The sequence below is a fragment of the Agrococcus beijingensis genome, assembly GCF_030758955.1.
GTDB lineage: Bacteria > Actinomycetota > Actinomycetes > Actinomycetales > Microbacteriaceae > Agrococcus > Agrococcus beijingensis.
Window position 1 is genome coordinate 2,584,366 of record NZ_CP132360.1, and the last position, 56,184, is coordinate 2,640,549.

Here is a 56,184-nt window from a genome sequence, read left to right on the forward strand (position 1 = left end):
CGACCGCCGGCAACGCGCAGGCGCTGCTCGAGGCCGCGCCGGAGGGCGCCCTCCGCTTCGCCGTCTCGGCCGACGACGTGGAGCGCTCGAAGCCCGACCGCGAGCCCTACGCGCTCGCGATACGACGTCTCGGTGCCGACGCATCCGCCTGCATCGCCTTCGAGGATTCGCGCAGCGGCGCGCAGTCGGTCGTCGCCGCGGGTGCCCGGCTCTGGTTCCTGACGACGCAGCTGCCGTCGTCGCCGGTGCCCGCCGAGCGCACGATCGGCACGCTCGCCGACATCGACCACGACGAGCTGCTCTCGCTGCTCGCGTGACCTGCGGTGCCGCGCGCATAGACTCAGCGCGTGGCTGCGAGTGATCGAATCGTCTGGATCGACTGCGAGATGACGGGACTCGACCCCGCGGTCGACGAGCTCGTCGAGGTGGCGGTCGTCGTCACCGACTTCGAGCTCGAGGTGCTCGACCCCGGTCTGCAGGTGGTGATCAAGCCCTCCGATGCGGCGCTCGAGCAGATGAACGACTTCGTGCGGCAGATGCACGCGACGAGCGGGCTCGACCTCGAGCTGCCCCACGGCAAGAGCCTCGCCGAGGCCGAGCTCGAGGTGCTCGCCTATGTGCAGCGCTTCGTGCCGCTGGAGCGCTCCGCGCCGCTCGGCGGCAACACGATCGGCACCGACCGCATGTTCCTGCAGCGCTACATGCCCACGCTCGACGGCTTCCTGCACTACCGCTCGATCGACGTGTCGAGCATCAAGGAGCTCTCGCGCCGCTGGTTCCCGCGCGTCTACTTCCAGTCGCCCGAGAAGGCCGGGGGGCACCGGGCGCTCGCCGACATCCTCGAGTCGATCCGCGAGCTGCGCTACTACCGCCGTGCGGCGTTCACGGACGCGCCCGGTCGCCCGACCGACGAGCTGCAGTCGATCGCGGCGGACGTGGTCGACGGCTTCCGGGATCATCTGCCCGCCTGACACGCGGAAGAGCGCCCGATGCGGCATTGCGTCGCGAGATGTCGTATGCTGTCCTGGTTGCGCTTCGCGCACATGGTGGGTATAGCTCAGCTGGTAGAGCGCCGCCTTGTGGTGGCGGATGTCGCGGGTTCAAGTCCCGTTACTCACCCACAGACGGGTCAGGTGTGAACTTTCGACCAAGGGACCACCCTTGGAGGAAGTTCGCACCTGGCCCTATTTCTTTGCCTCGGCGGCCCACCAGGGAAAAGCATGGCGAGGGCCACACTTGCTCGGCGTGCTTACCGAGGCACGGAGACGCCCGCCGGAATCTCTAAGCGAGCGAGAGGAAGAGCTTCTCCAGCTCGTCGATGCGCTCGCCGTCGCCCGGCTCCTCGGCTAGGCACTCCTTCAGGGCACCGGCGACCACCAGGAAGCCAGCCCGGTCGACGGCCTTCGACACTGCGGAGAGCTGCTGCACGACGTCGCGGCAGTGGGCCTCGTCCTCGACCGCAGCGATGACGGCTGCCAGCTGGCCGTGCGCGCGCCGCAGCCGATTCACGATCTTGCGCTTCGCCTCCGGGTCGTGCGCCGCGACGATGTCTGGGCTGATGCTCATCGGATTCCTCCTGGGTTGACATCCACCATACTCCCCAGGGTATAGTTTGGATACCCCCCGGGGTATTCAACCTTCATCGACACCGCCAGGAGGGCGAGATGTGCAGAGCCGCGAAGTGCAACATCTGCGGGAAGACGACCTGGGCTGGCTGCGGCCAGCACGTGAACGACGTGCGCCGCACGGTCCCGGCATCCGACTGGTGCCCCGGCCGGCACACGCAGCGCGACATCGATGAGGCGAAGGCCTCGCGACCCGGCTTCCTCGCGCGCCTGTTCGGCCGCTGATCCACTGACGAGAGGACATCACCATGTGCGCACGCATCACCTGCGACCGCTGCGGCAAGCCGAGCTGGGCTGGATGCGGCCAGCACGTCGAGGAGGCCCTCGGGGGCGTCCCGGCGGCCGACCGCTGCCACTGCTGACGACTACAACGACGACGACGACGAACAAGGAGAGCATCATGCTGCTGGAGCGCATCTACGACGAGGACCTCGCACAGGCGAGTTACGTCATCGGTTGCCAGGCGACCGGCGAGGCGATCGTGATCGACCCCCGCCGCGACGTCGACGAGTACATGCGACTGGCCGACAAGCACGGCCTGCGCATCGCGCACGTCACCGAGACCCATATCCACGCCGACTACCTCTCAGGCACCCGCGAGTTCGCGGCGCGCACCGGTGCCCGCATGCACGTCTCCGACGAGGGCGGACCCGACTGGACCTACGGCACCGGCTTCGACGACGCCGACCGGATGCACGACGGCGACGAGATCGTCGTCGGCAACGTGACGCTGCGAGCGGTGCACACCCCCGGCCACACGCCCGAACACCTGTCGTTCCTCGTGACCGACGGCGCGCAGGCCCAGGAGCCGGGCTTCATGCTCACCGGCGACTTCGTGTTCGTCGGCGACGTCGGCCGACCGGACCTGCTCGACGAGGCGGCCGGCGGCGTCGACACCCGCTTCGAGGGCGCTCACCAACTCTTCGCGAGCCTGCGCGACCGCTTCCTGACACTGCCCGACTACGTCCAGGTGCTGCCAGCGCACGGTGCCGGCAGCGCGTGCGGCAAGTCGCTCGGCGCGATCGCGGCGACGACCGTCGGCTACGAGCGCGCCTTCTCGTGGTGGGCTCCCTACCTCGCCGCCGACGACGAGCAAGGCTTCGTCGACGAGCTACTCTCCGGCCAGCCCGACGCCCACGCGTACTTCGCCCGAATGAAGTCCCAGAACCGCACCGGCCCCGCGGTGCTCCACCCCCGCGCACCGCTCCCCGAGCGGTCCACTGCGGAGGTGCAGCACCTCCTGGAGCGCGACCTCGCGATCCTGGTGGACACTCGGGACCGCCGGCAGGTGCACGACGGCACCGTGGTCGGTTCCCTCAACATCCCGGGCGCAGCGAAGGCCGCGACCTACGGGGCGTGGGTCTACGATCCGGAGGCGGAGCACCGGCCGCTCGTTCTCCTCGCGGACGACCGCGAGGAGGCGGAGCGGATGCGCGACCACCTCGTGCGGGTCGGCATCGACGCCGTCGACGGTTTCATCCGCTCCCTCGACGGGCTCGAGCTGGTGCAGCCCCGACTGCTGCAGCCGGAGGAGCTCGACGGCCTCGCCGACGTGAACCTGGTCGACGTGCGCGGCAGCTCCGAGCACGCCGACGGGCACATCCCCGGCTCCGCGCACCTCAGCGGCGGCCGCGCGCTGTGGCACCTCGACGAGTTGCCCGCGGACGGCACCGTCGTGACGTACTGCCAGAGCGGCGTGCGCAACAGCGTCGTCGCCAGCGCACTGCGCCGGGCCGGCGTCGACGTCGTCGAGCTCGACGGCTCCTACCTCGGGTGGCTCCAGACAACCGGGCGCGAGCCGGCGACCAGCTGACCGCCGAGGATCGAGGCGCCCGATGACGCCGACCGCCACCATCGCCGTTCTTGCGCTCGCCCTGCTGGTCGGCATCAGCCTCGGCCTGCTGGGCGGCGGCGGCTCGATCCTCGCCGTGCCCATCCTGACCGCCGTCGGCGGCGTGGAGCCGCGAGCCGCCATCGCGTCGTCACTGCTCATCGTCGGCACGACGAGCGCCCTCGGACTGCTGCAGCACGCTCGCGCGGGCCGCGTGCGCTGGCGTGTCGGGGTAGTCTTCGGAGCGGCCGGTGTCGTCGGCGCGCTCGTCGGCGGGCTGCTCGGCCGCACGCTGCCCCCAGGCGTGCTCATGGTGCTGCTCGCCGGCACGATGATCGCCGCCGCGGTGGCGATGCTTCGCCGGCGCCCGCGTCACGACCGGGCGGAGCCCGCTCGGCCGCGCATCGCCCTCGTCCTCGTGCTCGGAACGGTTGTCGGCTCACTCGCCGGGCTGGTCGGCGCGGGGGGCGGCTTCCTCATCGTCCCCGCGCTGATCCTGCTCGCCGGCCTGCCCGCGTCGGCCGCGATCGGCACATCCTTGCTCGTCATCGCGATGCAATCGCTCGCCGGGCTCGCGGCCCAACCAGCACTCCCCGACATCCCCTGGGCGCTGGTGCTGCCGTTCACCGCAATCGCCGTGGCGGGCTCCTTCCTCGGCTCGGCGCTCACCGGCCGCATCCCCGAACGGGCACTGCGCACCGGATTCGCGGTGCTCGTGCTCAGCGTGGCCGTCGCGCTGCTCGTGCAGCAGCTCGCGCTCCACCTCCCGCTCACCTGAACGACACCGCTCACCGGAGAACACCATGACCAGAACCCAGCTCGCCGGCCTCGCCGGCCTCGCGCTCGCCGCCGTCACGACAGGCTGCGCATCGACGCCCCCTGGCAGCGTCGCAGCTCCAGCGGACGCCGTCGTCATCGACGTGCGCACCGCGCCCGAGTTGGCATCCGGTCACCTCGACGGCGCGGTCCTCCTCGACGTGTCGAACGGCGACCTCGCCGCGGCACTGCCCTCGCTCGACCCTGATGCGCCCTACTTCGTCCACTGCAGGTCCGGCAGCCGGTCAGCACAGGCGGTCGCGCTCATGCGCGAGGCCGGCTTCGCGGACGTCACCGACCTCGGCGCGCTCAAGAGCGCGTCAGCGGCGACCGGCCTCGCAATCGGGCGCTGACGCCGGCCCATCCGACCATCACCGATCCAGGGAGCAACCCCGAACATGACCACGCGTGACATCACCATCGAAACGATCGACTCGACCATCGCCGGCGACGGCATGGTGCTCCTCGACTTCTGGGCGGCATGGTGCGGCCCCTGCCGCAGCTTCGCGCCCGTCTTCGACCGAGCTGCCGCGTCGAACACCGACATCGTGTTCGGTAAGGTCGACACCGAGGACCAGCAGCAGCTGGCCGCGGCGTTCCGCATCACGTCCATCCCGACGCTCATGGCCTTCCGCGACGGGATCCTCGTCTTCTCGCAGCCCGGCGCGCTGGGCCAGGCCCAGCTCGACAGCCTCATCGCCGGCGTCCGCGCGCTCGACATGGACGACGTGCGCCGCCAGGTCGCCGAGCAGCGCGCAGCCGCCGAGGCGCCGTGACTTCCCGCCGCCGCGCCCCGGTCTGCGCTCCGGGAAGCATCGAACGCGTCGTGCAGGCCGCTGTCGGCGCGCTGACCGGCGCGTTCGCGCTCAGCAACCTGCACGACGCGCCGCTCGCCATCGCCGCCACGCTCGGCGCTGCGCTCCTCCTCACCGGCGCAGTCCGCGGCTGGTGCCCGGCATCGCTGCTCGCGCGAGTCAGTGCCACCGCCGCAGAGCACAACACGCTTGGCATCCCCGAAGCCCGCCAGCCGCTCGACCAGCGAGGCCCCCGCTAGAGCGCAGGCTTCAGCCGCCCCCTCGTGCTGCCTCGCCGATTGCTAGTCGTCGAGGACGTGTCGTGGGCCGTCGGTTCCGATGACGAGGGCTCCGGCGCAGTGCGCCGAGACGCACTCGCGCCAACGCCGCGGCGAGCTCGCGTGCAGATCGGCCCGCCAGCGCGGCCGAGCAGGATCAGTTCATCGGCCACGATCCGATGCCGTCACCGCATCCGCTCCGGCTGGCGGTGCGGATGCTGCGCGGTGTCCGCGGCGCGCCAGCGCGATCGTCCAGGCGACGTCGGCGAGGAGCAGTAGCCCGCCGGCGTCATTCCACGCGACGTCATACGGCAGCAGCTCCCCCGCCTCGGCTCGCGCGGCGCGCGGCATGCAATGGGGGACGGCATCGACATGCGCCCAGGGTTGCACGGGTACGGATCCTGGCTATCGGCGGACGCTCAGATCCCCGTGGCGCCCGAGGCTTTCTGCGCTCGTCCGGACGTCCTTAACACTCCCGGCTCCGACACCACGTCCAAGACGCTCCACCGCGAATCGGAGAGCGATGGCGCGGCATGCGCCGGTACGACGCGGTCTCTTTGAAGCGACTCGATCGCCGGTCCGGGCCGCGGCGTCCTGCCGCTCCGGTGACGGCTCCCTCCGCCGGGGAGCTCAGCGCACTTGGCTTACCGCCACGCCGCCGGGCCGCCGGCGGGACGCATGACGTCCGGCTTCTCGGTACCAGCGCGCGCAGAAGAGCGCCACGATCGCGGCCTCGATCAGCTGCCCGCGTAGTACGTGAGCTGCGCGCCGGCTGCACGTCACCGACGGCATACAGGTCGGGAGGAGTGGCGAAGAGCGTCTTGGCGAGGATGCTGTGCGACGCCATCGTGGCGAGGGGTGCGACTGCGGTGATGAGGTGAGGCGCTCGATGCGGTGTCGAGTCGAGGCCGATGGCCGCGGTCGTCAGGAGGTAGCCCGCGAGGAGCAGGTGGGCGTGGACCGCCACGTGCACCAGCGAACCGGACTGCATCCAGCCGACCAGGGGTGTCGAATAGATCTGCCACAGTCCGCCGGCATTGAGACACGCTGCGGTGACGGCTCGCGTGTCGCCTCTCGCCTGGATGGACAGACGCGGGTCGGCGGGCGCCGCCCTCGCTCATCCACTCTTGTTCTCGAATACTCCTGGGGGTATAGTTGGATGCATCAGCGGGGACCGCGGATCGTGCCGGCACAAGCCTTCGGCCGACTCCCGCCCGCCCCGAGTCGCTTGGAGCAAGCCATGAGCTACGGCATGACCACGACAGTCGCCCTCCCCTTCGACGAAGCGGTCGCCGCGATCCGCGCGGCGCTCGCCACGCAGGGATTCGGCGTGCTGACCGAGATCGACATGGCAGCGACGCTCAAGGCGAAGCTCGACGTCGACATGCCCCCGCAGGTGATCCTGGGCGCGTGCAATCCTCCCCTTGCGCTCCGCGCGCTCCAGGCGGAGGAGTCCATCGGACTGCTGCTCCCCTGCAACGTCACGGTGCGCGACGCCGGCGACGGCACGTCGGTCGTCGAGGCGCTCGACCCGAAGGTCATGGTCGGCGTCACCGGGAACGACGCGCTGCGAGCGGTCGCACACGAAGCGGCGGACCGCCTGGGCGCGGCGCTTGCCGAAGTCGGCAGCGGCAACGAGTGACGGCGCGACCCGGACTGCGCCTCAAGCACGAGAACTGGGAGGTCGAAGCATGTTGATGGGCAACTGGAGCGGCATGGGCAACTGGAGCGGCATGGGCCCGGGACTGGGGTGGGTGTTCCTGCTCTTGATGATCGCGGGCATCGCGGCGCTCGTCGTCCTGACGGTGCGGCTCGCGACCGGCGGTCTGAACCGCGGAGGCGACCGGCCAGCGGACGCGCGGGGCGGATCGGCGCGCGCCATTCTCGACGAGCGCTACGCGCGTGGCGAGATCGACCACGCTGAGTACGACGAGCGAGTCGCACGCCTGCGCGACGCTCCTTGATGGAGCCGATCACACGCCGCCAGGCTCTGGTGCTGGGCGCCTGCGGCGCCGCGGGCGTGGTAGTCGGTGGGCTCGGGCTCGGCGGCACGGGTCTGCCCTGGATCTCGCCCGACACGACGCCCTCCGGGCCGCTGGCCGAGCCGAGCTCGCTGCGAAGCCGCGGGGGCGTGCTCCGCACCGAGCTGGTCGCCGCGGAGCATGAGAACGAGATAGCCGGCCGGCGGGCGCGTGTGCTCGGCTATAACGGCAGCGTCCCGGCCTCGACGTGGCGCGTGCGACCGGGCGACCGCATCGAGGTCCGCCTCGAGAACCGCCTGCGCGAGCCGACCAATCTCCATACGCATGGGCTCCACGTCTCCCCGACTGGCAACGGAGACAATCCCCTCATCAGCCTCGCACCCGGCGAGGTGTTCGACTACCGCTTCGACATCCCGCGCGACCACCCCAGCGGCGTGTTCTGGTATCACCCCCACCACCACGGCAACGTCGCCGATCAGATCTTCGGCGGCCTCTTCGGTGCCATCGTGGTCGAGGACGACGCGCTCGCGGTCGCCCGCGAGCGGGTGCTCGTGATCTCGGACATCTCGTTCGCCGGCGGAGCCGTCGCTGCCGCTTCGGAGGCAGATCGCATGATGGGCCGGGAGGGCGACTTCCTGATGGTCAACGGCCAACTGCTGCCCGAGATCGTCGCGCGGCCGCGGGAGCGGGAGCGCTGGCGGATCGTCAATGCCTGCACGGCGCGCTACCTCCGACTCGCGCTGCCTGGCCAGCGGCTAGGGCATGTCTCCCAATAGTGCGGCCCAGGTGAGGCAGGCCGCGAATGGCTCATCGCGGCTTGACAGCAATAGGAGCATCGCGCGCTGGAGCTGAAAGCGACGACCCTTTCGGGTCGTCGCCGCGACGCCAGCGCCGAGGCCCGTCCCGGGCCTCGGTTCCACGGTGGATCTGCAAACGAGGCCCGCAGTTGCCGTGCCGCAAAGACTCGGCGAACTTTCGCGCCCCGCTGACCGGCAAGGGCATGACCGCCTCCATAGCGTCAGTACCAGCACGGCACCACCGTCTCTTCCTGCATCCGTCCGCGATCCCTGGACGGCGGGACACCGCATCCGCCGATCGCGACGACGCGACTCGCGCTGGCCCCTCCCCCCAGAACTGCAGCCCCGCTGAAACCAGGAGTCGTCTTGACCGACCTCATCGCCGCGCCCGCACCGGCCGCCGCCCCCGCTCCCGTCCCCGCTCCCACCACCGAGACCGCGGGGCACGCGATCGTGCGCGTGCTCGAGGAGCACGGCATCGACCGCGCCTTCGTCGTGCCGGGCGAGAGCTACCTCGAGGTGCTCGACGGCCTGCACGACTCGTCGATCGAGACGGTGGTCTGCCGTCACGCGGGCGGCGCCGCCTACATGGCCGAGGCCGAGGGCAAGATCGGCCCGCTGCCGGGCGTCGCGATGGTCACGCGCGGGCCGGGCGCCGCGAACGCGCTCGTCGGTGTGCACACGGCGTGGCAGGACTCGACGCCGATGGTGCTGTTCATCGGGCTCATCCCGCTGGCGCACCGGCACAAGGAGGCGTTCCAGGAGTTCGACGTCGATGGCTGGTTCGGCGCCGGGGCGAAGAGCGTGGTGATCCTCGACGTCGCCGAGCGCGCCCAGGAGGTCGTCGCCGACGCGCTGTTCCTCGCCCGCGCGGGCCGCCCGGGACCGGTGGTCATCGGCCTGCCGGAGGACGTCATCCGGGAGTCGATCGAGCGTCACCCGCAGCCGCAGCTGCCGGTCGCCGACGGCGGCATGACGGGCCACGACCTCGACGCGCTGCGGGATGCGCTCGCCGGTGCCGAGAAGCCGCTCTTCGTCACCGGCGGCAGCGACTGGGACGCCGAGGCGTCGCAGCGCCTCACCCGCTGGCTCGAGCGCCACCAGCTGCCGGCCGTCGCCGAGTGGCGCACCGAGGGCATCGTGCCCTTCGACTCGCCTTCGTACGCGGGGCCGATCGGCTACGGCCGCCCGAAGCCCACGCTCGACGTGCTCGAGGAGTGCGACCTGCTGGTGTTTGTCGGCACGCTGCCCGGCGACGTGATCACCAACGGCTTCCTGGTGCGGCAGGGCTGGGAGCGGCGCAACTTCCTCGTCTCGATCGACCCGACGCTGCGCGGCCGCTCCGGTGCCGTCAGCCATCACATCCTCGCCCGGCCGAGCGCGTTCGCGCGCGACCTCGAGCAGATCGAGCTCGCCGCCGACCCTGCGCGCGGCGAGTGGACCCGCCGGCTTCGCGAGCAGCAGACCGCGTTCAGCGCGCTCCCCGACCGCGCGCCGCGCGAGGGCCGCGCCTCGATGGCCACCGTCATGGCGCACCTCGTGCCCGAGCTCGACCGCGACGCGCTCGTCACCTTCGGCGCCGGCGAGCACACGAACTGGGCGCACCGCTACTTCCCCACCCGCGTCTACCCCTCGATGGTCAGCTGCGGCAACGGCTCGATGGGCTACTCGATCCCGTCGGCCGTCGCCGCCTCGCTGCACTTCCCCGAGCGACAGGTGGTCTCGGTGGCCGGCGACGGCGAGTTCCTCATGAACGGCCAGGAGCTCGCGACCGCGAAGCAGCTCGGCGCGACGCCGCTCGTGGTGCTGGTCGACAACCAGGAGTACGGCACGATCCGCACGCACCAGGAGCGTCGGCACCCCGACCGCATCTCGGGCACGCAGCTCGAGAATCCCGACTTCGCCATGCTCGCCCGCGCGTACGGCGGGCACGGCATCACGGTCGAGCGCGACGCCGACGTGCCCGCCGCGGTCGAGGAGGCGCTGCGCCTGTGGCGCGAGGGCGACCGGTTCGTGCTGCTGCACGTGATCACCGAGCAGCGCGCGCAGGCGTACTGAATCGATCCCCGAGCGCCACTACGATCCGAAGGAGCGGTGACCGCCGCGCCTCGATCGACCCCGAGAGTGAAGCACCGCATGTTCTCCTGGCGCCACCGCGACGCGACGCACCTCACCGCATCCGACATCGTGCTCCCCGAGGAGCGCCTCGGCTGGGGCCGCACCATCGGGCTCGGCATGCAGCACGTGGTGGCGATGTTCGGCGCCACGTTCCTGGTGCCGATCATCACCGGCTTCCCGCCGTCGACGACGCTGCTCTTCTCGGGAGTCGGCACGATCCTGTTCCTGCTGATCACGAAGAACCGGCTGCCCAGCTACCTCGGCTCGTCGTTCGCGTTCCTCGCGCCGATCGGCGCGGCGACCGAGATCGGCGGCCCCGGCTTCGCGCTCTCGGGGATCATCCTGGTCGGCCTGCTGCTGGCGATCATCGGCGTGATCGTGCACTTCTCGGGCACCCGCTGGATCGCCGCCGTCATGCCGCCCGTCGTCTCGGGCACGATCGTGGCCCTCATCGGCTTCAACCTGGCGCCGGCCGCGCGCGACAACTTCGTCGCCGACCCGCTGCTGGCGGCGATCACGCTGCTCGCGGTGATCCTGACCTCGGTGCTGTTCCGCGGCCTCGTGGGGCGGCTCGCCATCCTCGTCGGCGTCGTCGTGGGCTACGTCGTGGCTGCGCTCATGGGCAAGGTCGACTGGAGCGCTGTCGAGGCCGCACCCTGGTTCGGGCTGCCCGAATTCACCTCGCCCACCTTCGACCCGGCGCTGCTGCCGGCGATCCTCATGTTCGTGCCCGTCGTGCTGCCGCTCATCGCCGAGAACCTCGGCCACGTGAAGGGCGTCGGCCAGCTCATCAACCGCGACCTCGACCCGCTCGCGGGCCGGGCGCTCTTCGCCGACGGCATCGCGACGACGCTGTCGGGCGTCTTCGGCGGCTCGCCCACCACCACATACGGCGAGAACATCGGCGTGATGAGCGCGACCCGCGTCTTCTCGACCGCCGCCTACTGGGTGGCGGCGATCACGGCGATCCTGCTCGGCCTCTCGCCGAAGGTCGGCGCGATCATCTTCGCGACCCCCGCCGGCGTGCTGGGCGGCGTCACCACCGCGCTCTACGGCCTGATCGGCATCATCGGCGTGCGCATCTGGGTCGAGAACCACGTCGACTTCTCGAAGCCGCGCAACCAGTTCGCCGCCGGCGTCGGCCTGATCGTCGCCATCGCCGACTTCACGCTCTCGGCCGGCCAGATCTCGTTCGGCGGCATCGTGCTCGGCACCGTCGCGACGCTCGTGATCTACCACCTGATGGATGCGCTGGAGAAGCTGCGCGGGCCGGGCGCCGAGGCGCGTCCTGACCACGCTCCGCCGGCCACCACGCCCGCCGAATAGCGCGCTTGAGCTAGGAGCGGAGGCCCTTTCGGGCCTCCGCCGCGAAGCCAGCGCCGAGGCCCGTCCCGGGCCGAGGGCCGCCGGCCACCACGCCCGCCGAGTAGCGCGCTGGAGCCATGAGCGGAGGCCCGTTCGGGCTTCCGCCTGCGCCTCTCACGCCGAGAGGTGCCAGCCCGGGACGCGGGCGGCGCCGGCGACCAGCCGAGCTACCGGGCCGCGCCGGCCAGCTCGGGCTCCGGCTCGGGCGCGCTGGCCAGCAACGGCATCGACGTGGTGTCGATGAGCGGGTTGTCGTCCTGTCCCGCGACCAGCTCGACCGCCTCGGCGCGCGTCTCGACCGTCGGCACCGAGCCGATCAGCGGCGCCTTCGCGGTCTCGCGCATGAACAGCACCGCGAGACCGCCGATGATGCCGAAGAACATGATGTAGAACGCCGGCATGTAGGTGTTGCCGGTGAGGTCGATGAGCGCCTGGCTGAACAGCGGCGTGGTGCCGCCGAACAGCGAGACCGACAGGTTGTAGGCGATCGCCATCGCGCCGAAGCGCGACGCCGTCGGGAACAGGGCGGGCAGGGTCGCCGCCGAGCAGCCGATCCAGAGCGCCACGGGCACGGCCATCATCGACAGCGCGATCATCACGGCCCACAGCTCGCCCAGCTGCATGAGCGCGAACGCCGGCAGCACGAGCACCACCACCGAGGCGGCGGCCATCAGGTAGACGGGCTTGCGGCCGATGCGGTCGGAGAGCCTGCCCACGAGCGGCAGGCATGCCGACATCACGAGCAGCACCGGCACGGTCGCGATCGCGGCCCACAGGCTCGACAGGCCGACCGTCGTCTCGAGGTAGGCGGGCATGTAGCTGGTGAGCGCGTAGCCCGCGGTGTTCGTCGCGGCCACGACGGCCATCGCGATGAGGATCGTGCGCCAGTGGTGCTTGATGATGCCGAGCACGCCGTGGCGAGCCAGCGGGTCGTCCTTGTCGGCGACCGCGTCGTGCTGGTCGGCGCCCGCCGCGGCGGCCTCCTGCGAGGCCTCGAACGCGGGCGTCTCGGGGATCCGCAGGCGGAACCAGATCGCCACGGCGCCGAGCGGGATCGCGATCAGGAACGGGATGCGCCAGCCGTACGCGACCATCGCATCCGGGCCCGACACGGCCTCGACGATGCCCGTGGTGAGGGCGACGGTCGAGGCACCGGCGGCGAAGCCGACGTACGAGCCGACGTCGAGCCACGACGACCAGAAGCCGCGCGTGCGGTCGGGGCTGAACTCCGACACGTAGGTGGTGGCGCCGGCGTACTCGCCGCCGGTCGAGAAGCCCTGCACCATCTTCAGCAGGTAGAGCGGGATGATCGCCCAGGCCCCGATCTGCGCAGCCGTCGGCAGCAGGCCGATGAGCGCGGTTGCGAGCGCCATCATCGCCATCGTGAAGAACAGCACCTTCTGGCGGCCGATCCGGTCGCCCAGCGGGCCGAGCACCAGCCCGCCGAGCGGGCGCACCAGGAACGAGATCGCGAAGCCGAGCAGCACCACGAGCAGGCCGAGGCTCTCTCCATGCCCGCGGTGAAGACGGCCGTCATCGTCACGGCCAGGTAGCCGTAGATGCCGAAGTCGAACCACTCCATGAAGTTGCCGACCACGGTGCCCGTGATCGCCGTGCGCACCTTGCGCTGCTTCACCACCAGCACGTCGCTGACCTCGAGCCTGCGCATCTCGCCGGTGTCGGGGGTGACGCCGGGTGTCGAGGGGGCGGATGCGTCGGCTGCCGACGGGCGGTCGGCGGGCGTGGGCGCTGGGGGCTGCAGTTGGTGCGAAGGCATCGTGGGTTTCGTCTCTTCTCTTCTGTTTCGATTCGTGGCGCGACGAAGCGGGTCGGCGCGCGGTCGGCAACGGTACCGAAGCGCTCGCAGAGGCATTCGGAGGTTCGGTTGCTATCGCGTGCACGTGCCCGCGTGCGCACGCACGCGCACGCGCACGCGGGTGATGAGGCACGGATCGTGACGCGCGCGCCAACTGCCGGGCGAGTCCCGGGGCGCGGGACGCGCCCCGGCGTTGGGGTCGCGAGGGATGCCAGAAATGGCATCCCTCCCCAGCTCCACCGCGCATCCGCCCTGTCCGTGACCGCGTCGGCGTGCCAGGGTGGCGGCATGGGGTCGGTCGCGGAGAACATCGTCCAGACGCTCGTCAGCAACGGCGTCCGGCGCGTCTACGGGCTGCCCGGCGACTCGCTCAACGCGTTCACCGAGGCGATCCGCACCGAGGACGCCCTCGAGTGGGTGCACGTGCGCCACGAGGAGACCGCCGCCTTCGCGGCCGGGGCGGAGGCCGAGATGACCGGCGAGCTCGCGGTGTGCGCGGGCAGCTGCGGCCCTGGCAACCTGCACCTCATCAACGGGCTCTTCGACGCCAACCGCAGCAGGGTGCCGGTGCTGGCGATCGCCGCGCACATCCCGACGGTCGAGATCGGCACGAACTACTTCCAGGAGACGCACCCGCAGGAGCTCTTCCGCGAGTGCTCCGTCTACGTCGAGTACGTCGCCTCGCCCGAGCAGATGCCCAGGCTGCTCGAGATCGCGATGCGCGCCGCGCTCGAGCAGCGCGGCGTGGCGGTGCTGGTGATCCCCGGCGACGTCGCCTCCGCCCCGATCGCCGACGACCGGCGCACCGTGATCCGGCGCGCGCAGTCGGCGACGGTGCCGGTCGCCGAGCAGCTGCGCGAGGCCGCTGACGCGCTGAACGGCGCGAAGCGGGTGACGATCCTGGGCGGCGCGGGCACCGCGGGCGCGCACGCCGAGGTGCTGGCGGCGGCCGAGCGGCTGGGCGCCCCGATCGTGCACGCGATGCGCGGCAAGGAGCACCTCGAGCACGACAACCCCTACGACGTCGGCATGACGGGCCTGCTCGGCTTCGCCAGCGGCTACCGGGCGATGTTCGATGCGGATGCGGTGCTGGTGCTGGGCACCGACTTCCCGTATCCGCAGTTCTACCCGGACAACGCGACGATCGTGCAGGTCGACATCCGCGGATCGCAGCTGGGGCGCAGGCACCCCATCGATGTCGGGCTCGTCGGCGGCGTGCGCGAGACGCTGGAGGCGCTGCTGCCCCTGCTCGAGCAGAAGCGCGGCAAGCACCTGCAGGACGCCCAGAAGCACTACGCCAAGACGCGCGAGAAGCTCGATGACCTCGCGACCCCTGCCGGCAGGGGCAGGGCCGTGCACCCCCAGTACCTGGCGCGGCGCATCAGCGAGCTGGCCGCGGACGACGCCGTCTTCATCCCGGACGTCGGCTCTCCGGTGGTCTACGCATCCCGCTATCTCACGATGAACGGCAGGCGTCGCCTGCTGGGATCGTTCAGCCACGGGTCGATGGCCAACGCGGTGCCGCAGGCGATCGGCGTGCTCGGCCAGGATCGCGCGCGGCAGACGATCACGCTCTCGGGCGACGGCGGCCTGACCATGCTGTTGGGCGATCTGCTGACGCTCACGCAGAACCAGCTGCCCGCCAAGGTCGTGGTGTTCAACAACTCGTCGCTCAACTTCGTCGACCTCGAGATGAAGGCGGCCGGCCTGATGCCGTTCGCCACCGAGCTGGAGAACCCCGACTTCGCGGCCGTGGCCGAGGCGATGGGCATCAAGGGCATCCGCGTCGAGGACTCCGACGGCGTCGACGCCGCCCTCACCGAGGCGTTCGCGCACGACGGGCCGGCGTTGGTCGACGTCGTCTGCGACTCGCTGGAGCTGACGATCCCGCCGACGATCGCGTTCGAGCAGGCGAAGGGCTTCGCGCTCTACGCGATCCGCACCGTGCTGTCGGGGCGCGGCGACGAGCTGCTCGACCTGGCTCGCACCAACTGGCGCCAGCTGTTCTGACGCCGTGAACCCAGCGATGCGCGCCCTGCCCAGCCCCCGCCGCGTGCAGGGCACCTACTACGTGCTGGTGCTCGGCAACACGCTCGCGGCGTCGTTCATCTGGGGCATCAACACGCTCTTCCTGCTCGATGCGGGGCTGACGAACTTCGAGGCGTTCGCCGCCAACGCGTTCTACACGGTGGGCGTGCTCGTCTTCGAGATCCCGACGGGGGTCGTCGCCGACACGCTCGGGCGCCGCGCCTCGTACCTGCTCGGCAGCCTGACGCTCGCCGTCACCACCACCCTCTACTGGCTGATGTGGCTGTGGGAAGCGCCGTTCTGGGGCTGGGCGCTGGTGTCGGTGCTGCTCGGGCTCGGCTTCACGTTCTTCACGGGAGCCGTGGATGCGTGGCTCGTCGACGCGCTCAAGGCCAGCGGGTACACCGGCAGCCTCGAGACCGTGTTCGGCCGCTCGATGATCGTCAGCGGCGGCGCCATGCTGGTCGGCTCGGTGCTCGGCGGCGTGATCGCGCAGCTGACCGACCTGGGCGTGCCGTTCCTGATCCGGGCGGGCGTGCTGGTCGCGATGGTGGTCGTCGCGGGGCTGCTGATGCGCGACGTCGGCTTCACGCCGGATCGCTCGCAGGGCCCGATCGCCGCGACCCGCACGGTGCTGCGCTCGTCGATCACGCACGGGCTGGGCAATCCGCCGGTGCGGTGGCTGATGCTCGCGAGCCCCTTCACCGCGGGTGTCGGCTTCTACGCGTTCTACGCGCTGCAGCCCTACCTGCTCGAGCTCTGGGGCGACCCCGAGGCGTACTCGATCGCGGGGCTCGCGGCCGCGGTGCTCTCGGGCTCGGCGATGCTGGGCGGGCTGCTGGCGCCACGGGTGCGGCGGCTGTTCCGCAAGCGCACGTCGACGATCCTGCTCGCCACCGTCGCGGGCGTGGTGGTGCTGATCGGGCTGGGGCTGCAGCCCAGCTTCTGGGTGGCGATCGTGCTGGTCGCCGTCTGGGGCGTGATGTCGTCGATCGACGACCCCGTCCACCGCGCCTATCTCAACGACATGATCCCCTCGAAGCAGCGCGCGACGGTGCTGTCGTTCGACTCGCTGCTGGGATCGGGCGGCAGCGTCATCGCGCAGCCGATCCTCGGCCGCTCGGCCGACCTGGGCGGCTACGGCTTCTCGCTGCTGCTGAGCGGCGCCATCTCGGCGGCCGCGATCCCCTTCGTGCTGCTCAGCCGCGCCCAGCGCCACCCCGCCGACGCGGCATCCGCCACCGACGAGGGGCTCGCGGGCGACCCGACGACCAGCGTCTGACGGGATCTCAACGTGTCAGGTGCGCCTATGCCGCACTCCCTGCGTCATGCACGCACCTGGCACGTTGAGATCGCTGGCGGCTCGCTGTGCCACCATGCTTGCGAACCCACCGAGGCGGGAATACCTCGCGGGAACTGCCCGTTGCATCTATCGTTCAAGTTTGAAAGACTTGCCCGTGACGGAAGGACACCCCATGAGCAGCATGCAGTTCGGCATCTTCTCGGTGAGCGACATCACCCAGGACCCCACGACCGGCCGCACCCCCAGCGAGCACGAGCGCATCAAGGGCTGGGTCGCGATGGCGAAGAAGGCCGAGGAGGTCGGCCTCGACGTCTTCGCCGCCGGCGAGCACCACAATCCGCCGTTCTTCTCCTCCTCGCCCACGACCGCGCTCGGCTACATCGCCGCGCAGACCGAGCGGCTCATCCTCTCGACCGCGACGACGCTCATCACGACGAACGACCCGGTGAAGATCGCCGAGGACTTCGCGATGCTGCAGCACCTCAGCGACGGCCGCGTCGATCTGACGCTCGGCCGCGGCAACACCGGCCCCGTCTACCCGTGGTTCGGCAAGGACATCCGCGACGGCATCGAGCTCGCGATCGAGAACTACGCGCTGCTGCGCAAGCTGTGGAGCGAGCCGGTCGTCAACTGGCAGGGCAAGCACCGCACGCCGCTCACCGGCTACACCTCGACGCCCGCGCCGCTCGACGGCGTCGCGCCCTTCGTCTGGCACGGCTCGATCCGCTCGCCGCAGATCGCCGAGCAGGCCGCGTACTACGGCGACGGCTTCTTCCACAACAACATCTTCTGGAACAAGGAGCACACGGAGCGCATGGTGCAGCTCTACCGCGCGCGCTTCGCCCACTACGGCCACGGCGCCCCCGAGGAGGCGATCGTCGGCCTCGGCGGCCAGATCTTCATGAAGCCGACCGAGCGCGAGGCGAAGGAGCGCTTCCGCCCCTTCTTCGACGTGGCTCCCGTCTACGGCCACGGCCCGACGCTCGAGGAGTTCACCGAGATGACGCCGCTCACCGTCGGCACGCCCGAGCAGGTCATCGAGCGCACGCTCTCGTTCCGCGACTACGCCGGCGACTACCAGCGCCAGCTGTTCCTCGTCGACCACGCCGGACTGCCGCTCGAGGAGGTGCTCGAGCAGATCGAGATCCTCGGCACCGAGGTGGTGCCGGTGCTGCGCCGCGAGTTCGACTCGGTGCGGCAGGCCGGGGTTCCGGATGCGCCCACGCACGCCGCGCGCGTCGCCAAGGCCGTCGAGGCGGGCACGCAGCTCGGCGAGCAGGGCAACGCCTGGAAGCAGCAGGGCGCGCGCGACGACCTCGACACCGGAGCCGCGATCGCGCAGCAGGCGGGCGAGCGAGCATGACCAAGCCGCGCATCGCCGTCGTCTCGGCCGGGCTGGGCGAGCCGTCGAGCACCAGGCTGCTCGCCGATCGCCTGCGCGACGCGACGCTCCGCGCGCTCGCCGGGCACGGCCAGCACGCGGAGGCCGTCGACATCGTGCTGCGGCCGCTGGCCGGCGACATCGCCTCGCACATGCTCACGCACAACCCCTCGGAGGCGCTCGACGCGGCCATCAAGGAGGTCATCGACGCCGAGGCGATCATCGCCGTGACGCCGACCTTCAACATGTCGTACTCGGGCCTGTTCAAGTCGTTCTTCGACGTGATCGAGGAGGGGCAGCTGTCGTCGATCCCGACCGCGCTCGGCGCGACCGGCGGCTCGGCACGCCACTCGATGGTGATGGACACCGCCATGCGGCCGATGTTCACCTACCTCAAGGCGCAGGTCGTGCCCACCGCGATCTTCGCCGCCAGCGAGGACTGGGGCACCGCATCGGGGCTCGACCGCCGCATCGAGCGCGAGGGCAAGGAGCTCGCCGACCTGATGGTCGCGATGCCCCGCCGCCGCGAGGCCGACCCCTTCGACACGTCGGGCGACGCCTTCCTCTCCTTCGAGCAGATGCTGGGGCACGCGTGAGTGCCGATGACCTCGCCCCGCGCGCCTGGCGGGCGTACTTCGAGGGATCCCGGATGCTCGAGAACGAGCTCGAGCGACGCTTGAAAGCGTCGTGCGACCTCGACCTCGGCGACTTCAACGTGCTGCTGCTGCTGTCGGAGGCACCCGGCACGCGGATGCGCATGGGCGACGTCGCGCGCAAGCTCGCGTTCGCGCCCGGCCGCCTCACGTACCGCGTCAGCGCGCTCGAGGGGCAGGGCCTCGTCGTGCGGGAGCCGAGCGCGACCGACCGGCGCGGGACGGATGCGGTGCTCACCGACGCAGGCCGCACGCGGCTGCGCAAGACCCGGCCCGTGCACGCCCGCCACGTCGAGGAGCTCTTCCTGAGCGGGCTCGACGTCGAGGCGCTGGAGGTGCTCGACCGCGTGTTCGCGCCGCTGCGGTCGCGCCTGCTCGCCCGCCGCGCGGACGACGCGACCGAACCGCTGGCGTAGCCCGCCGCATCCGCCCCCCTTAGCGTCGAGACCTGTGGAGACGTCTTCGCGAGTCTCAGCAGACGCTGGGACGATGGAGCGGTGCTGGAGCAGCGGTTGCTGGAGAAGGCGATCGGGGAACCCGGTCGCCTGATCGCGGTCGAGCCCTTCGGCCACGGCAGCATCGCCCGCTTCACGATCGATGCCGGCGAGCGCGCCGGCGACTGGTTCGTCGACACCTCGCGCCAGCCCGTCGCCGAGGAGACCGGCTTCGTGATCCGCTCGCACGAGGGGACCGTCGCGCGCATCTGGCAGCACCCGCTCGATCCGCGGCTGCCGGCGCTGCGCACCGCCGTCGATCCCGAGCGGCTCGCGCGCATCGCGGGCGCGGCCGGCAGCGAGGGCGAGATCGAGGCGCGCGTGCTCGCCTACCGGCCGGGCCGCCGCGCGGTCGTGCGCCTGACGCAGCACGGCGTGCACCTGTTCGTGAAGGTCGTGCGGCCCGGCGAGGCCGAGGAGCTGGTGGCGATCCACGAGGCGTGCCGCGCGGCCGGCGTGCCCGCGCCCGAGGTGGCGCACTGGTCGCCGAGCGGCGTGGTGGTGGTGCGCGACGCGGTCGGCACGCCCGGCCCCGTCGTCGCGGCGCGGATGCCCGCCGCCGAGCTGCTCGACGCGGTCGACGCGCTGCGCGAGGCGCTGCTGGGCGTGCGCACCCGCCGCATCGCCCGCGCCTCGGTGGGCGTGCGGCTCGACTGGCACGTCGAGCGCCTCGCCGCCGGCCTGCCCGAGCGGGCCGCAGACGTGCGCGCCCTGCTGCCGGGCCTGCTCGCCAACGTGCGCAGGGTCGGGCCGCCGCAGGTGATCCACGGCGACCTGCACATCGGCCAGATCTTCTGCACCGACGGGGCCGTCTCCTCGGTCATCGACGTCGACACGACCGGGCTCGGCGATCCCAGCGACGACTGCGCGGCGTTCGTGGGCCACGCGATCGCGAGCGCGGTGCGCAACGAGGTCGCCGGGCGCAGCGCCGATGCCGCGGTGCTGCAGGGCATCGCCGGTGCCGCCGCCGAGCGCTGGCTCGTCGACGCGCACACCACGGCGCTCACGACGCTGCACCTGCTGGGCCATGCGATCCGCATCGTCGACCGCAATCCGGCCGCGGCGCACCTGCTGCTCGACCGCGCCCTCGTGACCGGAGGCATCCGCCCCGCTTCCTGACGGGGCGCCCGAGGCCGACGCTCCGCGTCAGACCAGCCGGTAGCCCATGCCGCGCACGGTCTCGATGCGGTCGGCGCCCAGCTTGTTGCGCAGGTAGCGGATGTAGACGTCGACGACGTTCGAGCCCGGATCGAAGTCGTAGCCCCACACGCGTGAGAGCAGCTGCTCGCGCGAGAGCACCTGCCCCGCGTGGCGCACGAGCTCCTCGGCCAGCGCGAACTCGCGGCCCGACAGGTCGACGCCGCGGCCGTCGACCGTCGCGCGGCGCGTGCGGATGTCGAGCGCGAGCCCCTGATGCGCCAGCTCTGCAGCCGGGGCGCCGGCGGCGGCCGAGGAGCTCATGCGCAGCCGCACGCGCGCGAGCAGCTCGTCGAAGCGGAACGGCTTCGCCATGTAGTCGTCGGCGCCGCCCTCGAGGCCGGCCACCGTATCCGCGCCGCCGGCGCGCGCCGTGAGGATGATGACCGGCATCGTCGAGCCCGAGCCGCGCAGCTGCGAGAGCACCTCGAAGCCGTCCATGCCCGGCAGGCCGATGTCGAGCACCAGCAGGTCGAACTCGTCGGTGAGCGCGAGGTCGAGCGCCTCCGGCCCGGTCGGCGCGACGCGGGTGGTGAAGCCGGCCGCGGTCAGGCCCTTCTCGACGAACGCGGCGATGCGCGCCTCGTCCTCTGCGATCAGGATCGATGCCATGGCTGCTCCTCGGGGCGGTCGGGGGCGCGGGCGCCTCGGGCGGTGCCGTCCTGGCTCGCCTCCGCAGCGACCGGACGAGCGTCGGTGCGCGGATGCGTCGCCGCACCCGGGCGGGGCGGCTCCGGCACGCTCGGGGCGGGCACCGACGCCGCGGCGGCGGCGGGCTGCGCCTGGGCCGTTCGCGGCGCGTCGCTCGCGGCGCCGGCGGCGGCGAGCGCCGTCGGCAGCACGATCGCGAACTCGGAGCCGCCGTCGGCGTCGACGACCCGCGTCGACCCGTCGTGCCCCTCGGCGATGATCTGCACGATCGCGAGGCCGAGGCCCGAGCCGTCGTCGCCCCGCCCCTCGGCGACGCCGCGCTTGAACCGCTCGAAGATGACCGCCTTCAGCTCGTCGGGCACGCCGGGGCCGCGATCGCGCACGAACAGCTCGAGCGCCTCGTCGCGCACGCGCCCGCCGATGGTGATCGGGCCCTCGGCGTGGCGCACCGCGTTGGCGACGAACTGCAGCATCGCCTGCGTGACGCGGTCGGGGTCGAGCCGCGCGCGCACCGCGACGGCCTCGACCCGGCTGTCGATGACGGCTCCGTCGATCGCCTTCGCCTTGTGGGCGATGGCGTCGAGCAGCGCCGCCACATCCGTCACGCGAAGGTCGAAGGCCCCCGGATCGCGCAGGCGCGCGGCAGCGCGCAGGTCGTCGACGAGCCTCGCCATGCGGTCGAGCTCGTCGATCGCGAGGTCGCGGGTCGCGACGACGTCGGCGGCGTCGTGCTCGTCGACCAGCTCGAGGTGGCCGCGCACGATCGTCAGCGGCGTCTTCAGCTCGTGGCCGACGTCGCGCAGCAGCTCGCGCTGGCTGGCGAGCGCGCCGCCGAGCCGGTCGAGCATGCCGTTGACGGTGATCGCGAGCTGCGAGACGTCGTCGCGGCCGGAGCCCACCGGGATGCGCTCGGCGAGGCTCGCTGCCGAGGAGCGCTCGGCGACCTCGCGGATGCGGCGGATCGGGCGCAGCAGCCGGTCGGAGACGAGCAGGCCGATGAGGAAGGCGAGCGCCGTGGCGCCGAACGCGGTGAGCGTGAAGATGCGCGCGGCGACGTCGAGCTCTGCGAGCTGGGCGCCGACGTCGTAGCCGGTGGTGAACACCGCCGGCGGCGGCAGGCTCGGGTCGCTCTCGCCGACCGTCACGGGGGCGGCGATGTAGCGGATGCTCTGGCCCTCGTGCACGTAGGTGCCGATCACGACCTCGTGGCCGGCGGTCTCCTCGACCACGCGGTCGACGAAGCCGGGCAGCTCGTCGAGCGCCACGCTGGGCGTCGCGAACGGCTCCCAGCGTGCCCGCCCGTCGAGGATGCCGAGGGTGCCGGTGTTGTCATCGGGCGCGAGCCGCTGCACGATCGCGGCGAGCGCCTGCTCGGCGGATGTCCACCGCTGCTGCCCGACCACGAAGCCGGCCGATTCGAGCGCCGCGTCGAGGTTCGACTCGATCTGCTCGATCACCCGCGTGCGCTCCCACAGGTAGGCGACGCCGCCGGCGGAGAAGACCGTCAGCAGCGACAGCAGGGTGAGGATGCCGACGATCCGCGAGCGCACGGTCCACGCGCGCAGGCGGGGGCGCTCGAGCTCGGGCATGGCCCCATTCAACCCTGCCGAGGGCGCGCGGCCGGTGAACGGATCGTGAGAGGGCTCTCACGGGCGAGCGCACGAGCCCCGCATCTGCTGAGATGGTCGCGTGCAGCACTCGGTCGACCGCCCCGCGCCCAGCAGCCCGGAGGAGCAGATGCTGCGCGATGCCCTCGGCGAAGATCTCGACGGCGAGCTGCGGGTGCTGAGCCGCGAGCCGTACGGCTCGGGGGCGCTGACGGGCTTCGAGGAGGCCGGCGAGCAGAGCCGCTACTGGTACGTCGACACCTCGGGCAAGCGCGTCGATGCCGAGACCGGCTTCGTGCTCGGCGACCCCGAGCGCCCCGAGGCCCGCATCTGGCTCCACCCCGCCGATCCGCGGCTGCCGGCGCTGGCGCCGGCCTCGTTCCCGGAGGCCGCGGCGACGCTCATGGGGCGCCTGGGCGTCTCCATCGACCGCCGCCCCGAGCTGCTCGTCTACCGACCGGGCAAGCGCGCGATGTTCCGGATGCGTGCAGGCGACCGGGAGACGTACCTCAAGATCGTGCGCCCCACCGCCTCGGCCTCCATCGTGCAGCTGCAGGAGCGCCTGCGCGAGGGCGGCGTGCCCGTGCCGCACATCACCGGGTGGTCGGAGCTCGGGATCGTGCTCACCGAGACCGCCGACGGCGTCGCGCTGCCGGCGCGGCTGGCGGAGATCGAGCCCGCGCGCCTGCTCGACTCCATCGACGCCCTGCGCACCGCCATCGCCGCCGTCGACCTCGGGCGCGAGGCGCGGGCGTCGCTGGCGACCCGCCACGACTGGTACCTCGAGCGCACGACCGTCGCGCTCGAGCGGCACGCGCAGCGGGGCGTCGACGTGGCGGCCCTGGCCGAGCCGCTCCTCGCGCTGACGGCGATGATCACGGGACCGGACGCATCCGCCCTCGTCGTCGAGCCGGAGCAGCTGCGCACCATCCACGGCGATCTGCACGTGGGGCAGCTGTTCGTCAGCCCCGACGACCCGAGCCGCGTCTCGGGGGTCATCGACATCGACACGGCGGGGTTGGGCGACCCGGTCGACGACGAGGCGGCGCTGCTCGGGCACCTGGTCGCGTCGATCGGGCTGACGACCGATGCCGCGCGGGCCGTCGGCTTCCGGCGGCTGCTGGACGCCGCGGCCGATCGCTGGTTGGCGAGCCACCGACCCGAGCGGGCGCGCGTCGTGCACCGCACCGCCGTGCACGTGCTCGCGCACGCGCTCGCCCCGATCGAGCGGGGCGACCTCGCCGCGGCCGAGACGCAGCTGCGCGTCGGGCTGGCGGTGCTCCGGCCCGACGAAGATGAGAGGGCTCTCATCTAGGGCTCCTGCGCCGCTCACCGTCGAGCACGAGACTGGAGCCATGAAGCGCAACCAATGGATCCTCGTCGGCACGGCCGGTGTGCTGAGCGTCGGCGCGCTCGGCATCGGCGCCATGAGCGTCGCGAACGCGCTCGACGTGCGCGACGTCGCCGGCGCTCCGGTCGCCGGCGTGCAGCTGCAGGGAGCGCAGGGCGCCCAGCTCGACGCCGAGCTGCTCGGCGCGAAGGCCGCGGTGGCCGACGCCATCGTCGCGCCCTCCCCCACCACCGTGGCCGCCTCCGCCTCGATGCCGCCGGCCGAGCCCGCGCAGGTGCAGCCGGCTCCGCAGCCGCTGTCCGCGCCGTCCCCCGTCGCCCCCGATCACTCCGGCGTCTCGGCGGCCTCCGTCGACACCGCACACTCGAACGACTGATCGGGCGCGGCCGACGGACCAGGCTCGACAGCGCCGGCTCCTGCACGGGAGGCCGGCGCTGTCGTATGCACGACCCGTCCGCGAGCGCCGTGGTGGACGGCCTTCGGGGTCGTGAGGTAGGCTAACGACATGCCCTCCCTCGTGCTCGCCGACTCCCTCCGCGTCGCGATGGTGCGCGTCGGCCGCCGCATGCGGCGCGAGCGCGGCGACGAGTCGCTGTCGCTGCACCACCTGTCCGCGCTCGGCGCGATCCAGATGGTCGAGGAGCCCACGCTCGCCCGCATCGCTGCCGCCGAGTGCGTGAAGCCGCCGAGCATGGTGAAGACACTGCAGCACCTCGAGTCGCTCGGCTACGTCGAGCGCCGCGACCACCCGAGCGACGGCCGCATGGTGCTCTTCTCCATCAGCGACTCGGGCGAGCAGATGCTCAGCGAGACGCGCGAGCGCCGCAACCGCGCCCTCGCCGAGCTGATCGACGCGCTCACCGCCGAGGAGCGCGACACGCTCGAGCGCGCCATCCCCATCCTCGAGAGGCTCTCCGAACGATGATGTTCCGGAGCCTGCGCCTGTTCAACTACCGCACCTGGTTCACCGGAGCCCTGATCTCCAACGTCGGTGCGTGGATGCAGTCGACGGCCCTGTCGTGGACGGTGCTGACGGTGCTCACCGCCAACGACGCCACGGCCGTGGGCCTCAACATGGCGCTGCAGTTCGGCCCGCAGCTGCTGCTCGTGCCCGTCTCCGGGCTCATCGCCGACAAGTACGACCGGCGCAAGATCCTGCTGGTGACGCAGTCGGCGATGGGCGTGCTCGCCCTCATCCTGGGCGTGGTCGTCACTGCCGGGGTGGTCGAGCTGTGGCACGTGCAGCTCTTCGCCCTCGCGTTCGGCATCGTGCAGGCCTTCGACATGCCGGCGCGCCAGGCCTTCGTCTCGGAGCTCGTCGGTCAAGACGACATCGCCAACGCGGTCGCGCTGAACTCCGCGTCGTTCCACGGCGCCCGCCTCGTCGGCCCCGCCGTCGCCGGCGTGCTGATCGCGCTCGTCGACCCGGGGCCCGTCTTCCTCATCAACGCGGTGACGTTCATCGCGATGATCGTGGCGCTGCTGCGCATCCGCGGCTCCGAGCTGCAGCCGAGCCCGCGCCGGGCGAAGGGGTTCGGCGACATCGTGCAGGGGTTCCGCTACGTGCGCAAGCGCGGCGACCTGATGATCATCTTCGTGATGGCGTTCATCCTCGGTACCTTCGGACTGAACTTCCCCATCTACATCTCCACCATGACGAGCGTCGAGTACCGCGCGCAGGCCGACACCTTCGGCATCCTCTCGAGCGCGATGGCGATCGGCTCGGTGACGGGCGCGCTGCTCGCGGCCCGCTCGACGCGGCCGCGCTTCACCTTCATCATCGGCGGCCTCGGCCTGTTCGTGCTCGGCTGCACGTTCGCGGCGGTCTCGCCGCACATCATCGTGTTCGGCGTCGCGCTGGTGGTGGCCGGCTTCACCGCGCAGCTGTTCATGACGAACGCCAACTCGATGGTGCAGCTCACCAGCGCGCCCGAGGTGCGCGGCCGCGTGATGGCGCTCTACGGCGCCGTCTTCATGGGCGGCACGCCGATCGGGGCGCCGATCGTGGGCTGGGTGGCGGATGCGTGGGGTCCCCGTGCCGCCATCATGGTCGCGGCGGGCACGTGCCTGATCGCGTTCATCGTGGGCGCCGTCTGGTGGGTGCGCGCGCGCCGCGACGACCGGATGACGCGCACCGGCACGCTGACGCTGCCGCCGCCGACCGAGTCGATCGACGTCGTCAAGTAGCCGCGTGAGTGAGCACCGCCCGGAGTTGCGGATAGCCGAAGGCCTCCGGTCGTGGAATGGAGCTGGCTCGTTGTAGTCGTCGCCGCCGCGCTACCGATCGAGCGATTGGTGTCGCGCCCACCGCGGGCTCGGCGACCGGCGACGGCAAGAGATCCATGCACGACTCCTCGCGACCCTTCGGAGCGCTCGTGCTCGCGTGCAGAAGCTGATGGCTCCCGGGGCGATCCGACCGATCGCCCCGGGAGCCAATGCCGCGCGTGTCAGAGGCCGAAGGCCCCGCCACTCACGAGGATGAAGATGCCGAGGCCGATCAGCACGATCGGGAAGAGGATGTGCTCCCACCGCTCCAGCACCTCTGCGATCGGACGTCGTGTGGCGATGAACTTCGCGGCCGCGACCAGCACTGCGACCAACGCGAGGAACACGGCACAGTATGCGACCACGGCAGCAGGACCCACGCTGAGGAAGACCGGGACGTAGACGCCGATGTTGTCGCCCCCGTTCGCGAACGTGACTCCCGCCACGGCCCAGACCCCGACCTTCTTGCCTTCGATCTTGGCCTCGTCGTCATCGTCGTCATCATCGCGGCGCCAGGCCTTCCAGGCGGCCCACAGCCCCAACGCCAGTGGGATGAGGCCGAAGTATGGGATGACCTCGGGAGGCAGGAACGCTCCGGCGCCGAGCGTGACGAGGACGGCAGCACCGAGGATGGCCGCGAACCCCAGGTACTGCCCCACCAGAATGCGAACCGTGGTGCCGCGTTGCCCGGCGCCCCGCGCGAAGAACAGCGAGAGCACGATGATGTCGTCGATGTTGGTGGCGAGGAACAAGCCGATCGCCTGAACGATGGAGAGCAGCATCACGCCATCACCCCTGCCGTGCAGCGCTCCGGGAACGCGCACTCCGAGTCGATGCATTCGGCTGCATGGTTCACTGCCAAGGTGGTGTCGAGCAGGGCGGCGAGCGCACGCGTGAGGCGCTTGTCGGCGATCTCGTACCGGGTCCGGCGCCCCTCGGGCTCGGCCACGACGATGCCGCACTCACGAAGGCAGGTCATATGGTTCGAGACGTTGGATGGGCTCAGATCCAGCTCCCGGGCGAGCGCGGCCGGGTAGATAGGTCGGTCGAGCAGGGTCAGGAGGATCCGTGAACGGGTCGGGTCCGCCATCGCGCGGCCGAGCCGGTTCATCACATCGAGGCGATCAGTTATAGTCAGCACACGATGACTATACACGCACGGATGTAGTGTCGGTGGACAAGCGCACTCGGCCACGCTCGTCGTGGCGTCAATCGCCCTTCGAGGCCTCGGCCGCTTCTTGCTGCGGCAGTTCGTCGGGTCGTTGCTCACCGCGCGACCGGGATCGCTCGGCACGGAGCATCTGGAGGATGCCCAGCCCCACGCCGATCCCGATGGCCACGTCGGCGAGGTTGCCGATGAAGAGGTCGCCGTAGGCGAGGAAGTCGGTGACGTGGCCATAGCCGAAGCCGGGCGGGGCGAAGAGACGATCGATGAGGTTGCCCGCCGCTCCGCCCCAGACGAACCCGATGGCGCTCGCCCAACCGATCGACGTCGCCCGGCGCGCGGCGAAGAACAGCGCGATCGTCGCCGCGACTCCGAGCACGGTGAACACCCACGTGCTGTCGGATCCGAGAGACATGACCGCGCCGGGGTTGAACGCGAGCTGGAGTCCCAGCAGGTCGCCGATCAACGGGATGCGCTCCTGCTCGCTCAACCCGGCGAGCGCCATGGCCTTCGTGCCCTGGTCCACGACACAGGCCGCGATGGCCACCACGCACGCGACGATGAACCCTCGACCGCACTTCATCGTGCACCTCGCGCACAGGAGCGGCGACCCAGCGCCGAGTTCTGCCGAGCGCCCTCGATCCATCCACCAGGGGATGAGCCAGCGCCGCGGGACTCGAGGACGGACGAAGGTCGGAGCATGGCTGGTAGTCCTCGATGATCGAAGCGGGGGTGCGAGCGCCCATGGACGCGGAGGGCGCAGAGCACGCCGACGCTCGCGAACCGGTGGGCGACTCGAGCCTATCGGCCGCCGGCTCCGTGCACGGGCATCCCGTGCAGGCGAGAACCGGACATCATCGAGTGCAGAGTCAGCGCATGCTGACTCTCGCGACTCGTGTCGATGTCATGAACCGTCTGGGCAGCTCGGGCTTCCGCGTGACGGCGGCGCAGGCTCGTTCCAGTCGTCACGGGGGCTCGCCGTCGACGCGTCGGTGGGCCCCGGCACCTGGGCGCACCTGCTCAGGTGATCAGCGGGCGCGGGCTCGCGGCACGCAGTGGCGCGGGCGCCCGCTCGTCGATCGCGATGGCGCCGCCACGTCAGCCCCGCCGGCTCCAGCCGGCGAGTGCGAGCGCCTCGTCGACCGCGTCGTGCACGCCGCTGCGGTCGAGGGTGCGGAACGCGCCGCTGCCGGGCGCGCCCAGGCCGTGCCGCGACGGCCCCGCCCAGGTGACGATGCCGTTGTGCAGGCGCCGCACCTCGAACGGCGACTCGATCACGTCGGCGTGCACGAGCATCCCGTCGCCGCCGTCGCGCAGCTCGCAGCGGTGCTGCCCGAGCGGTTCGCCCGCCCAGCGCACCTCGAGGCGCTCGCCCTCCTGGTGCACCGAGCACGGGCTGCCCTGCAGCCGCCGCGCGACCTCGCTCGCGACGTCGGCGAGCTCCCAGCGCGCGGAGGTCGCGGGCGCGGGCGCCGGGCGCTGCGCGGCGAGCGGCATGGCGCGCCGCCGTCCCTCGCGCAGCAGGCCCAGCACCGCGACGACGACGAGCGCCAGGCCGACCAGCGCCAGCGCCGGCGGCACCAGCACCACCCAGCCGGCCCCGCCCGCGCCCTCGCCGCCGAAGGCGCGCAGCAGGAAGACCGAGGTGACCGAGCCGGCGACGGCCAGCAGCAGCCCGATGGCCAGCAGCACGGCGCGGCGGATCACTCCTCGGCGCCCTTCTTCCGCGCCTCGAAGACCAGGCGCACGATCAGCGCCAGCAGGAAGGCGCCGAAGACGATGCTGGCGACCTGCGGGTCGAGCGCGACCGAGAGCGCGGCGCCCAGCGCGGTCGTGACGCAGGCCGACAGGCCGACGACGAGCGCCGAGGGGATGTCGACGTTCTTGCGCCGCAGGTTGCCGATCGTGCCCGAGATGGCGGTCGGGATCATCATCGCGAGCGACGTGCCCTTTGCGACCAGGTCGCTCTGCCCGAACAGCAGGATCAGCATCGGCACGATCACGATGCCGCCGCCGACACCGAGGAGGCCCGACAGCACGCCGGTGATGAAGCCGAGCACGACGAGGCCCGTGATCGTCAGCGCCGTGAGCTCGAGCGTCGCCTCGCGCGACGGGATGACGAAGAAGAGGCTGACGGCGACGGCCGTGAGGAACACGATGAAGCCCCAGCGGATCGCCTGCACGGGCAGCCGGTGCAGCAGGTGCGCGCCCACCTGGGCGCCCACGACCGAGCCGATCACCAGGATGAGCGCGACGATCCAGTCGACGTGCTGCAGCGCGGCGTAGCTCGCGACGCCGACGAGCGCCGCCGGCACGATCGCGGCCAGCGAGGTGCCCGCGGCCAGGCGCCGCTTGAAGCCGGCGGCCAGCACCAGCAGCGGCACGATCACGATGCCGCCGCCGATGCCGAACAGCCCCGACAGGAAGCCCGCGAACAGCCCGATCCCGATCAGCGCGAGCAGCGGGCGGCGGGGCGGGGTCTCGAGCGCGTCAGTCACCCGTCCATCCTGCCGTGACGCAGCGCATCCGCTCGCATGACGGGCAGCGGATGCTGCCGTGCGACGAGCGGATGCGTGCGGTCGGTCAGGCGGCGGGCGTCGCCTCGGGCTCGGCTGCCGCCTCGACGGGCTCGATCGGGCGGGGTCGCATCGCGTGCGCCATCCACCACCAGGTGAAGATGCCGATGACGATGGGGATGATGAGCGACGCGAGCGTGCCGAGCGCCACCCAGGGGCTCGCGAGCGCGAGCAGCTGGGCCGGGTCGGCGAAGCGCTCGAGCAGCTCGGGATCGATGTCGAGGCGCTCACCGGCGCTGAAGTCGGTGCCGTCCCAGCGATCGACGTCGAAGTCGGCGCCCGGCATGCCGAATAAGGGAAGGCCGCCGGCGAACGGCGTGAAGGTGAACGAGCCGACGCTGCCGAGCAGAGCGTTGGCGGCCACCGCGATGCCGAAGCCGGCCCAGGTGACGCCGACGGGGCGAGCGATGCCTTCGTGGCGCAGCATGCGGGTCGAGAGCCACAGGCCCAGCAGCCAGACGGCGATGCCGAGCGGGATGCCGACGATCAGGCCGATCGCGAGCGGCGACGCCAGCCAGTCGAGCAGCTGCGGCAGCACCGTGCCGGTGGCGCTCACCGGGCCGCCGGAGACCGCGAAGCCGAGCCCGTAGACGACCGCGGCGACGATCGCGGGCAGCGCGAGCAGGACGATCGACGCCTGCGTGATGCCGAGGCCCAGCCACGCGATGCCGCCGCCGACGGCGCCGGCGCGACGGGCGCGGCCGGCCGCCTCCTTGGTGAGCCGCGGGCGCGGCGGCTTGGGCGGCTCGGGGTCGCGCAGCGGCGGCGGCCACGCGCCGCCCTGCGGCTGCGGCATGCCCTGCTGCTGCGGCAGCGGTGGGGTGTACGAGCCGGCTGCGACCGGGGTGGATGCGGGGTTGGGAACCGTCATGCTCCGAGGCTAGGCTCGCGCTCCCCGCCGGACCACCCTGGTCGCCCGCGTTCCTCCTGGGGGATGACCCCCTGCTGCGGATGCCCGGTCAGCGCGACGAGACCGTGCCGAACCGCTGCGCGATCGGCACGAGCAGGGCGGGGCGCGCGGCGATCCAGGCGGCGGCGATCACCAGCAGCGATCCCGCGAACCAGGCGAAGCCGATCCAGTCGTCGGCGTCGCGCGCGGCGTACATGAGGTTGAGGTTGCGCAGCACGCCGGTCGTGAGCACGAGCAGCACGTGGGTGACGATGAAGACGACGAAGTAGAGCATCGTCGGGAAGTGCACCGCGCGCGCCCACTCGATCGGGAAGGCGCGGTCGAGCGCCGGCCGCTTCGGCCACCAGCGGCTCATGCGCACGCCGGTGATGATCGCCAGCGGCGCCGCGATGAAGACGGTGACGAAGTAGGCGAGCTGCTGCAGGGCGTTGTAGCCGATCCAGCCGTGCTCGGTGGGCCAGTCGAGCGAGGCGTACTGCAGGCCGGCCGAGATGGCCTGCGGGAACACCTCGAGGCTAGTGGGCACGATGCGCATCCACTGGCCGGTCGCGATCAGCAGCACGACGAAGACGATGCCGTTCAGCACCCACAGCACGTCGAGGCTGGTGTGGAACCAGACGCTCAGCGAGACCTTCGCGCCGTCCTTGCTGGTCACGTAGGCGGCGGGCTTGCGCTCACGCCGCACCTGCAGCCCCGAGCGGATGATCAGCACGATCAGCAGCGAGTTCGCGAAGTGCTGCCAGCTGAGCCACGCGGGGATGCCGACGGGCGCGCCCTCGGGCATCGGGTAGGTGCCCGAGTACTGGGTCATGAACGCGGCGACGGGCTCGAGCCCGACGAACCAGCGCGCGATGCCGACCACGATCGTGGCGGCGCCGACGATGGCGAGGGCGACGAGCGTCGACGCTGCGATCCACTGGCGGCGGGTGGTCGGGCGCAGGGTCGCGGGCGGGGCGGATGCGGTGGGCTGCGCGGCCGCGGCGGGAGTCGTCGGGCGGGTGGCCGGGGTGCGCCGCGGGGCAGCGGTCGCGGCCGGCGCGGGCGGCGGGCGGTGGCCGGAGCGCGCGAGCAGAGCGCGCGGGCGGCGCGCGCGCGGGCGGCGCGCGGCAGCAGCCCCCGCGCGTGCGCGACAATGGCCGGATGCGCATCGAGTACCCGGCCGATCTCCCGGTCAGCGCGGCGCGCGACGAGATCATGGCGGCGATCCGCGACCACCAGGTGGTGATCGTCGCGGGCGCGACCGGCTCGGGCAAGACCACCCAGCTGCCGAAGATGTGCCTCGAGCTGGGCCGCACGAGCATCGGCCACACGCAGCCAAGAAGGCTCGCAGCGCGCACCATCGCCGAGCGCCTCGCCGAGGAGCTCGACGTCGAGCTCGGCACGGCCGTCGGCTACAAGGTGCGCTTCACCGACCAGGTGAGCGCCGATACGCAGATCAAGGTGATGACCGACGGCATCCTGCTCGCCGAGATGCACCGCGACCGCGACCTCAAGCAGTACGACACGATCATCATCGACGAGGCGCACGAGCGCAGCCTCACGATCGACTTCCTGATCGGCTACCTGCAGCGCCTCCTCCCCCGCCGCCCCGACCTCAAGGTGATCGTCACGAGCGCGACGATCGACCCGGAGTCGTTCAGCCGCCACTTCGGCGGCGCCCCGATCATCGAGGTCTCCGGCCGCACCTTCCCGGTCGACGTGCGCTACCGCCCGCTGGTCGCCGAGGCGCAGGCGCCGTCGCAGCTGGAGGATGAGGGGGCGGATGCGTCCGCTGACGACGACGACGACACTCACGTCGATCTCGACCCGGTCGAGGGCATCGAGGCGGCACTCGCCGAGATCGCCCGCGACGACGCGGGCGACGTGCTCGTGTTCCTCCCCAGCGAGGCCGACATCCGCGACGCACAGGAGCAGTTGCAGGGCAGACTGGGCGCCACCACCGAGATCCTGCCCCTGTACGGCCGCCTGAGCGCGGCAGACCAGCACCGTGTGTTCGAGCGCTCGAACCGAGCGGGCATCCGCCGTCGTGTCGTGCTGGCCACGAACGTGGCCGAGACGAGCCTGACGGTGCCGGGCATCCGCCATGTGATCGACACGGGCACCGCCCGCATCTCGCGCTACTCGGCGCGCTCGAAGGTGCAGCGCCTGCCGATCGAGGCGATCAGCCAGGCGAGCGCCAACCAGCGGTCGGGGCGTGCGGGGCGCGTGGCGCCGGGCATCGCGATCAGGCTCTACGCCGAGGCCGACTTCGACAAGCGCCCGGCGTTCACCGACCCCGAGATCCTGCGCACGAACCTCGCGGCGGTCATCCTGCAGGCGGCGTCGCTGGGGCTCGGGCCGCTCGAGGAGTTCCCGTTCCTGCAGCCGCCCGACCCGCGCGGCATCAAGGACGGCCACGACCTGCTGCGCGAGCTGGGCGCGATCGGCACGAAGGGCCAGATCACGAAGGTCGGGCGCGAGCTGGCCCGCCTGCCCGTCGACCCGCGGTTCGGGCGGATGGCGCTGGCCGGCCGGGATGCCGACGTCGCCCACGAGCTGATCGCGATCGTCGCGGGATTGACCATCCAGGATCCTCGCGAGCGCCCGCTCGAGAAGCGCGAGGAGGCCGACCGGATGCACGCGCGCTTCGCCGACCCGACGAGCGACTTCCTGACGCTGCTGGCGCTGTGGCGGCACCTGCAGGCGCAGCAGGCGGCGATGTCGGGCAACCAGTTCCGCAAGGCGTGCAAGGCCGAGCACCTGTCGTTCCTGCGGGTGCGGGAGTGGCAGGACGTGGTGCGGCAGCTGACCAGGTCGATGGGGCTGAAGGTTCCCCGGTCGTCGAGCAGCACCGCAGGCGCGCATCGAGACGAGAGCGGTTCTGGTCTCGATACGCGGACTTCGTCAGCTACTCGACCAGCGGGTGGAGGGGCTCGACTAGCGGGTGGAGCTGCTCGACCAGCGGGACTCGAGGGCGTCGACGCCGACGCCATCCACAAGGCGCTGCTGTCGGGCCTGCTCGGCCGCATCGGCACGCTCGACGAGACGCAGAAGCCGCAGCAGCCGAGGCCCGGCGACAAGCGGGGCGGCGGTGATCGGCGGATGCGTCAGCGGGCCGAGTACATCGGTGCCCGTGCCGCGCGGTTCCAGATCTTCCCCGGCTCGGCGCTCGCCAAGAAGCCGCCGCGCGCGGTGATGGCGGCCGAGCTGGTCGAGACGAGCCGGCTGTTCGCGCGCAACGTCGCGGCCGTCGACCTCGCCTGGGCGGAGCAGCTGGCGGGCGACCTGGCGAAGCGCCAGGTGAGCGAGCCGCACTGGGAGCGCAAGCAGGGCGCCGTGGTCGCCTACGAGAAGGTGACGCTCTTCGGCGTGACGATCGTCGAGCGGCGCCGCATCCAGTTCGCCCGCATCGATCCGGAGCATGCGCGCGAGCTGTTCATCCGCCACGCGCTCGTCGAGGGCGAGTGGGACAGCCCCCAGGAGTTCGAGCGCAAGAACCGCGAGCTGCGGCGCGAGATCGAGCGGCTGGAGGAGCGCCAGCGGCGCCGCGACCTGCTGGTGGGCGACGAGGCGGTGTTCGACTTCTTCGACGCGCGCATCCCCGCCGACGTGCACTCGACGCGCACGTTCGAGGGCTGGTGGCGCAAGGAGCGCGAGGCCCGCCCTGAGCTGCTGACGATGACGAAGCAGGACTTGACGGGCGAGGAGCCGCTCGTCGACCACGAGCAGTTCCCGACCAAGTGGCAGCAGGGCGAGCAGCGGCTGCGCCTCAGCTACCGCTTCGAGCCGGGCGCCGCCGACGACGGCCTCACCGTGCACGTGCCGCTCGCGGTGCTGCCGCGCCTGAGCCCCGCGGGCTTCGACTGGCTGGTGCCGGGCATGCGCGAGGAGCTGCTGACGGCGATGATCAAGAGCCTGCCGAAGCACATCCGCAAGCACGTGGTGCCGGCGGCCGACTGGGCGCGCGGGATGCTGACCGAGCTCCCCGCCGCCCCGGCGTCGACGGCGGGCGATCAGCCGCGCTCGCTCGCCGAGGTGCTGGCCGCGCGCATCAGCCGCACCGCCTACGTGCAGGCGGAGGCGACCGATGTCGACTGGGGACGCATCCCCGAGCACCTCAAGCCCACCTTCGCGGTGGAGGACGCCCGCGGACGCCGCCTCGGTCAGGGCAAGGAGCTCGAGGCGCTGCAGCGGCGCTTCGGGCAGCAGGCGACGGCGCAGGTGGCGAAGGTCGCCGTGAAGGTGACGAGCGATCTCGAGCGCGACGAGGTGGCCGGCTTCGACACCGACCTGCCCGAGCACATCGACGTGCGGCAGGGCGGCAACACGGTGCGCGCCTACCCCGGCTATGCGCTGACGCGCCAAGGAGGGGCCGGCAAGGGCGGCGCGGGCAAGCAGACGGTCGGCATCCGGCTGGCGTCGACCCGCGAGGCGCAGCAGCGCGACCAGCGCGCGGCGGTGCGGCAGCTGCTGCTGCGGCAGGTGCCGAGCCCGGCGCCCTACGTGCAGGCCAACCTGACCGGCGCCGAGAAGCTGGCGCTGGGCGCGAGCCCCTACCCGTCGACCGACCGGCTCTTCGACGACCTGATGCTGGCGATCATCGACGCCGAGCTGGGCGCGCGGCCGCCGGCGTCGCCCGCCGAGTTCGAGGCGCTGCGCTCGCGCGTGGCCGACGGGCTCGTCGACCGCATGTTCGCGCTCGCCAGCCAGGTGGCGCGCATCCTCACCTCTGCTCGGCTGGCCGACCGGGCCATCCGCGACGGCGCGAGCCTCGCCCACATGGCGGCGCTCGCCGACGCCCGCGCGCACCTCGACCAGCTCGTCTTCGACGGCTTCGTCAGCCGCACGGGGCTTGCGCGCCTCGGCCGCCTCGAGGTCTACGTGCGCGCGATCGAGCACCGCGTCAAGCGCCTGCCCGAGGCCGCCAACCGCGACCGCATCTGGATGACCGAGGTCGAGCAAGCCACAGCCCTCTATCTCGAGGCGGGCGGCACGCTGCCGCTGGCGCGCGAGGTGGCGGATGCTGTCCCGGGCCCGGGTGCGTCGGCACCGGAGGGCGCGGCGAAGGCTGAGCGGCTGGTCACCGCCCGCTGGCTGCTGGAGGAGCTGCGCGTCAGCCTCTTCGCGCAGCAGCTGGGCACCTCGGGGCCGGTGTCGCTGCAGCGGATCCGCAAGGCGCTGTCGGCGTAGGCGGCGGCCCGGCCGCCCGGGCCGCGGCCCTCCCCACCGGCAGATTCAGGCCGCAGCGGGGCTCCGACTGGATAGTCCCAGCGAGTGCCCTCACCGCCCGAGATCCTCCGGGCCACTGCCACCCACCGGCCGCCTCGGCCGCGGCCCTTCGCACCGGCAGATTCCGCCGCCAGCGCGGATCCGACGGGATAGTCCCAGCGGATGCCCTCACCGCCCGAGATCCTCCGGGCCACTGCCACCCACCGGCCGCCTCGGCCGCGGCCCTTCGCACCGGCAGATTCCGCCGCCAGCGCGGATCCGACGGGATAGTCCCAGCGGATGCCCTCACCGCCCGAGATCCTCCGGGCCACTGCCACCCACCGGCCGCCTCGGCCGCGGCCCTTCGCACCGGCAGATTCCGCCGCCAGCGCGGATCCGACGGGATAGTCCCAGCGGATGCCCTCACCGCCCGAGATCCTCCGGGCCACTGCCACCCACCGGCCGCCGCGGCCGCCCGCACGACCCGGCTGGCCTAACCTGGAGGCACCATGGATGCGAACCGCTACGGCCCCACCTTCCAGCGCAATGCGCTGGCCCCCGGCATCCTCGGCGCGCTGGCGCTGATCATCGCGCAGCTGCTGTTCGACACCGTCTGGTTCGAGACGCTGCGCTTCGTGATCGCCGTGCTGGCGCTGATCGTCGCTTGGTTCGCGCTGCAGGCGAAGCATTGGTGGTGGATCCCGCCGATGCTGGCGATCGCGGTCGCCTGGAACCCGGTGCTGCCGTTCGACTTCTCGGGCCCGGTCTGGGTCGGCGCGCACTGGGTCGCCGCGCTCGTCTTCCTCGCGGCGGGCATGCTCATCAAGGCTCCGCGCGTCGACGAGCGCGCCGACCGCGGCCGCTGACCCGACGAGGCTCGCACCCGGCAACACCGTCGACGCGAATCGACCCCGTGCGCGGCGGCTGATCCAGGCGTAGCGTTCGATCGAGCAGCGACATGCGCGCCGCTGCACCGAGGAGCCGCCATGCGCACCGCATTCCGCGCCGCCGCAGCAGCCGTCGTGCTGTCGTTCGTCGTCGCGACGGGGGGCTGCGGTGCCGGGGGCGGCGGCGGCAGCAGCCCGGGCGGCGGCTACGTCATCAGCCCCTGGCTGGCCGTCGGCGACGCCGCGCAGGTCATCGCCTCGGGCGACCGCTGACCCGTCTTCCACCGCAGCGCGCCGCGGGCCGGCGACGCCGCACCAGGCGGGCGGATGCGGTCCCAGGCCAGGCGCGCGCGGCACGGGAGCGCCGCTCGGGAACGCGACGCCACGCATCCGCTCGCCCCCGCAGTCGAGGCCCCACCGCACCCTAGGCTGTGCTGGTGCGCACGTACGGTGAGGTCCTCAGGGTTCCGGGGCTCGCGCGCATCATCATCGCCCAGCTGCTCGCCCGCTTCCCTGCGGGCATGTACTCGCTGGGCATCCTGCTGCACATGGAGCACCAGCACGGCTCCTACACGGCCGCCGGTCTCGTGCTCGCGGCCTTCTCGGTGGGCATGGCGCTCGCCGGCCCGTTCGTCTCGCGGCTGATGAGCCGCTTCGGCACCGTGCAGGTGCTGGCCGTCACGACGCTCGTGTCGGTGACGTCGCTGCTGGCGATGGCGACGTTCGCCGTGCCGCTCTACGTCGACGTCATCGCCGGCGTCATCGCGGGCGCGGCCATGCCGCCGGTGACGCCGACGGTGCGCACGCTCTATCCGCGGATGGTGCCGCAGCGCCTGCTCTCGCCGCTCTTCTCGCTCGACGCTGCGCTGCAGGAGCTCATCTGGGTGTTCGGCCCGGTGCTGCTGACGCTGCTCGTGTCGCTGCTGGGCACCGGCCCGACGATGCTCGTGACGATCGGCATCCAGTTCTTCGGCGCGCTCTTCTTCATGATCTCGCCCGAGGTGCGGCGCCTGCGCATCCCGCCGACCACCCGCAAGCTGGGCCGGGTGCTGCGCAAGCCGCCGGTGCTGCTGTCGGTGGTCGTGTCGGCGATGTTCATCGGCGGCTTCTCGGCCGTCGAGGCGGGCGTGGTCGCGACCTTCGGCGAGGGCGCGCTCGAGGCGGGCCTGGTGCTCGCGATCTCGGCGCTCGGCTCGCTGGTGGGCGGCTTCACGGTCGGCAGTCGCGGCCTCGCGCCGTGGTCGCTCGCGATCCGCCTCGCGATCGTGCTGCTCGGCATGGCGATCGCGCTGCCGATGACCGAGGTCGTCGGCCTCTCGGTCGCGCTCTTCATCGCGGGCCTCGGCACGGCGCCCGCGCTCGCCGCGTTCAGCGTGATCATCGCGTCGACGGTGAAGTTCGCCGACACCCCCGAGGCCTACGCCTGGATCGGCACCGGCCAGCTGCTCGGCGCCGCCGTCGGCTCGGCGATCGCCGGCGTCTCGATCGACGCGATCGGCGGCGTCGGCGGCGTCTGGGTGGCGGTCGTCATGGTGACGCTCGCGACCCTCATCGCGGCGATCTTCCGCCGCCACCAGCCCGACATGCGCCACGGCATCTCCGACCCGCCCGACACGGCGCCGGTCGAGCTGCCGCGCTGAGTCGCGGCGCCGCCCGCGCTTGACAGATGTAGGGCCAACGGCCGCAAAGCGACGCCCATTCCGGCCACTGGCCCTACATCTGCGGATGCATCGGGCGACGCTGGGCGGGAACGTTGCGGATGCGCTGGGCACCGCCGGGCGGGCACGTCGCGAAGGGCGCGGCGGGCGTAGCGTGGCGGCATGACCGAGCTCCGCGAGCGGCTGCGTGCGCTACCCACGTTCCCCGACGCCCTGCCGCACCTCGACGCCGAAAGCGTGCCGACGCATCCGCTCGCGCTCTTCACCGAGTGGCTCGACGACGCCATCGCGGCGGGCGAGCGGCAGCCGAACGCCTTCGCGCTGAGCACGATCGGCGAGGGCGGCGCTCCGGCCAGCCGCACGCTGATCGTCAAGGACGTCGACGAGCGCGGCCTGCACTTCTCGTCGCATCGCGGCTCGCGCAAGGGCGTGCAGCTGGCGGCGAATCCGGTGGCGACGGCGCTGTTCTTCTGGCGCGCGCTCGGGCGCCAGGTCGAGGTGACGGGCGAGGTGACCGATCTGGGGGCGGATGCGTCTGCCGCAGACTGGCGGGAGCGCCCCAACTTCGCCGGTCAGCCGAACCCGGAGTGGGTGCTGTGGGCGCTGCAGCCGAGCCGGTTCGAGTTCCTGCAGGCGACGCACGACCGCCGCCACGTGCGGGTCGAGTACCTGCGCGGCGAGGCAGGCTGGACGCACGGCCAGCCGACGACGCCCGCCGGCTGAGCGAGCCAGTGTCACCACTGGCGCGACCAAGAATTTCGTCATACATTATTCGCATGAGCAGTCAAGAGTCGATCAACGGCGTCCCCGTCACCGAGGAGCAGATCGCCGCGTGGGCATCCGAAGCCGAGGCGGGGTACGACGCAGCGGCGCTGAAGCAAAGGGGCCGGGGCCGTCCCGGCCGCGGGGCCCAGCCCTCGCAGGTGGTCGCGATCCGACTGACGCCCGAGGAGATCGCCCGAGTCGATGCCCGGGCGGCCCAGGCTCAGCAGTCTCGTTCGGAGTACATCCGCAAGCTGCTGGCGTCAGCAGCGTGAGGGTTCACGATTCCGCGCGCAAGCACGGAGTCGCTCCTGAAGACGCGATTCAGGCGGCGAGGTGGCCGCTTTGGGTCGAAGACCTCGATGAGGAGAACCCCTCCAGACAGCTTCGGCTGGGCTTCGACACCAGACAACGACTGCTGGAGACGGTGGTGCTGACGTTCGACAGCGGCAACGAGCTGATCATCCACGCGATGAAGGCACGGCCGCAGATGCTCGACCTGCTGCCCTAGACGTGAGCGCCGTGGTGGCGATGCGGCTGGCGCATGCTGACGCGCTCAACGCTAAGGGCAGACGCGGACCTTGGAGGCGTCTCCTCTCCCGCGTTCCGCGCCAGGAGCCGTCAGCGCGCCCCGACCTCGCCCACCAGCGCCTCGAGCGTCGGCAGCGGGTCGTCGCTGGCGGGCAGCACCTGCACGCACACGTGGTCGGCGCCGGCATCGAGGTGGGCGTGCACAGCGGCGGCCAGCTGCGCGGGCGTGCCGTGCGGCGCGAGCGCGTCGACGGCGGCATCCGTCGCCCCGTCGTCGAGCTCGGCGGCGGTGAAGCCGTGCGACTCGAGCGTGCGGCGGTAGTTCGAGAGCGCCAGGTAGCGATCGAGGAAGCGGCGCGCAGACGCGCGAGCGACCGACGCATCCGTGCCGGGCACGATCCGCTGCTCGGGGGCGATCAGCGGCCCCGAGCCCAGGATGTCGCGGGCGAAGCGGGTGTGCGCGGGGGTCGTCATGTAGGGGTGCGTGCCGGCGGCGCGCTCCGCCGCCAGCCGCAGCGTGCGCGGCCCGAGCGCCGAGATCACGCGACGCGAGGCGGGCACACCCTCGGCGTCGAGCGTGTCGAGGTAGTCGACGAGCGCCGCGAACGGCTTCTGATAACGGTCGCCGAGCGCCTCGCGGTGCCCGATGCCGACACCGAGCAGGAACCGGCCGGGGTGCACGCGCTCGAGCCGGTGGAACGAGGCGGCGACCTCGACGGCCGGCGCCGTCCAGATGTTCACGATGCCGGTAGCGACCGTCACGTGCTCGGTCGCGTCGAGCAGCTGCTCGGCGAGCGCCAGGTCGGCTGCGGGGGATCCGCCGATCCAGATCGTGCCGTAGCCCAGCCGCTCGACCGTGCCGGCCAGCTCCGGCGTCAGCAGCCCACCTCCGCGCCAGAAGCCGAGGCGACCGAGGTCGGGGGTGTCAGGAGCGGTGGAGGCCATCGGGGTTTCCCATCGAGTGCAGCGGTCAGGACACGGCCCACGCTATCGAGCGGCGAACCTGCGTCAGCCCGCCACACGCAGCTCCGCGTCGCGCCCGCACGCACCGACCAGCCAGCAACGCAGAAGCCCACGCGCTTGGCGTGGGCTTCTCGAATCGGCGCGCCGGGGGCTGTTTCACTACTCGCTACCAGTGATCAGGATATATCCCAGCGGCAATCACGCGCAGCAAGCCGCGGTGTCACCCACCGCATCAGCACCGCGCCCCGAAGCCCCCGGCCCATCCCCGATAGCCTCAACACCGTGCCCCCGACGACTCACCAGTGACCCCGTGACCGACCCGACCGAGCCTCCCGCCCCCGATCTGCCGCACGCCCACGCCCTCACGTGGGGCGTTGCCGAGCTGCCGCACCGCGGCCCGAAGCGCGAGCTGAGCACGGAGCGCATCGTCGAGGCGGCCATCGAGCTGGCCGACGCCGACGGGCTCGACGCGGTCAGCATGGGCAAGGTGGCGGCGAGCCTGGGCGCGGCGCCGATGAGCCTCTACCGCTACGTCACCGGCAAGGACGACCTGCTGCTGCTCATGTTCGACGCGGCCAGCGAGGTGACGGTGCCGGGCGCGGGCACCACCTGGCGCGAGCGGCTGCGCGAGTGGGCGACGTTCGTGCGAGCGACGTACGACGCGCACCCGTGGATGGCCGACCTGCCGCCGAGCTCCACCCCGACCACCCCCAACCGACTGGCGATCTTCGAATCCGGGCTCGCGGCGCTCGAGGACGTGTCGATGCCCGACCGCACCAAGATGACGGCGCTGCTGCTGCTGGTCGGCTACATCGGCCTCTACGCGAAGGCGTCGAGCAACGCGCACGTCGACGACGCGGTGCGGATGGCGCTGCCCGAGCTGGTCACCGACGAGCGGTTCCCGCTGCTGGCGCCGGCGGTGCGCGCGGGCGTGTTCGAGCGCCGCGACGACGACCTCGACCGGGGCTTCAGCTTCGGACTGTCGCGGCTGTTCGACGGCATCGAGCGCTGGCTCGAGCGCACCGAGCCCGACGTCGAGGTCGACCGCCTGCCCGCCTCGATCGTGAACGACAAGGCCGTGCGCGAGGCGGCGAAGCTCGTCGAGAAGGCGCGCATCGAGCTGCGGCAGGCCGAGGCAAAGGCGGCGGATGCGTTGGGCAAGGCCACCGAGCGCCTCAAGGCCGCGCAGGCCAAGACCGAGGCTGCCGAGGCGAGGGCCGCCGCGAAGGCAGAGCTGAAGGCCGCGAAGCAGGCGATCAAAAAGGTCTGACGGCTTCCGGTCAGGCGCTCTGCTTCGCCAGCTCGACGATCCAGGCGGCCGTTTCGACGCCCCGCCGCCTGTCGGCCACGACGCGTGTTCGCGCCGCCGCGATCCGCTCCCCTTCGGTGACGATGCGCCCGGTCCGCAGGGAGCGGTAGAGCTTGGGCTGCACCGGCACCGGTGTGGCGCCGGCGGTCGCGTCGTTCTGCAGCAGTTCAGCCATGATCGCCTCCTGCGAGCATTGTGCCTGCGCTCGAGCGACGCGTCGAGCCTGGTGCTTCCGCATCGGTTCTCGCCGCCTGGGTCGAAAGCAGCACCCCTGACGCCCGACTCCCCCGAAAGGTTGGGCTGTGTTCCCGTTGGCCGAGAGCCACAGTGGAACCATGACCCGCAGACTCCTCTCGATGGCCGGCATCGTCGTCGCCGGCACCGTGCTCCTCACCGGCTGCGGCGCGCTCGGCGCCGCCTCCGAGTCGCCCGCGGGCCCGGCGGTCGGCCAGCCGCTGCCCGACATCGGCCAGCCCGACATCGGCCAGCCCGAGTCGGCACCGCAGCCCGGCTTCGGCGGCTCCGAGGGCGGCGACACGGGCGGCCAGCCCGGCGTCGACGTGCCCCAGCAGGATGCCGACGGCGAAGAGGTCATCGTGCAGGGCAGCGTCGCGATGCAGGTGGCCGATCCGATCGAGATGGCGGATGCGGTCGCCGACGCCGCGGCGGCGCGTGACGGTTCGATCGACCGCCGTTCCGAGGGCGCGTCGACCGACTTCCAGCCGGCGTGGGCGATGCTCACGGTGCGCGTGCCGACGGTCGATGTCGAGGGCTTCCTCGATGCGCTGCGCGGCCTCGCCGACCTCTCCTCGGTCGACGTCAGCGAGCAGCGCGTGGGCGCGCAGGTGCGCGATCTGGAGGTGCGCGTGAACGCCGCGCGCGCATCCGTCGACCGCCTCACCGAGCTGCTCGCGACGGCCGCCGACACCGAGACGCTGCTCGAGGTCGAGGCGCAGCTGACCGAGCGCACGAGCGAGCTCGAGCAGCTGCTGTCGCAGCAGCGCTCGCTCGCCGACCAGGTGGCGATGTCGACGATCGAGGTGCAGATCCGCTCGACGACGGTCGACGGCCCGACGGGCACGCCGACCTTCTGGGACGGCCTGATCGCCGGCTGGAACGCCTTCCTCGCCTGGGGCGCCACGTTCCTCTTCGGCCTCGGCCAGTCGATCCCGGCGCTGGTCGTGCTGGCCGTGCTCGCGCTGGTCGTCTGGCTCATCGTGCGCCGCATCATGCAGCGGATGCCGTCGCCCACCACACCGCCGCAGGGCGCGGTGGTCGTCAACCCGGTCACGACCCCGACCCCGGCTGCAGCAACCCAGTCGACCGAGTGACGAGGGCATGGCCCAAACACCTTCCACCAAAGGTTGAACCTCTGCTGTACCCTGAGCGAGGTTCCCCAGCCCCACCGTCACGAGGTCTCCGTTGCGCCGCTTCCTGCTCTCTGCCCTGCTTGCGCTCGGCGCCGCCTCCGTGCTGGTGGTCGCGCCCGCGACGCCGGCCGCCAACTCGCCGGCCGCCAACTCCTCCACCGACATCGCCGAGACGCAGGAGGCCCACTTCGCCGTCATCGACGCGATCGGCAACTGGGATGCCCTGGCGCCCGTCTCGCAGATCGGCTCCATCTCGGGCGATCCAGTCGCGGGCACCATCAGCATCGGCTGGGTCGGCTTCGTGCCGAGCGAGATCCAGCAGATCGCCGACGAGGCCGCCACCCGGGGCATCGACGTCACCTTCGTGCCGCAGGAGTCGAGCGAGGCCGAGCTGCTCGAGCTCGCGCAGGGCCTGGCCGCATCGATGCCGGTCGAGGGCGCCTTCGCGATCGGCATCGGCGCCGACACGCTCTCGGTCGAGGTGCCCACCGCCGAGGCGGCCGAGGCGGCCGACACCGAGCCGATCCCGCTCGAGGGCGAGGTGCTCGAGGTGATCGACGAGACCGAGCAGGCAGCCGCAGAGATCGGGGCCACCGTCACCGTCGAAGAGACCGACTCAGTGCCCACCACCACCGCGGCCGTCGCCACCGACTTCGCCCAGGGCGCCCAGCCGAACACCGGACTCAGCACCGCCCGCACGAACGACACATCCGTCCTCTCGGGCGGCGCCCGCGTGCAGACGCAGTTCCTCAACGGCGCGTGGACCAGCTGCACCTCGGGCTTCTCTGGCTTCTACGGCCACCGCCCGGTGATCGTGACGGCCGCGCACTGCAGCGACTACGCCGACGACCGCGGCGTGCGCAACAACGCCGGTGTGCGCATCGGCACGAGCGACCTGGTCGCCGAGCTCAACGACGGCCCGACCTCGTACGACCTGGGCGTCATCGCCGCCCCGTACGACACCCGCACGCTCCCCCGCATCTACACGGGCGACACCTCGACGATCAACATCACCGGCACGCAGACCACCTGGCCGCCGGCCGGCTACCGGCTCTGCTCGTCGGGCCAGGTCACCGGCTGGAAGTGCGACCTGATCGCCGCCGAGTCGTACGTCACCTGCTACTCGACGCCGCGCGGCAACAGCGAGTGCATGAACGTGCAGCTGGTCAACTCCACCGGCACGAGGGCCTTCTGCCTGGGCGACTCGGGCGGCCCGGTCGTCGGCCTGCCCACCGCCGAGGGCGCGCGGGCGGTCGGCGTGGTCTCGGGGCTCCGCAGCCCGCTGGTCGGCAGCTGCTCGACCCGCGGCCTGATCGCGCCGATGTCGCAGCTCATGTCGACGGTGCCGGGCCTGCAGCTGCACACCGTGCAGACCGCCCCGTAGCCCGAGGCAACAGGCAACAGGCAACAGGCAAGGCCAAGGCCCCAGCGCGCAAGGCCACACCCCACACCCGTAGCCACCACCCAGCCACCCCGTGCAGACTGGGCCGCATGAGCGCACACCCGCAGTTCGACGCTCCCGAGGTCATCAATGCGATCGCGGCGTGGATGCCCACCACCCGCTGGTACCCGCTGAAGGGCCAGCCGGTCTACGTCGAGCTCGAGCAGTCCTACGACCTGGGCGACGCGGCGATCCTGCTGCTGCGCGCCGGCGAGACGCTGCTGCAGGTGCCGGTCGCGTGGCGCGATGAGCCGGGCGCGATCCCCATCCAGCAGTTCGGCGACGCGTGGCTGGTCGACGCGTGCGGCGACCCCGACGCCGTGCAGGCGATCCTCGACGTCGCCACCGGCAAGCGCCGAGCAGACCACCTCGCGGGCGACACCACCACCGACCCGGCGCCCGCGGGCCAGAGCAAGGTCGTCACCGGCGAGCAGTCGAACACCTCGATCATCGGCGGCACCGACAGCGACCACCCGTGGATCGCCAAGGTCTTCCGCGTCGTCGCCCCCGGCGACAACCCCGACGTGCTGGTCGCCGGCGCCCTCACCCGCGCCGGCTGCGACCGCGTGCCGAGCCTGCTGGCTTCGCTCACCGCCGCATGGCCGGCGGGCGAGGCGACGGTCACCGGCCACCTGCTCGCGGTCTCGGAGTTCGTCGCCGGCGCCGAAGACGCCTGGGATCTCTACCGTCGGCACGCCCTCGCCACGCTGCGCGGCGAGGCGGCCGACCTGCCCGACACCCGCATGCTCGGCACGACGGTCGCGATCGTCCACAAAGACCTGGCGGATGCCCTGGGTTCCGTCACCGCCACACCCTCCGACACGCTCCGCTTCGTCACGGGGCTCGAGCAGCGGCTCGCCTGGGCGCGCGAGCAGGCGACGGCGGCGCTGGCCGAGCTCGACGAGCCGCTGAGCGCGGCGGCCGAGCGGCTGCGTGAGATCGACACGCTCGGCGAGCTGCAGCAGATCCACGGCGACCTGCACCTCGGCCAGATCCTGCGCGCCGCCGACGGCGGCTGGCGCCTGCTCGACTTCGAGGGCGAGCCGCTGCGCCCGATGCACGAGCGCATGGTGCGCGAGCCGCGGCTGCGCGACGTGGTCGGCATGCTGCGCTCGTTCGACTACGCCGCGGGCTCCGCCCTGCAGGAGCTGCCGAACGCCGACCCGGTCGCCGCCGGCAGCTGGGTGCACGAGCGGCAGCAGGAGTTCCTCACGGGATATGCGGAGGCGCTGGGTCCCGTCGACGAGCAAGATCCCGTCTTCCGCGCCCTCCTCCTCGACAAGGCCCTCTACGAGGTCGTCTACGAGTCCCGTAACCGCCCCACTTGGCTCCCGGTCCCCCTAGAGGCAGTCCGCGCCTTGGTAGCCCCCACCCCGTTGATTGAGTAGCTGCCGGCGAAGCCGGCCGCGTATCGAAATCATGAACCGCACCCACAAACTCCTCACCGCAACCGCCCTGACGGCTGCCGCGATCGTCGCGGTCGTCCTCCTCTGGCCCCGCCCCGCAACCCCACCCGCGCCAACGCCCACTCCCCCGCCCTCCTCCGTGAGCACCGAGCCCGACACCCCTACCGCCGTCTTCCTCGGCGACTCCTACACCGTCGGCACCGCCACCTCCCTCGACGGCACCGGCTTCCCCGCGATCCTCGGCGACCTCCGCGGCTGGCACGTCGTGAACCTCGGCTTCCCCGGCACCGGCTACTCGACGGGCCAGCCCGACGGCCGCTGCCCGCCGGCCGGCTGCACCTCGTACATCGGCGTGCTCCCGGACGCCGTCGCTGCGCAACCGGACATCATCGTCGTGTCAGGCGGCCGCAACGATCTCGGCCGCCCCTCCCTCGACGAAGCGGTGGCGGCCTTCTATCCCGAGCTGCGCGCTGCGCTGCCGAACACCCGCGTCATCGTGACGTCGCCGCTCTGGGACGACTCGCCAACGCCTGCCGCGCTCGTCGAGTTGCGTGAAGTCGTCGAACGCGAGGCGACTGCGATCGACGCCGAGCACCTCGACCTCGGCGACCTCTTCCTCGACCGCCCAGACCTCATCGCTCCCGACGACCTCCACCCGAACGAGGCGGGCCTCGAACTCATCGCCACCACCATCGACGCCATCCTCCCGCTCGAATGAGGAAGGGGAGCAACGGCTGACGCCGTCGCTCCCCTTCCGTTGGTCGAGTAGCTGCCGGCGAAGCCGGCCGCGTATCGAGACCCGAGCCCTAACGGCTCCGGTACTGCTCCACGATCTCCGCAGGAATGCGGCCCCGCGTCGCGACCTTCAGCCCCTGCGACTCAGCCCACTCGCGAATCGCTGCGGTCTCGCTGTTGCCGCCACGGCTGGCTGCCGGAGCGCCACCTTTGCGACGGCCAGAGACGCGGCGCGATGCACGCACGAAGCGCTCGAGGGTGTTCGTGAAGTCGTTGATGTTGTCGTTGCTGAGATCGATCTCGTACTCGGCTCCGTCGAATGCGAAGCGAACGGTGCGGCCTTCGCCGTCCCCGATCGATTCACCCGAGAAGTCGTCGACGAGCTGGACCATAGTCTTCTTTGCCATGTCGAGAAAGATAGCGCATCGCCGGTCGTGAAGTATTCGAATCGGCTGAGCCGGGTCAATCTTCGAGCGTTGCCGCAAATTCCTTGATCCAGGAGCGGAGTCCGGGGCCGATGTCTTCGCGCTCTACGGCGAGCTGCACATTCGCCTTGATGTAGTCAAGTCGATCACCCGTGTCGTAGCGGCGTCCGCGGAAGATGACTCCGAACACACCGCCTGTGGTCGCATCGCTGGCCATCGCCAAGAGAGCGTCGGTCAGCTGAATCTCGCCGCCTCGGCCCGGCTTTGTGCGCTCAAGCACCGGGTAGATCTCTGGCTTCAGCACGTAGCGGCCGACGATCGCGAGGTTCGATGGCGCGCGCCCCCCCTGGGGCTTCTCAACAAGCCCAGTGATTCTGACGACGTCGGGCTGCTCAGTCTTCTCAACAGTCGCGATGCCGTACATGTGCGTCTGCGAAGGGTCGACTTCCATGAGAGCAACGACACAGGCGTCGCGCTCGTCATGCACCTGCAGCAGGCGCTCGAGCAGTGGATCACGCTCGTCGATGATGTCATCGCCTAGCAGCACAGCGAACGAATTGGCGCCGACATGGGCCCTCGAACGCAGCACTGCATGGCCGAGGCCCCTAGGATCACCTTGTCGCACGTAATGGACGTTCGCGAGTTCGGTCGATTCGGCCACTTTCGAAAGGCGCTGTTCATCGCCCTTTCGGGTCAAGATCGCCTCGAGCTCAGTCGCGCGGTCGAAGTGATTCTCAAGTGCGTTCTTGTTGCGGCCCGTCACGAACAGGACGTCAGGGATTCCAGCGCGCACCGCCTCCTCCACGACGTACTGGATTGCCGGCTTATCAACGACCGGGAGCATCTCCTTGGGGAGCGCCTTGGTCGCCGGCAAGAAGCGGGTTCCTAGACCTGCGGCAGGGATGACAACCTTGGAAACGGAGCGAGGCATCCTTCAACGCTAGCGGGCGCCAAGCGACACCTCAGACCAAGAAGGTTCATCGAACGTTCAGCGTCCGCGCCTGACCGATCACTCGTGGCGTAACGCTCGACCGGTACCATGGGTCTTTAAGAGTGAGTGCGGTTGCGCGTGTGAATCCAGTTTAGGTCGCCTGCCGCTCAGACAACGGAGGCACGGTGGCGGCCAGCGCACGCAGCGGCATCACACTGCGATCGATCCGCGCCAACATGCGCGTCTTCCAGTACTTCTTCGACTCCATCGCCTGGATCGTGGCCATCGTCGTCGCGGTTTGGCTGCGCTTCGAGTTCCACTTCCAGGACACGAACTGGATCGCTATGGCGGTCATCTGTCTGGTGGCGGCGCTGGCGCAACTGGGCGCGGGACTCGTGCTGTCCCTCTACCGCCGTCGCTACCAGGTGGGCAGCTTCGACGAGGTCCTGGCCCTGAGCGGATCGGTGCTGCTGACTGCGGCGATCATCGGCATCCCGATCCTGATCTTCGGCAACGACATTGGCGTTCCGCGCAGCACGCCGCTCATCGCCGCGCCCCTCGCCTTCCTCGCCATGGCGCTCACACGGTACTTCCGTCGAGTGGCGATCGAGCGCTCGAGCCGCCCGACCGACAGTGCCGCCCCCGTACTGATCTATGGCGCGGGGTTCGTCGGCTCGAGTCTTCTGAAGCGCATGCGCACCGATGCGCAGTCGCGCTTCAATCCCGTCGGCATCATCGACGACGCACCAGAGCTCGCAAACGCCGTTCGATCGGGCGTCCGAGTGCTCGGCACGAGCGCCGATCTCCGCAAGGTCGCGCAAGACACCGGCGCCACCATGCTGGTCGTCGCCATCGCTCGCGCTGACGCCTCCCTGCTGCAACGCATCTCCGACCTGGCGGCAGACGCGGATCTCCGGGTGCTTGTGATGCCTCCGCTTGACGACATCCTCGACGGGCGTCGCGGCATGGGCGACCTCCGCGACATTTCGATCGAAGACATCATCGGTCGCCATCCGGTCGACACCGATGTGGCCACGGTCGCGGGGTACCTCACGGACAAGCGCGTGCTGGTGACAGGTGCTGGCGGTTCGATCGGCGCAGAACTCTGCCGCCAGATCGCCAAGTTCGGCCCGGCTGAACTGATGATGCTCGACCGCGACGAGTCGTCGCTGCAGGCAGTGCAGATCTCGATCTCCGGCCACGGCCTCCTGCACACCAAGGATGTAGTGCTCGCTGACATTCGCGACGCCGACGCGATCCGCGAACTCATGCAGGAGCGCCGACCGCAAGTCGTGTTCCACGCGGCGGCGTTGAAGCACCTGCCGATGCTCGAGCAGTATCCCGACGAGGCGTGGAAGACAAACGTGCTTGGCTCGCTCAATGTGCTCGAAGCCGCCTTCGCCGCAGGCGTCGAGACATTCGTCAACATCTCGACGGACAAGGCAGCGAACCCGACGAGCGTGCTCGGCCACTCGAAGCGCCTTGCCGAGCGACTGACGGCCTCCTTCGCAGAACGAGGCAAGGGCCGCTACCTCTCCGTTCGCTTCGGCAACGTCCTGGGGAGCCGCGGCTCGATGCTGCCGACGTTCACGGCGCTGATCGAGGCAGGCGGTCCGCTGACTGTCACGCATCCCGACATCACGCGCTACTTCATGACGATCCCCGAGGCCTGCCAACTGGTCGTGCAGGCCGGCGGCATCGGGCGACCGGGCGAGGTGCTGATCCTCGACATGGGCCAGCCCGTCAAGATCCTCGACGTCGCGAAGCGCATGATCCGCATGTCGGGCAAGTCGATCGAGATCATCTACACGGGCCTTCGTCCGCACGAGAAGCTGCACGAGGAGCTCATCGGCACCGGTGAACAGGACGACCGGCCCTTCCATGACAAGATCACGCATGCCCAGGGCGAGCCGCTCGATGCGAGCGGGCTCGTCAAGCAGCGCTGGGATGCTCACTGGAAGAGCGAAGCCGAAGCCCGGCTCACCGAGCAACGCTCGCGTGCCGACGACGCCGGAGCGGCCGTGCCTGCCGCGCCCGTTCGCGAGGCCCGCGAAGCATGACCACGATCGTGCTCGGCGCTCTTGCGGCGCTCACCGTCAGCGTGCTCGCGCCCATAGCCGTGCTGCCCCTTCTGCGTCGTTCGCGCGTCGTCGATGTTGCCACCGCGCGCTCGTCGCACGAGGGGATCGCCGTCCGCGGTCTCGGTGTTGCTCCTCTAGTCGCGATCTTGATCGCAACGCCGGTGGCGGCGTTGTCCGGACTCGACGCGCAGGCGACGTTCGCGCTCGTAGGAATAGTTGGTGGCGCGGGCGCCATCGCAGTCATCGGCCTGGTGGAGGACGTTCGTGGCTTGCCCATCGCCCTGCGAGCTGCATTGCAGTTCATGCTCGGCGCGCTCGCGGGATTTGCGCTGCTGCTCAGCGCTGGCCTCCCGGCATTGAGCGCGGTTGCACTCGGGGCGATTGCTGGTCTGTGGGTCGCGGCTTACGTCAACATCACGAACTTCATGGATGGCGTCGACGGAATTTCCGCTAGCCACGGGGCGGTGACCGGACTGTCGTTCGTGGCGATGGGCGTCATTGCAGCGTCGCCAGCTCTCGCTCTCGGAGGCGCGGTATTGGCCGCTGCCTTCCTCGGCTTCGCTCCTTGGAACCTGGGCCCGGGCAAACGATTCCTCGGAGACGTTGGCAGCTACCTCCTTGGAGGGCTTGTCGCCCTGCTTGCAGTCGCGGCTGTCGTGGCCGGGCTGCCGCTCGTGAGCGTCCTGGGTCCTGTTGCCATCTACGGGGCCGACACGGCTATGACGCTGTTCCGCCGCGTGCTGCGAGGTGATCGCTGGTACGAGAGTCACCGCGAGCATGTATACCAGCGCATCACTGCGCGCCTCTCACACACGGCCGTCGCGACGACCGTCGCGGTCGCAACTGCGTTTTGTGCTCTGACTGGCCTACTCGTCGCTCTGGATGCGTGGCCCTGGTGGCTGGGACTCGCGGTGATCGCCGCCGCAATGATGGCGTACCTCGCACTGCCGGGAGTCTTCGGCATTGAGGACGTGCGTTGGCACCTTCGGGCTTCCGTGCAGCCTGGCGACTATCGGATTCGCACGGCCGAGTCGACCCGGGTCGTTGTCCTTGGCGCCAGCGGCTTCGTGGGCAGTGCGGTCGCCGAGCATTTTCGCTCTCACGACCTCCAAGTCTCCGAGTTGGCCGCTCCCCGCTTAATGACAGCAGCTCGTTCCGTTGAAGATCTGAGCGCCTCCATCGAGGCGCAGTCGGAGGTGCTCGCTGGGCTGCAAAGTTCCTTCAAGGACGCTGACATCGTTGTGCTTGCTGCGGGCCTCGCTGCTCCGGACGACAGCGGCAGCGATGCTCTGTACGGCGCCAACGCCCTGCTGCCCGCCATCGTGGCCAAAGCCGCAGATCGCGGAGGCGTCCGCCGTTTGGTGCATCTGAGCTCGGCTGCGGTGCAGGGACGCACGCCTGAGATTGACGAGAGCACGCAATTCAACGCGTTCTCACCGTACTCGCACTCCAAGGCCCTCGGCGAGGCAGCTCTTCTCGAGCAGATGCTCACCTTTTCCGACGGCGCCCCGCATACCGATGTGGCCATCGTGCGAGCGACGTCCGTCCAAGGCGATGGCCGACCGACGACCAAGTCACTCACAAAGCTCGCGCACTCTCGTCTAAGCAGCGTCGCCTCGCCCGGGGATCAGCCCACCGTGGTCAGTACGGTGCGTGGACTCGCCGAGTTCGTGTTGGCGGTGAGCATCGCAGCCGCTCCCATGCAGGGGGTGCGACTGCAGCCCTGGGAGAACCACTCTGTGACGACAGCGCTGGTGAGCCTCAGCGGACGAGAACCAACGAAGTTGCCGGCGGCGCTGTGCCGAGCCGTCATCGCGGTTGCGTTCAGCCTGGGCCAGTTTGTGCCGAAGTTCGCTGGGATCGCGCGCCGCCTCGAACTCCTTTGGTTCGGACAACGACAGCAGGCCGCTTCCGCGACGAGTCCGAGCATTCGCACATCGCGGGCATGGCTGCAGGAGGTGCAGGGATGACAATTGCCGATCGGCCGCCGCAGATCGCTATAAGCCAGTACTTCCGCGCCGAGCGCCACTGACGACAGAGGGCAATCTTATTGCGCGCCGGCCCCCAAGAGAATATGCGGGGTAAACGCGTGGCTAGCATTCAAGAAGTTCACGGATCGACGGGGAGGCAAAAATGCGGAAGCGAGTCGGACACGAAAAATGGTCCCGGGGCGATGGGCGTGCCAAGCGAGCGAAGTTGACTGGCTACCCACAAGGATTCAGCACGATCGGATTGCTATCCGCGACCGGTCACACCCTCGACTCCTTCTTTGTAGAGATGGTCGCTCACTGGGAAAGCACCGGTCTGCGCGTCACCACGGCGTCGAGTGACGGGTCCAAGCATTTCCCCGATCAAGTCATCATTGACGGATTAACACGTAGCCCGCGAATGGCCAACCGCCGGGTACCTCACGCGCTTCGGCAGTGGGTCGATCGCCAATCAGTCGACGTAATCCTTACGAATACAGCGACCGCCTCCGCTCTGGCTAGGCTTGCGAGAACTCGAGTCCCAGTAGTCTATTTCTGTCATGGATTGCATTGGAATCAGTTTTCGCTCAAGAGCTTGCCGTTTCGCTTCATGGAGCGTTTACTCCTCGCGCGGACCGACGGCGTAGTCTGCATGAATACTCCGGATGAGATCTGGTTCGAAAAACACGCTCCCCAGTTGCCTCGACTTCGCCTCCGCCACGGTGTCGGCCTTGATACGAAGCGATTTCCGCGGAATGTTGAGCGAAAGCCTTGGACTACAGGGGAAACTCTGCAGTTGGTCTGGTGCGGCGAACTCACTGAGCGCAAGAATCCGATCGACGCAATCGCTTTGGTCACGGAGTTGAAGCGTAGGGGTGTCGATGTAGAACTTCGGATGCTTGGTAGAGGAGCCATGCTTTCGGAGCTGGAGGAGCGGATCGGCGACGACCGTCAAGTTCAACTTCTGGGGCACGTTGACCCTGTGCCTCACTTTATGCTGTCGCATCTCCTAGTCCAGACCTCCCGGTGGGAAGGCCTGCCAAGAGTCGCGCTCGAAGCTGTGGCCATGGGCATGCCAACGGTCGGTTTCGACGTGAAAGGAGTGCAGGACATACCCGGCGCATATCTGGCCACCGAAGGCGATATCGAACAGTTGGCCAGTCAAGTGCTCCGAGCCGCGGCCGAGGGTCCGCGTTCACTCCCGGAGCTGGATGCACTGTCCTACACTCACGCAGCCGAAGCGATCCGCGAGTTCTTGGAGGCTCTACTCTCAGGTAGTTACCCGCACGGGGCCACTCTGGTGCGTTGAGTAGGCGCGCGTCAGAGTCAGTGCGCCGACACTATGACGGCGCTCAGCGAGATTCCCCGGAGTCGCTCGTCGAAGCTCTCCAGGCCGCGTGGTCAGGCTAATGCAGGTTCGTTCCGGTGGTGGCGCGGTGGCGTTCGTCGGCTGCGGCGTGGTGGTTGCCGAGCCGGCCCCTCGATGGACCTGCCTCACCTGCTTGAGCATTCGGCCTTCTCAGGGCGAGTTCAACCGGTCGTTGCAACACCGGCCTGTTCGAGCAAGAGTAGGTGCTCCTGAAAGACCTCGGCGGGCGTTCGCCAGCCGAGGGTCTTGCGGGGCCGGTTGTTGAGCGTGAGCGCCACCGCCTCGAGGTCCTCGGCGCTCCACCGGGATAGGTCGGTGCCCTTGGGGAAGTACTGGCGCAGCAGGCCGTTGGTGTTCTTGTTCGTCGGCCGTTGACTTGGGGCATCTACCAGCGCATGGTCGCCGCCTACCGTGAACCCGACCGGGCGGTCGGGCGGACGCGCCGGGTTGACGACCAGCTTCGCCGTCTTCGGCCGCTTCGCCGCCTGCTGCGCCTTCCACTGCGCCACCGTCGCCCGATAGACCTGCCTGCCGCTGCGCGTAGCAGCATTGCGACTCAACTCCCGAGACACGGTTCCCTTGTCACGTCCCAGGCGGCGGGCGATCTCGTTCACCCCGATCTGCTGCACGCGCAGCAGCGCGATCTCCTACCGCTCCTCGAACCTGGATCGTGTCACCTCGGGCTGATTTCCTGACTTGAGGGCCGCGAGGTCGGCCGACAGCTGCCGTGCGGCTTCGAGCGCCGCAGGGTCGGTCCCGGCGTCGGCCTCGAGCGCGCTGACGAGCTGCGCCGCCGCGGCCGCCGCGTCGTCGACGCCCGCCTCGAGCGCATCGATGCCGCTCGCCGCGACCACGCCGTCGAGCCCGGGCCCGACCTGGCGCACCGCCTGCTGCACGCCGCCGGCGAACTGCTCGGCGCCGCCGCTGTACTGGTCGACGCCGTCGCGCAGCGAGCCCGCACCGGCGGCCAGCTGGTCGACGCCGCCCGCGTACTGCTCGACACCCGTGCTGAGCGCCGCGGCGCCCCCGGCCAGCTGCCCGATGCCGGCCTCGGCGGTGCCGAGGCCGTCGGCGAGCTGATCGGCGCCCGCGGCGAGCTGGTCCGCGCCGTCGCCGGCGGTGCCGGTACCGCCGGCGAGCCGGTCGAGCCCGCCCGCGATCTCGCCGAGGCCCGACGCGAGCTCCGTGCCTCCGGAGCCCAGCGCATCCGCCCCGTCCGCCGCGCTGCCCAGCTGCTCGGCCAGCGTGCCGAGGCCGCCGTAGAGGCCCGAGATGAAGCCGCTCGTGACGAGGTCGCCGAACGAGCCGGCGATCGACTCGCCCGTCTCGCTCGCGAGCGTCGTCGCGAGGCCGTCGCTCGAGGCGTCGGTGACGATCTCGATGCCCGCCTGCCGCGGCTGGTCGCCCTGCAGGCTGAGCACCCGCTCCGAGAAGTCGGCCGGCACCGTGATCACCGCGTGCACGGTGCCGTCGGCGAGCTGCGCTGCGGCGTCGTCGGCATTCAGGATGCGGAAGTCGATGCCGTCGTCCTCGTCGGCGACGAGGTCGGTCACCACCTGGCGGCCGGCGAACATGACCGTCTCGGTGCCGTCGGGCGCCGTCGTGGTGAGCATCTCGTCGAGGTTGACGACGGCGGCGGGCACGTCGCGCTCGCCGTCGACGGCCGGGCCCACCGACCAGGCGGCGAACGCGGCGATCGCGAACGGGGTGGCGGCGGCGGCGGCGAGCGCGACGCCCGTCTGCAGCGTGGTGCTCATCGGTCTGCTCCGGTGGTCGCGAGCGCGTCGGGCGCCCGCGGGGTGTCGATGTCGGCGGATGCGGCTTCGGCAGCCGCGCGGTCGCGTGCGTCGCGCTCGTCCTCGGCGGTGGCGTCGGCGGGCAGCAGCTCGATCGCCTGCCTGCCGTGCGCGTCGGGCGATGGCTCGCTGGTGACGATGGTCGCGTCGTCGCCGGCCAGCAGCGCCGCCACGCGTGCGGAGCCCGCCGGGGCTCCTGCGGCGGCGTCGATCCAGACCAGGCTCGGTCGGCGCAGCGCGGCCATCGCCAGCAGCACCGCCGCGCGCTCGACCGGCGCGAGCCGCGAGAGCGGCGCCGACTCGTCGATCGACGTGCCCGCAGCGGCCGCGGCGCGCTCGACGAGCGCGGTGGCGCGGCGGTCG

The 56,184-nt window shown here is 71.0% G+C and carries 55 protein-coding genes, 1 tRNA gene and 3 pseudogenes (2 of these 59 cut by a window edge); 39 read left to right on the top strand and 20 right to left on the bottom strand.

The genetic code is table 11. The annotated features are described in order from the left end of the window. From Q9250_RS12635 to Q9250_RS12645, 3 genes are all read left to right on the top strand, one after another. On the top strand, positions 1-317 hold the end of the coding sequence (locus Q9250_RS12635) for an HAD family hydrolase (protein WP_306232231.1). It extends 325 nt beyond the left edge of the window; only the last 317 of its 642 coding nucleotides appear in the window; the start codon falls outside the window, past its left edge; the stop codon is at positions 315-317. Between the two features lie 30 nt (positions 318-347). Further along, the gene (gene orn, locus Q9250_RS12640; protein WP_306232232.1) at positions 348-971 is read left to right on the top strand and encodes an oligoribonuclease; all 624 of its coding nucleotides are present in this window, start codon (positions 348-350) and stop codon (positions 969-971) included. 75 nt (positions 972-1,046) lie between these two features. Next, positions 1,047-1,119, top strand: a tRNA-His gene (locus tag Q9250_RS12645). A 162-nt stretch (positions 1,120-1,281) separates the two neighbouring features. On the opposite strand, the gene Q9250_RS12650 is transcribed toward Q9250_RS12645, so the two are convergent. Continuing rightward, on the bottom strand, positions 1,282-1,566 hold the full coding sequence (locus tag Q9250_RS12650) for a metal-sensitive transcriptional regulator (RefSeq protein WP_016465089.1): 285 nt from the start codon (positions 1,564-1,566) through the stop codon (positions 1,282-1,284). A gap of 98 nt (positions 1,567-1,664) precedes the next feature. Here Q9250_RS12650 and Q9250_RS12655 point away from each other — a divergent pair, with 98 nt between their 5' ends. The 6 genes from Q9250_RS12655 to Q9250_RS12680 all read left to right on the top strand — a co-directional run bounded on the left by Q9250_RS12655 (position 1,665) and on the right by Q9250_RS12680 (position 5,326). Beyond that, positions 1,665-1,850 carry a hypothetical protein gene (locus Q9250_RS12655; RefSeq protein WP_016465088.1) on the top strand — a complete coding sequence of 62 codons (186 nt, stop codon included), beginning with the start codon at positions 1,665-1,667 and terminating at the stop codon, positions 1,848-1,850. Between the two features lie 175 nt (positions 1,851-2,025). Then, positions 2,026-3,438 carry an MBL fold metallo-hydrolase gene (locus Q9250_RS12660; RefSeq protein WP_033107194.1) on the top strand — a complete coding sequence of 471 codons (1,413 nt, stop codon included), beginning with the start codon at positions 2,026-2,028 and terminating at the stop codon, positions 3,436-3,438. A 22-nt stretch (positions 3,439-3,460) separates the two neighbouring features. Continuing rightward, positions 3,461-4,234 (top strand): sulfite exporter TauE/SafE family protein, encoded by a 774-nt coding sequence (locus tag Q9250_RS12665; protein ID WP_033107195.1) that lies wholly within the window; start codon positions 3,461-3,463, stop codon positions 4,232-4,234. A 25-nt stretch (positions 4,235-4,259) separates the two neighbouring features. After that, on the top strand, positions 4,260-4,625 hold the full coding sequence (locus Q9250_RS12670) for a rhodanese-like domain-containing protein (RefSeq protein WP_016465084.1): 366 nt from the start codon (positions 4,260-4,262) through the stop codon (positions 4,623-4,625). Between the two features lie 45 nt (positions 4,626-4,670). Then, a complete protein-coding gene (locus Q9250_RS12675) occupies positions 4,671-5,048 on the top strand; it encodes a thioredoxin family protein (RefSeq protein ID WP_016465083.1) in 378 nt (125 codons plus the stop codon). Further along, positions 5,045-5,326 carry a YgaP-like transmembrane domain gene (locus tag Q9250_RS12680; RefSeq protein ID WP_016465082.1) on the top strand — a complete coding sequence of 94 codons (282 nt, stop codon included), beginning with the start codon at positions 5,045-5,047 and terminating at the stop codon, positions 5,324-5,326. Before Q9250_RS12675 ends, Q9250_RS12680 begins: the two co-directional genes overlap by 4 nt. A 484-nt stretch (positions 5,327-5,810) precedes the next feature. Here the strand turns inward: Q9250_RS12680 and Q9250_RS14205 are convergent, their stop codons facing one another. Beyond that, positions 5,811-6,434: a cytochrome c oxidase assembly protein gene (locus tag Q9250_RS14205; protein ID WP_083428857.1), complete on the bottom strand. Its 624-nt coding sequence runs from the start codon at positions 6,432-6,434 to the stop codon at positions 5,811-5,813. 69 nt (positions 6,435-6,503) lie between these two features. Between Q9250_RS14205 and Q9250_RS12685 the strand changes: the two genes are divergently transcribed. The 5 genes from Q9250_RS12685 to Q9250_RS12705 all read left to right on the top strand — a co-directional run bounded on the left by Q9250_RS12685 (position 6,504) and on the right by Q9250_RS12705 (position 11,567). Beyond that, complete coding sequence (locus Q9250_RS12685; protein ID WP_306232233.1) at positions 6,504-6,986, top strand: DUF302 domain-containing protein; 483 nt, start codon at positions 6,504-6,506, stop codon at positions 6,984-6,986. Positions 6,987-7,035: 49 nt separating this feature from the next. Further along, positions 7,036-7,308, top strand: coding sequence for an SHOCT domain-containing protein (locus Q9250_RS12690; protein ID WP_306232234.1), 273 nt, complete (start codon positions 7,036-7,038; stop codon positions 7,306-7,308). Next, positions 7,308-8,102 (top strand): multicopper oxidase family protein, encoded by a 795-nt coding sequence (locus Q9250_RS12695; protein ID WP_306232235.1) that lies wholly within the window; start codon positions 7,308-7,310, stop codon positions 8,100-8,102. Before Q9250_RS12690 ends, Q9250_RS12695 begins: the two co-directional genes overlap by 1 nt. A gap of 399 nt (positions 8,103-8,501) precedes the next feature. Then, entirely contained in the window at positions 8,502-10,181 is a 1,680-nt protein-coding gene (locus Q9250_RS12700) for a thiamine pyrophosphate-dependent enzyme (protein ID WP_306233994.1), read from the top strand. A gap of 78 nt (positions 10,182-10,259) precedes the next feature. Further along, on the top strand, positions 10,260-11,567 hold the full coding sequence (locus tag Q9250_RS12705) for a uracil-xanthine permease family protein (protein WP_306232236.1): 1,308 nt from the start codon (positions 10,260-10,262) through the stop codon (positions 11,565-11,567). A gap of 206 nt (positions 11,568-11,773) precedes the next feature. Here Q9250_RS12705 and Q9250_RS12710 read toward each other — a convergent pair. Then, a pseudogene (locus Q9250_RS12710) lies at positions 11,774-13,275 on the bottom strand (MFS transporter). A gap of 435 nt (positions 13,276-13,710) precedes the next feature. Between Q9250_RS12710 and poxB the strand changes: the two are divergent. From poxB to Q9250_RS12745, 6 genes are all read left to right on the top strand, one after another. After that, on the top strand, positions 13,711-15,432 hold the full coding sequence (gene poxB, locus Q9250_RS12720) for a ubiquinone-dependent pyruvate dehydrogenase (RefSeq protein ID WP_306232239.1): 1,722 nt from the start codon (positions 13,711-13,713) through the stop codon (positions 15,430-15,432). Between the two features lie 16 nt (positions 15,433-15,448). After that, entirely contained in the window at positions 15,449-16,732 is a 1,284-nt protein-coding gene (locus tag Q9250_RS12725) for an MFS transporter (RefSeq protein WP_306233995.1), read from the top strand. 202 nt (positions 16,733-16,934) lie between these two features. Continuing rightward, positions 16,935-18,116, top strand: a complete 1,182-nt coding sequence (locus tag Q9250_RS12730) for an LLM class flavin-dependent oxidoreductase (protein ID WP_306233996.1) — start codon at positions 16,935-16,937, stop codon at positions 18,114-18,116. Next, positions 18,113-18,730, top strand: coding sequence for a CE1759 family FMN reductase (locus Q9250_RS12735; RefSeq protein ID WP_306232240.1), 618 nt, complete (start codon positions 18,113-18,115; stop codon positions 18,728-18,730). The genes Q9250_RS12730 and Q9250_RS12735 overlap by 4 nt, the downstream gene beginning before the upstream one ends. Further along, positions 18,727-19,203, top strand: coding sequence for a MarR family winged helix-turn-helix transcriptional regulator (locus Q9250_RS12740; RefSeq protein ID WP_306232241.1), 477 nt, complete (start codon positions 18,727-18,729; stop codon positions 19,201-19,203). Before Q9250_RS12735 ends, Q9250_RS12740 begins: the two co-directional genes overlap by 4 nt. 81 nt (positions 19,204-19,284) lie before the next feature. Continuing rightward, positions 19,285-20,400 carry a phosphotransferase gene (locus Q9250_RS12745; RefSeq protein ID WP_306232242.1) on the top strand — a complete coding sequence of 372 codons (1,116 nt, stop codon included), beginning with the start codon at positions 19,285-19,287 and terminating at the stop codon, positions 20,398-20,400. A gap of 27 nt (positions 20,401-20,427) precedes the next feature. Here Q9250_RS12745 and Q9250_RS12750 read toward each other — a convergent pair whose 3' ends face one another. Together Q9250_RS12750 and Q9250_RS12755 are read right to left on the bottom strand one after the other, a co-directional pair. Continuing rightward, positions 20,428-21,090 (bottom strand): response regulator transcription factor, encoded by a 663-nt coding sequence (locus tag Q9250_RS12750; RefSeq protein WP_306232243.1) that lies wholly within the window; start codon positions 21,088-21,090, stop codon positions 20,428-20,430. Then, positions 21,075-22,718: a sensor histidine kinase gene (locus tag Q9250_RS12755; protein ID WP_306232244.1), complete on the bottom strand. Its 1,644-nt coding sequence runs from the start codon at positions 22,716-22,718 to the stop codon at positions 21,075-21,077. The genes Q9250_RS12750 and Q9250_RS12755 overlap by 16 nt, the downstream gene beginning before the upstream one ends. Before the next feature lie 100 nt (positions 22,719-22,818). Between Q9250_RS12755 and Q9250_RS12760 the strand changes: the two genes are divergently transcribed. The 4 genes from Q9250_RS12760 to Q9250_RS12775 all read left to right on the top strand — a co-directional run bounded on the left by Q9250_RS12760 (position 22,819) and on the right by Q9250_RS12775 (position 26,274). Then, a complete protein-coding gene (locus Q9250_RS12760; protein WP_306232245.1) occupies positions 22,819-24,051 on the top strand; it encodes a phosphotransferase family protein in 1,233 nt (410 codons plus the stop codon). 40 nt (positions 24,052-24,091) lie between these two features. Next, on the top strand, positions 24,092-24,463 hold the full coding sequence (locus Q9250_RS12765; RefSeq protein ID WP_306232246.1) for a hypothetical protein: 372 nt from the start codon (positions 24,092-24,094) through the stop codon (positions 24,461-24,463). A 129-nt stretch (positions 24,464-24,592) separates the two neighbouring features. Then, complete coding sequence (locus Q9250_RS12770; RefSeq protein WP_306232247.1) at positions 24,593-25,012, top strand: MarR family winged helix-turn-helix transcriptional regulator; 420 nt, start codon at positions 24,593-24,595, stop codon at positions 25,010-25,012. After that, positions 25,009-26,274, top strand: a complete 1,266-nt coding sequence (locus Q9250_RS12775) for an MFS transporter (RefSeq protein WP_306232248.1) — start codon at positions 25,009-25,011, stop codon at positions 26,272-26,274. Before Q9250_RS12770 ends, Q9250_RS12775 begins: the two co-directional genes overlap by 4 nt. Before the next feature lie 260 nt (positions 26,275-26,534). Here Q9250_RS12775 and Q9250_RS12780 read toward each other — a convergent pair whose 3' ends face one another. The 7 genes from Q9250_RS12780 to Q9250_RS12810 all read right to left on the bottom strand — a co-directional run bounded on the left by Q9250_RS12780 (position 26,535) and on the right by Q9250_RS12810 (position 31,865). After that, a complete protein-coding gene (locus tag Q9250_RS12780) occupies positions 26,535-27,134 on the bottom strand; it encodes a cadmium resistance transporter (protein WP_422665106.1) in 600 nt (199 codons plus the stop codon). After that, on the bottom strand, positions 27,134-27,493 hold the full coding sequence (cmtR, locus tag Q9250_RS12785) for a Cd(II)/Pb(II)-sensing metalloregulatory transcriptional regulator CmtR (protein ID WP_306232250.1): 360 nt from the start codon (positions 27,491-27,493) through the stop codon (positions 27,134-27,136). Before cmtR ends, Q9250_RS12780 begins: the two co-directional genes overlap by 1 nt. 67 nt (positions 27,494-27,560) lie before the next feature. Further along, a complete protein-coding gene (locus Q9250_RS12790) occupies positions 27,561-28,067 on the bottom strand; it encodes a signal peptidase II (RefSeq protein ID WP_306232251.1) in 507 nt (168 codons plus the stop codon). 548 nt (positions 28,068-28,615) lie between these two features. After that, positions 28,616-29,209 carry a hypothetical protein gene (locus Q9250_RS12795; protein ID WP_306232252.1) on the bottom strand — a complete coding sequence of 198 codons (594 nt, stop codon included), beginning with the start codon at positions 29,207-29,209 and terminating at the stop codon, positions 28,616-28,618. Between the two features lie 11 nt (positions 29,210-29,220). Continuing rightward, positions 29,221-30,015 carry a sulfite exporter TauE/SafE family protein gene (locus Q9250_RS12800; protein WP_306232253.1) on the bottom strand — a complete coding sequence of 265 codons (795 nt, stop codon included), beginning with the start codon at positions 30,013-30,015 and terminating at the stop codon, positions 29,221-29,223. 85 nt (positions 30,016-30,100) lie between these two features. After that, positions 30,101-30,964: a hypothetical protein gene (locus Q9250_RS12805; RefSeq protein ID WP_306232254.1), complete on the bottom strand. Its 864-nt coding sequence runs from the start codon at positions 30,962-30,964 to the stop codon at positions 30,101-30,103. An 88-nt stretch (positions 30,965-31,052) separates the two neighbouring features. Then, complete coding sequence (locus Q9250_RS12810; RefSeq protein ID WP_306232255.1) at positions 31,053-31,865, bottom strand: cytochrome b/b6 domain-containing protein; 813 nt, start codon at positions 31,863-31,865, stop codon at positions 31,053-31,055. A gap of 278 nt (positions 31,866-32,143) precedes the next feature. Between Q9250_RS12810 and hrpA the strand changes: the two genes are divergently transcribed. From hrpA to Q9250_RS12845, 7 genes are all read left to right on the top strand, one after another. Beyond that, complete coding sequence (gene hrpA, locus Q9250_RS12815) at positions 32,144-36,172, top strand: ATP-dependent RNA helicase HrpA (RefSeq protein ID WP_306232256.1); 4,029 nt, start codon at positions 32,144-32,146, stop codon at positions 36,170-36,172. Positions 36,173-36,699: 527 nt separating this feature from the next. Further along, a complete protein-coding gene (locus Q9250_RS12820; RefSeq protein ID WP_306232257.1) occupies positions 36,700-37,056 on the top strand; it encodes a DUF6804 family protein in 357 nt (118 codons plus the stop codon). 120 nt (positions 37,057-37,176) lie between these two features. Next, positions 37,177-37,350: a hypothetical protein gene (locus Q9250_RS12825; RefSeq protein ID WP_306232258.1), complete on the top strand. Its 174-nt coding sequence runs from the start codon at positions 37,177-37,179 to the stop codon at positions 37,348-37,350. A gap of 164 nt (positions 37,351-37,514) precedes the next feature. Further along, on the top strand, positions 37,515-38,717 hold the full coding sequence (locus tag Q9250_RS12830) for an MFS transporter (RefSeq protein WP_306232259.1): 1,203 nt from the start codon (positions 37,515-37,517) through the stop codon (positions 38,715-38,717). Positions 38,718-38,897: 180 nt separating this feature from the next. Further along, complete coding sequence (locus Q9250_RS12835; RefSeq protein WP_306232260.1) at positions 38,898-39,458, top strand: pyridoxine/pyridoxamine 5'-phosphate oxidase; 561 nt, start codon at positions 38,898-38,900, stop codon at positions 39,456-39,458. Positions 39,459-39,511: 53 nt separating this feature from the next. After that, positions 39,512-39,772 (top strand): plasmid mobilization protein, encoded by a 261-nt coding sequence (locus tag Q9250_RS12840; protein ID WP_306232261.1) that lies wholly within the window; start codon positions 39,512-39,514, stop codon positions 39,770-39,772. Next, the gene (locus Q9250_RS12845; protein ID WP_306232262.1) at positions 39,769-40,008 is read left to right on the top strand and encodes a BrnT family toxin; all 240 of its coding nucleotides are present in this window, start codon (positions 39,769-39,771) and stop codon (positions 40,006-40,008) included. Before Q9250_RS12840 ends, Q9250_RS12845 begins: the two co-directional genes overlap by 4 nt. A gap of 110 nt (positions 40,009-40,118) precedes the next feature. On the opposite strand, the gene Q9250_RS12850 is transcribed toward Q9250_RS12845, so the two are convergent. After that, positions 40,119-40,973 (bottom strand): TIGR03620 family F420-dependent LLM class oxidoreductase, encoded by an 855-nt coding sequence (locus Q9250_RS12850; RefSeq protein ID WP_306232263.1) that lies wholly within the window; start codon positions 40,971-40,973, stop codon positions 40,119-40,121. A 328-nt stretch (positions 40,974-41,301) separates the two neighbouring features. Here Q9250_RS12850 and Q9250_RS12855 point away from each other — a divergent pair, with 328 nt between their 5' ends. Continuing rightward, positions 41,302-42,261, top strand: a complete 960-nt coding sequence (locus Q9250_RS12855; protein ID WP_306232264.1) for a TetR/AcrR family transcriptional regulator — start codon at positions 41,302-41,304, stop codon at positions 42,259-42,261. A 10-nt stretch (positions 42,262-42,271) separates the two neighbouring features. Here Q9250_RS12855 and Q9250_RS12860 read toward each other — a convergent pair whose 3' ends face one another. Further along, entirely contained in the window at positions 42,272-42,475 is a 204-nt protein-coding gene (locus Q9250_RS12860; RefSeq protein ID WP_306232265.1) for a hypothetical protein, read from the bottom strand. Positions 42,476-42,635: 160 nt separating this feature from the next. Between Q9250_RS12860 and Q9250_RS12865 the strand changes: the two genes are divergently transcribed. The 4 genes from Q9250_RS12865 (at position 42,636) to Q9250_RS12880 (ending at position 47,235) form a co-directional block, all read left to right on the top strand. Further along, positions 42,636-43,631 (top strand): DUF4349 domain-containing protein, encoded by a 996-nt coding sequence (locus Q9250_RS12865; RefSeq protein WP_306232266.1) that lies wholly within the window; start codon positions 42,636-42,638, stop codon positions 43,629-43,631. 91 nt (positions 43,632-43,722) lie between these two features. Continuing rightward, complete coding sequence (locus Q9250_RS12870) at positions 43,723-45,054, top strand: trypsin-like serine protease (protein WP_306232267.1); 1,332 nt, start codon at positions 43,723-43,725, stop codon at positions 45,052-45,054. A 107-nt stretch (positions 45,055-45,161) separates the two neighbouring features. Beyond that, positions 45,162-46,499 carry a maltokinase N-terminal cap-like domain-containing protein gene (locus Q9250_RS12875; protein WP_306232268.1) on the top strand — a complete coding sequence of 446 codons (1,338 nt, stop codon included), beginning with the start codon at positions 45,162-45,164 and terminating at the stop codon, positions 46,497-46,499. Between the two features lie 157 nt (positions 46,500-46,656). Next, positions 46,657-47,235 (top strand): SGNH/GDSL hydrolase family protein, encoded by a 579-nt coding sequence (locus Q9250_RS12880; RefSeq protein WP_306232269.1) that lies wholly within the window; start codon positions 46,657-46,659, stop codon positions 47,233-47,235. 88 nt (positions 47,236-47,323) lie between these two features. Here the strand turns inward: Q9250_RS12880 and Q9250_RS12885 are convergent, their stop codons facing one another. Both Q9250_RS12885 and galU read right to left on the bottom strand, forming a co-directional pair. Continuing rightward, positions 47,324-47,659 (bottom strand): histone-like nucleoid-structuring protein Lsr2, encoded by a 336-nt coding sequence (locus Q9250_RS12885; protein WP_306232270.1) that lies wholly within the window; start codon positions 47,657-47,659, stop codon positions 47,324-47,326. Positions 47,660-47,714: 55 nt separating this feature from the next. Then, positions 47,715-48,608: a UTP--glucose-1-phosphate uridylyltransferase GalU gene (galU, locus tag Q9250_RS12890; protein WP_306232271.1), complete on the bottom strand. Its 894-nt coding sequence runs from the start codon at positions 48,606-48,608 to the stop codon at positions 47,715-47,717. 185 nt (positions 48,609-48,793) lie between these two features. Here galU and Q9250_RS12895 point away from each other — a divergent pair, with 185 nt between their 5' ends. From Q9250_RS12895 to Q9250_RS12905, 3 genes are all read left to right on the top strand, one after another. Continuing rightward, positions 48,794-50,668: a nucleoside-diphosphate sugar epimerase/dehydratase gene (locus tag Q9250_RS12895; protein WP_306232272.1), complete on the top strand. Its 1,875-nt coding sequence runs from the start codon at positions 48,794-48,796 to the stop codon at positions 50,666-50,668. Continuing rightward, positions 50,665-52,659: an NAD-dependent epimerase/dehydratase family protein gene (locus tag Q9250_RS12900; RefSeq protein WP_306232273.1), complete on the top strand. Its 1,995-nt coding sequence runs from the start codon at positions 50,665-50,667 to the stop codon at positions 52,657-52,659. The genes Q9250_RS12895 and Q9250_RS12900 overlap by 4 nt, the downstream gene beginning before the upstream one ends. Before the next feature lie 307 nt (positions 52,660-52,966). Beyond that, complete coding sequence (locus tag Q9250_RS12905) at positions 52,967-53,965, top strand: glycosyltransferase (RefSeq protein WP_306233997.1); 999 nt, start codon at positions 52,967-52,969, stop codon at positions 53,963-53,965. 221 nt (positions 53,966-54,186) lie between these two features. Here Q9250_RS12905 and Q9250_RS12910 read toward each other — a convergent pair. The 4 genes and pseudogenes from Q9250_RS12910 to Q9250_RS12925 all read right to left on the bottom strand — a co-directional run. Beyond that, positions 54,187-54,408 (bottom strand): annotated as a pseudogene (locus Q9250_RS12910) (transposase); the annotation flags it as partial. 177 nt (positions 54,409-54,585) lie between these two features. Then, positions 54,586-54,669: pseudogene (locus tag Q9250_RS12915) on the bottom strand (helix-turn-helix domain-containing protein); the annotation flags it as partial. A gap of 3 nt (positions 54,670-54,672) precedes the next feature. Beyond that, entirely contained in the window at positions 54,673-55,782 is a 1,110-nt protein-coding gene (locus Q9250_RS12920) for a YhgE/Pip domain-containing protein (RefSeq protein WP_306232274.1), read from the bottom strand. Then, on the bottom strand, positions 55,779-56,184 hold the final stretch of the coding sequence (locus tag Q9250_RS12925; protein ID WP_306232275.1) for an MMPL family transporter. Its footprint extends 2,678 nt past the window's final position; only the last 406 of its 3,084 coding nucleotides appear in the window; the start codon falls outside the window, past its right edge; it ends in the stop codon at positions 55,779-55,781. Before Q9250_RS12925 ends, Q9250_RS12920 begins: the two co-directional genes overlap by 4 nt.

Bases quoted from the DNA above. Each gene is read 5' to 3' on its own strand.
- Q9250_RS12705 (WP_306232236.1), top strand. From the start codon at position 10,260: ATGTTCTCCTGGCGCCACCGCGACGCGACGCACCTCACCGCATCCGAC.
- Q9250_RS12835 (WP_306232260.1), top strand. From the start codon at position 38,898: ATGACCGAGCTCCGCGAGCGGCTGCGTGCGCTACCCACGTTCCCCGAC.
- hrpA (WP_306232256.1), top strand. From the start codon at position 32,144: ATGCGCATCGAGTACCCGGCCGATCTCCCGGTCAGCGCGGCGCGCGAC.
- Q9250_RS12805 (WP_306232254.1), bottom strand. From the start codon at position 30,964: ATGACGGTTCCCAACCCCGCATCCACCCCGGTCGCAGCCGGCTCGTAC.
- Q9250_RS12865 (WP_306232266.1), top strand. From the start codon at position 42,636: ATGACCCGCAGACTCCTCTCGATGGCCGGCATCGTCGTCGCCGGCACC.
- Q9250_RS12655 (WP_016465088.1), top strand. From the start codon at position 1,665: ATGTGCAGAGCCGCGAAGTGCAACATCTGCGGGAAGACGACCTGGGCT.
- Q9250_RS12905 (WP_306233997.1), top strand. From the start codon at position 52,967: ATGGTCGCTCACTGGGAAAGCACCGGTCTGCGCGTCACCACGGCGTCG.
- Q9250_RS12670 (WP_016465084.1), top strand. From the start codon at position 4,260: ATGACCAGAACCCAGCTCGCCGGCCTCGCCGGCCTCGCGCTCGCCGCC.
- poxB (WP_306232239.1), top strand. From the start codon at position 13,711: ATGGGGTCGGTCGCGGAGAACATCGTCCAGACGCTCGTCAGCAACGGC.
- Q9250_RS12650 (WP_016465089.1), bottom strand. From the start codon at position 1,566: ATGAGCATCAGCCCAGACATCGTCGCGGCGCACGACCCGGAGGCGAAG.
- Q9250_RS12820 (WP_306232257.1), top strand. From the start codon at position 36,700: ATGGATGCGAACCGCTACGGCCCCACCTTCCAGCGCAATGCGCTGGCC.
- Q9250_RS12660 (WP_033107194.1), top strand. From the start codon at position 2,026: ATGCTGCTGGAGCGCATCTACGACGAGGACCTCGCACAGGCGAGTTAC.
- Q9250_RS12860 (WP_306232265.1), bottom strand. From the start codon at position 42,475: ATGGCTGAACTGCTGCAGAACGACGCGACCGCCGGCGCCACACCGGTG.
- Q9250_RS12675 (WP_016465083.1), top strand. From the start codon at position 4,671: ATGACCACGCGTGACATCACCATCGAAACGATCGACTCGACCATCGCC.
- Q9250_RS12695 (WP_306232235.1), top strand. From the start codon at position 7,308: ATGGAGCCGATCACACGCCGCCAGGCTCTGGTGCTGGGCGCCTGCGGC.
- Q9250_RS12840 (WP_306232261.1), top strand. From the start codon at position 39,512: ATGAGCAGTCAAGAGTCGATCAACGGCGTCCCCGTCACCGAGGAGCAG.
- Q9250_RS12770 (WP_306232247.1), top strand. From the start codon at position 24,593: ATGCCCTCCCTCGTGCTCGCCGACTCCCTCCGCGTCGCGATGGTGCGC.
- Q9250_RS12730 (WP_306233996.1), top strand. From the start codon at position 16,935: ATGCAGTTCGGCATCTTCTCGGTGAGCGACATCACCCAGGACCCCACG.
- Q9250_RS12825 (WP_306232258.1), top strand. From the start codon at position 37,177: ATGCGCACCGCATTCCGCGCCGCCGCAGCAGCCGTCGTGCTGTCGTTC.
- Q9250_RS12875 (WP_306232268.1), top strand. From the start codon at position 45,162: ATGAGCGCACACCCGCAGTTCGACGCTCCCGAGGTCATCAATGCGATC.
- Q9250_RS12755 (WP_306232244.1), bottom strand. From the start codon at position 22,718: ATGCCCGAGCTCGAGCGCCCCCGCCTGCGCGCGTGGACCGTGCGCTCG.
- galU (WP_306232271.1), bottom strand. From the start codon at position 48,608: ATGCCTCGCTCCGTTTCCAAGGTTGTCATCCCTGCCGCAGGTCTAGGA.
- Q9250_RS12690 (WP_306232234.1), top strand. From the start codon at position 7,036: ATGTTGATGGGCAACTGGAGCGGCATGGGCAACTGGAGCGGCATGGGC.
- Q9250_RS12765 (WP_306232246.1), top strand. From the start codon at position 24,092: ATGAAGCGCAACCAATGGATCCTCGTCGGCACGGCCGGTGTGCTGAGC.
- Q9250_RS12735 (WP_306232240.1), top strand. From the start codon at position 18,113: ATGACCAAGCCGCGCATCGCCGTCGTCTCGGCCGGGCTGGGCGAGCCG.
- Q9250_RS12725 (WP_306233995.1), top strand. From the start codon at position 15,449: ATGCGCGCCCTGCCCAGCCCCCGCCGCGTGCAGGGCACCTACTACGTG.
- Q9250_RS12900 (WP_306232273.1), top strand. From the start codon at position 50,665: ATGACCACGATCGTGCTCGGCGCTCTTGCGGCGCTCACCGTCAGCGTG.
- Q9250_RS12685 (WP_306232233.1), top strand. From the start codon at position 6,504: ATGCATCAGCGGGGACCGCGGATCGTGCCGGCACAAGCCTTCGGCCGA.
- Q9250_RS12750 (WP_306232243.1), bottom strand. From the start codon at position 21,090: ATGGCATCGATCCTGATCGCAGAGGACGAGGCGCGCATCGCCGCGTTC.
- Q9250_RS12665 (WP_033107195.1), top strand. From the start codon at position 3,461: ATGACGCCGACCGCCACCATCGCCGTTCTTGCGCTCGCCCTGCTGGTC.
- Q9250_RS12920 (WP_306232274.1), bottom strand. From the start codon at position 55,782: ATGAGCACCACGCTGCAGACGGGCGTCGCGCTCGCCGCCGCCGCCGCC.
- Q9250_RS12850 (WP_306232263.1), bottom strand. From the start codon at position 40,973: ATGGCCTCCACCGCTCCTGACACCCCCGACCTCGGTCGCCTCGGCTTC.
- Q9250_RS12780 (WP_422665106.1), bottom strand. From the start codon at position 27,134: ATGCTGCTCTCCATCGTTCAGGCGATCGGCTTGTTCCTCGCCACCAAC.
- Q9250_RS12885 (WP_306232270.1), bottom strand. From the start codon at position 47,659: ATGGCAAAGAAGACTATGGTCCAGCTCGTCGACGACTTCTCGGGTGAA.
- Q9250_RS12775 (WP_306232248.1), top strand. From the start codon at position 25,009: ATGATGTTCCGGAGCCTGCGCCTGTTCAACTACCGCACCTGGTTCACC.